Below are 57,057 nucleotides of genomic sequence, written 5' to 3' on the forward strand. Positions count from 1 at the left end.
CTGCTCAATGGCTGCGCCGCGGGCGCGGGCGGTGTGAGCGTTAGTCGTCACTGTCGTCCAGGTTTGGGATTAAAATGGGCGAGGGCACGCCATTCTGAAATTTGGCCCAGGGCAGCTCGCGGTAGATACGACCATCGTCGCTTAAGTAGAGGGTGCCGGTACTGCCATTAAGGCCGTTCAGCTCGCCAAGGTTGGAAAAGCGGATAGCCAGCTCGTAAGCATCAACGCCCATTGCCATCAGACGGAACATGGAAGCGTCTGATTCATCCCGCAGGCTTTGGTAGGTAGATGCAAAGGGAAGAGCCTCTTCGCCACCGACGGCGGCATCGGGGATCTGCCAGGGGATATCAACGAACATGACATCGTTTAGATCTTGGTCAAGGCGCGTTTGCAGGCGACCTTCATGCAAGTGTGAAGTGGCATAGATCGGCAGGTTGGGGGCGTAGTAGTAATCCATAGTCGGCGGTACCTGGCGCGCATACTCTGGCAGTGCGAGCAGGAATAGGGCGTCAATATTGCTTAGGCGCGCGCGATCACCGCTGACGTTGAGCGCAGTTTGTACGGCATTGGAGACCGAGCTATCCGGGTTATAGCGCACGGCATTGGTGATTTCGCCACCCTGGCTATGCCACTCATTCCAGAAGGCTTCGCCTACGCGTCGGCCCCAGCCGTTATCCGGAACCATCATGGATATTTGGCGCTGCCCGTCCTGCCAGGCACGACGGGCAGCTTGGCGCGCTTCATCTTCGGCTGAAAGCCCGTACTGGAAGAGTCGCTGGGCTTGATTGTTATCACCGCTGCCATAGTTGAGCGCCAGTGTAGGGAGCGGCACGCTATCGCGCTGTTCTAGCTGGGTAACTTGATCCTTATCCAGCGGGCCAATAATTAACTGCGCATTCATTTGCTGGGCGCGGTCATAGAGCTCATCCATCGAGTAGCGTGAGGCGTCCAGAAAGCTCAGCTCAACGCTGCTGCCCTTGACGTCATGGTGCTGCCGCATAGCCGAGGCAATAGTATTGGCGACGCTGCTAAGCGGGCCTGATTCGGGCAGAGCTACCACGATGCGGCGTATTTCCTGACCCTCAAGCTCTGGCAGCGCAACGCTCACCGCACCGCTGGGCTGATCAAGCGCCTCGCGGGCCCAGCGCTGGCGCTCTTCAAGCCGCTCCTGCTGGTTAGCCTGCATCGGCAGTCCGTCGTCGAGGACCTGGGTGGCGCGCAGCACGGCACGGGGTTCATCCAGCGCGCGGGCAAGCTCGGAAAATAGCAGTGCCCAGCGCACCCGGTCGGGTTCTGAGAGCAAGCTTTCATCAATCCCATCGGCGGTTTCGAAGGCTCTGTCGCGCTCACCTTGACGGGCCAGAATATTAGCCGCTTCCAGGCGTGTTTTCGCGGCTTGCTCTGGCGCTTGCTGTTCCGCTTGGCTGAGTAGCTGGCCAGGGTCTTCATCGGGCATTCTATCTACCACGCTAGGCGATTGCATCGCACAGCCAGCAACGAGAAATGCCACAAGGGCAGCGGCGAGTAAGCCACGTAATGACTGTTTCATGTATCCTTCCTTAGGTTTCCATTTGCGCTGTCGCTGCTTGTCAGCGATTGACCAAGCCACTGCACAAGCATAGCGCACCAGCAGGGCAAGCCATCAACGAATTGAGAGTCAACAATGACAGACGATAATCCGGGCACATTGTACGTGGTTGCCACGCCAATTGGGAATTTGGATGACTTAACCGCGCGTGCCGCTCGGGTGCTGGGCCAAGTGACACGAATTGCCGCTGAAGATACCCGCCATAGTGGCCGCCTGTTGGCGCACTTGGGGCTAAACAAGCCTATGCTTTCTTTGCATGAGCACAACGAAGCGCGCCGGGTAGATGCTTTGGATAGTTATCTCGCCGCAGGTGAAGATATTGCCCTGATCAGTGACGCCGGCACACCGTTGATTAGCGATCCTGGCTTTGTACTGGTACGTGAGTTGCGGGCGCGCAATCGCCATATTGTGCCTATCCCCGGCCCCTGTGCCCTGATTACTGCGCTGTCAGGGGCGGGACTGCCAACAGACCGCTTTGTGTTTGCCGGTTTTTTGCCTGCCAAGCCAGGCGCACGACGCCAAGCATTGGAGGGTTGGAAGACCCGCGAAGAGACGCTGGTGTTTTATGAATCCCCCCACCGTATTATGCATACCCTTGAAGCGTTACAGGCGCAAATGGCGGATCGCGATGTGGTCTTGGCGCGTGAGCTCACTAAAACCTTCGAGACGTTTTTATACGGTACGCCTGCATCGTTACTGGAGCAATTGACTGCCGACCCTAATCAAACCCGCGGCGAATTCGTGGTGATTGTTGCCGGGGCACCGCCGGTTGAGCAGAGTGAGCATCAGGATATATCAGCGGACGCGTTGCTGGAGGCACTGCTGGCAGAGGGGGTTGGCGTGAAGCAGGGCGCTGCAATTGCCGCGCGAATGCTCGGTGGTCGTAAGCAAGTCTGGTACGCGCGTTTGCAAGCAATTAAAGGTGAGCATTGAGGCAAGTCGAGGGCGCTGGTATGCTTGCCGCCGGAGTTGGCCAGACAGTCGCCGCTAATACCCCTTAAAAGGTGTTGGGGGAGGAAAGTCCGGGCTCCATAGGGCAGAGTGCCAGGTAACGCCTGGGCGGCGTGAGCCGACGGAAAGTGCAGCAGAGAGTAGACCGCCTAAGTCCCTGAAATAAACCTCTGGGGCCGGTAAGGGTGAAAGGGTGCGGTAAGAGCGCACCGCGCGCCTGGTAACAGTGCGTGGCATGGTAAACCCCACTCGGAGCAAGACCAAATAGGGATCCAATGGCGTGGCCCGCGCTGGATCCGGGTAGGTTGCTTGAGCGCTGTGGTAACGCAGCGCCTAGAGGAATGGCTGTCCACGACAGAACCCGGCTTATCGGCCGACTCCCCCACTTACGTACCAGAGCGTGCTTGCACGCTCTTAATGACGCTGTCTCTATTATCTTGTGTGAGTAAAACATGCCTTCTCCTGACGCTGAACAGGTTGCTACCCGCTTTCGCCATACCAGCGTACTACTGGAAGGTGCTGTCGATGCTCTGGTGCACGATGCGCGAGGTGTCTATTTAGATGGCACCTTCGGGAGAGGCGGTCACTCACGATTGATCCTTGATCGTCTGGATGCCCACGGCCAACTGCTTGCGATGGATCGCGATCCCCAAGCGATTGCCGCGGCCGCTGACATAGACGATCCACGCTTTCAGATTACCCAGCGAGAATTTGCTCAACTAGCCGAGTTTGCCCGTGAGCAGGGTGTATTTGGCAAGCTTTCCGGCGTGTTACTCGATGTTGGCGTGTCGTCGCCTCAACTAGATGACCCCGAGCGCGGCTTCAGCTTTATGCGCGATGGCCCGCTAGATATGCGTATGGATCCTACCCAAGGACAAAGTGTGGCTGATTTCCTGGCCCGGGCCAGTGAAGCAGACATTGCCTACGTGTTTAAAACTTACGGCGAAGAGCGCTATGCTAAACGTTTGGCCCGCGCCGTGGTCACTCGCCGGGTCGAGAAGCCGTTTACCCACACAGTGGATTTGGCCGAGGTATTAAAAGTAGCCCACCCCGCCTGGGAAAAGGGACGCCACCCTGCCACCAAAGCATTTCAAGGGCTGCGTATTTTCGTCAACGGCGAGCTGGAGCAATTAGACAGTGCTTTAGACGCCGCGCTAGAGGCGCTGGCGCCTGGTGGTCACTTAGTGGTTATCAGCTTTCACTCGTTGGAAGATCGTCGCGTGAAGCGCTTTATTCGCCACCATGTCCGCGGCGATACCGACTTGCCGCGAGGGGTGCCGATTCGCGACGATCAAATGAATCGGCGTCTTGAAGCGCTAGGCAAAGGTGTGCGGCCAAGCGAGGAGGAAGTGGATGCCAATCCTCGCGCACGTAGTGCCGTCATGCGGGCTGCACGCAAACGGATGTAAATGTCATCATGAGCATGGATCGGATTGAGCAGTGGGCAACCACGCTACGCACCGAATGGCCTTTCAGGCTGCGTTTGCGCGCCTGGCCGGTAGCTATTACGCTACTCTTTCTACTCTGCATGGCCTCTGGGCTGGGCGTGGTTGTCACTACCCATATGACGCGGGTTCAATTTGCTCAGCTGCAACAGCTGGAGCAAGAAGAGAACCAGTTGCAAACGGAGTGGGGGCAACTGCTACTTGAGGAGGGCGCATGGTCAACACCTGCCCGTATTGAACAAATTGCCACTGATCGCCTGGGTATGCGAATCCCCGATGTCCATGATGTTGAGGTGATTCGGCCATGAGAAGCGAACGTCGCGGCGGTACCTCGCGTCAGGCGCCGATTGCCCCTCCGCTCGGCGGCGGGCGGTTCATGTTTATTATGCTTGCGATTGGCTTGGCATCGGCTATTTTGATTGGTCGGATTACCCTGCTGCAGGTCATTGACCGACCCTTTCTGCAAAGCCAGGGTGACGCGCGTACTCTTCGTCACGAAACGATCCCTGCCCACCGCGGCATGATTACAGACCGCAATGGCGAACCGTTGGCGATTTCCACGCCAGTGGTCACCCTCTGGGCTAATCCGCAAGAGCTACCCGACGATGCTATACAGCGTGTAATGCTGGCCCAGGCGTTGGGTATGACGCTGGGTGACTTCGAGGCGCGGGTGGCTCGCTTCAGCGAGCATGAGTTCATGTATTTACGCCGTCAGATGACCCCTGCGGCGGCCCAGCAGATTCTAAACCTGCGCACGCCCGGCGTTTATCCGCAGCGTGAATATAAACGCTACTATCCCGCTGGCGAGGTCGCCGCCCAACTGCTGGGGGTAACCAACGTTGACGATGTCGGTCAGGAGGGCTTGGAGCTTTCTTATCAGCCTTACCTGGCGGGGCGACCAGGTCAGCGGCGGGTCATTAAAGATCGCCGCGGGCGCCTGGTTCGTGAGCTGGGCGTTATTGACGAAGCCCAGCCGGGGGGCGAATTGACCCTCTCTATTGATCAACGCATTCAATATATGGCTTACCGGGAGCTGCGCGCAGCGGTAGCTGAGAATGAGGCCGATGGCGGCGTGTTGGTGATGATGGATGCCCGCACGGGAGAGGTGTTGGCTATGGCTAACTTACCCTCCTACAACCCTAACAACCGAGCGGGGCTTGATCCGCGTGGGTTACGTAACCAAGCGTTGGTCGATGTATTTGAGCCCGGCTCGGTGATGAAGCCGCTGGCCATGGCTGCCGTGTTAGAGAGCGGCGTGGTGGATCGCAACGCTGTGGTTGATACCTCGCCTGGTTGGATGCGACTGGATCAGTTCACCATTCGCGATTTCCGTAATTATGGCGAGCTGGATTTGGCTGGCATTCTGGAACATTCTTCGAATGTTGGGATGTCTCGACTGGCGCTGCGGTTGAGCGATACGGCGATTTGGGAAAAGTATAACCAGTTAGGGCTGGGGCAGGCACCCGGAACCGGTTTTCCTGGCGAGTCCACTGGCAGCTTACCGGCACCGGTTCGCTGGTCGCGCAGCGAGCGGGCGACGCTCTCCTACGGTTACGGCCTATCCGTGTCAGCGGTGCAGTTGGCGAGTGCTTACACGGCGCTAGCCAATGATGGCGTGCGTTTGCCGCCCTCACTGCTACGCCTTTCTGAGCCGCCCCAAGGCATCCCCGCGATAGAGCCTTCGGTTGCCAATGACCTGTTGCGGATACTGGAAACTTCCGTTGCGGCCTATACCGGCGGGCGGCGAGCTCGTGTCGAGGGTTATCGTGTTGGCGGCAAAACGGGCACGGTGCGCAAAATAGGCCAGCAGGGCTATACCACCGATGCCTACCGCAGCGTCTTTGCTGGTATTGCGCCTATTTCTGACCCGCGTATTGTCACAGTGGTAATGATTGATCACCCCAAAGCAGGCGAGTTTTATGGCGGCGCTGTTGCCGCACCGGTTTTTTCCAGCGTGACGGGGAATGCTTTACGCTTGCTGGACGTACCGCCGGATCACGAGGCGGAGTAGTATTTTAAGGAGATGGCATGACGCTGAGTCCAGGCGAAATATTAACGGCACTCGCGAAAGTATGGCCTAAGTCACCACTGCCCGCTGACCTGCCCAAGCTGCCGGATCAGGTGCGCATTGAAATGAACTCGCGCAAGCTTGCCAAGGGCGACATTTTCGTGGCCGTGCCTGGCAGCCAGCGTGACGGACGCGATTTCATCGAGCAAGCCCTTGAAGCTGGGGCTTCGCTTGTTTTAGCGCAGGGGTCTCACGGCGATGTACAGCTTGAAGGGCGGGTGCTGAAGCTGCCGCATTTGTCGTCGCGCTTAGGTGAGCTAGGCAGGGCACTGTACCAGGTGCCTAGCGATCTGGAAGTCATTGCGGTGACCGGTACAAATGGTAAAAGCTCTGTTACTCACTATATTGCTGCCCTCAGCGAAGCATTGGGAACACCTGCGGGTCTTGTCGGCACCTTAGGCGTGGGGCGGCCTGGCGAGCTGAGCGATAGTGGCTTAACCACGCCTGGCCCCTTGGCGCTGCAGGCGACGCTGGGTGAGTTGGCCCAGCAGGGGGTGAAGCGCGTTGCCCTCGAAGCCTCTTCCCACGCTCTGGATCAGTACCGGTTGGAAGCGGTCAACGTCAGCGTAGGAGTGTTTACCAATCTGACCCGCGATCATTTAGATTATCACGGCAGTATGGCGGCCTATGCGGCCTCGAAAGCCAAGCTGTTTCGCCGTTCTGAGCTTAGCTTGGCGGTGGTGAATGGTGATGACCCCTTGGCGCGCTTAATGCTGGCTGGTGCTAGTAGCCGCGTACGTGTGCTGGCCACCGGGCAAGACGAGGCCGTTACGCTGCGGGTGCTGGACTGGCAGGCGTTCGAGCAGGGGCAGCAGGCGATGATTGCGACCCCCGACGGCGAGAAAATGCTGCGCTTAACGTTAATGGGGCGCTTTAATTTAGATAACGTCCTGCTAGCGATGGCTGTGCTGTATGGGTTAGGCGAATCCCTCGATGCGCTGTTTGACGCAGCGACAACGCTTTCTCCTGTGCCGGGGCGTATGGAGCGCTATGGCGATGTGGGGGCTCCCAGTGTGGTTGTGGATTATGCCCACACACCTGATGCCCTACAGAGTGCCCTTCAGGCGCTACGGGCTCACTTGGGGGACGCGGGTAAATTGTGGTGTGTGTTTGGCTGTGGCGGGGAGCGTGATACGGGTAAGCGAGCTGAGATGGCCCGGGCCGCCGAACAGTTGGCAGATCACATCGTTGTCACTGACGATAATCCGCGGAATGAATCCGCCGCGCAAATCCGTGAGCAGATTCTGAGCGGGTTCTCAACGGTGGTGCAACCGATTGAAATCGCTGAGCGCCGAGAGGCCGTAGCAGCGGCTATTCAACAAGCTGGCGCCCAGGATGTGGTGCTGATCGCCGGGAAAGGGCATGAGGCATATCAGGAGATACAAGGGGTACGCCATCCTTACGCCGATAGCGAAGAGATTCAGCGCGCCTTTGCCCAGCGGAAAGCGCAGTAATGCATTGGGCTCTTGGTCAAGTGGCCGCGGCGCTCGGCATTGAATCGCCGTCAGGCAGTGCTCAGTTAATCATTCACTCGGTTGTTACCGATAGTCGTAAAATTGAGCCTGGCTGCCTGTTTGTCGCGTTAAAAGGCGCCAATTTTGATGGCCACGATTTTGTCGAGCGTGCCCATGCGCTCGGCGCGGTAGCGGCGTTGGTCGACGCACCTGTTGCCAGCGACTTACCCCAATTGGTGTGCCCCGATACGCGCTTAGCCCTGGGATTGCTAGCCGGTGAACATCGGCGCGCATGGCACGGGCCCTTGGTAGCGGTCACCGGCAATAGCGGTAAAACCACGGTTAAGGAGATGTGCGCGGCACTGCTGAGGCCTTTGGGCGAGGTGTTAGCGACCGAGGGGAATCTGAACAACGATTTCGGTGCGCCGCTGACCTTATTGCGATTGCGGCAACAGCACAAAGTCGCCGTGATAGAGTTAGGCGCTAATCATCTGGGTGAAATCGCCTGGACGGCGCCGCTGTCACAGCCCGATATTGCGATTATCACCAATGTCACCGGCGCCCATGTGGGTGAGTTTGGCGGCATGGGGCAGATCGCCCAGGCGAAAAGTGAACTGCTCGTTGGGCTAAGCGAGCAGGGTACGGCCATATTGAACCGCGATGATCGCTACTACTCCTTTTGGGCTTCGCGTGCGGCCCCAAGGCGAGTGGTTAGCTTTGGCTTTCATCCCCAGGCACATGTCAGCGCCTCAGCGCTTTCCTGTGATCCTCAAGGGCGGTATGCTTTCACGCTACTGCAGCATGGTCAGGCGCTGGGCCAAGTGCGTTTACCGCTACTTGGCAAGCATAATGTCAGCAATGCCTTAGCTGCGGCTGCCGCGGCATTAGCGCTGGGCGTGCCGCCTGAGCAGATCATTACGCGCTTGGATGCATTGCAAGCGCTAGCGGGTAGGCTAACCGTGGTGCCCGGTTTGCGGGGGGGCAAACTACTGGATGATACTTACAATGCCAACCCCGGGGCGGTCAAAGCCGCTCTGGATACGCTGGCAAGTTTCCCGGCCCCACGCTGGTGTGCGTTGGGCGTAATGGGCGAGCTGGGAGACGAGTCGGCAGCGCTGCACGCGGACATTGGCCGTTACGCTGCAGAACTTGGTATTGATCAGCTGTTGACGCTGGGCGACGCGGCAAGCGCTGCCAGCGAGGCCTTTGGTCGTGGGCTGCATTTTAACGATCACGAGGCGCTAACGCGTCATGTCACTAATACTTTGCCGCCGGACACCACCTTGCTGGTGAAAGGGTCGCGCAGTGCGGGCATGGAACATGTCATCAATGCACTGCGTTCGGATAAATAAGGTAAACGCCGTTCATGTTACTTCACTTGGCGAATTTTCTGTCGCAGTACCAGTCTGATTTTCAGGTAGTCAATTATTTAACTCTGCGCGTGATTTTAGGCGCTCTCACCTCATTAATGCTCTGCTTATGGCTGGGGCCATGGATGATCCGCAGGCTGGTCGAGGGGCAAATCGGTCAATCCGTGCGTGACGATGGTCCTCAGTCCCATCTTTCCAAGGCGGGTACCCCGACCATGGGTGGGGCGATGATTCTGTTGGCCATCGCCATGAGTACCTTGCTATGGGGTGACCTAACCAATCTTTATATTTGGGTGGTATTAGGCGTCACGCTAGGTTTTGGTGCCATCGGCTGGGTCGATGATTACCGCAAAGTAGTGGAGAAAAATCCGCGTGGCTTACCCGCTCGCTGGAAGTATTTCTGGCAGTCGGTGGTGGGGCTTGGGGCGGCAGTGCTGCTCTATTTGACCGCTTCAACGCCGGTCGAAACCAGCTTGTTAGTGCCAATGTTCAAAGAAGTCGCGCTGCCGCTGGGCCTATTCTATATCGTGCTTACCTACTTTGTGATTGTGGGCAGTTCCAATGCGGTTAATTTGACCGATGGCCTCGATGGCTTGGCAATTATGCCTACGGTACTGGTGGCCATGGGCTTGTCAGTGTTTGCTTATGCCAGCGGCAATACCGTGTTTGCCGAATATTTACATATTCCGTTTATTGCCGGTACCGGTGAGCTGGCGGTTTTTTGTGCCACCATTGCCGGTGCCGGGCTTGGCTTTTTATGGTTCAACACTTACCCCGCCCAGGTCTTTATGGGCGACGTAGGCGCCTTGGCGTTAGGGGCTGCGTTGGGGGTGGTGGCAGTGATCGTGCGCCAGGAAATCGTGCTGTTTATTATGGGCGGTATTTTTGTCATGGAGACGGTGTCGGTCATCCTTCAGGTGGGATCCTATAAGCTTACCGGGCGGCGCATCTTTCGCATGGCGCCACTGCATCACCACTATGAATTGAAAGGCTGGCCTGAGCCGCGGGTAATCGTGCGTTTTTGGATCATTACCGTGGTGCTGGTGCTGCTCGGCCTCGCAACGCTCAAGGTTCGTTAATGAAAGTTCGTTGATGCAAATGGCCAAGAGTGGATCGACGGGTCGAGAGCATGAGGCGAGAGGAAACCGGTGATGGTTCGAGTTGCTAAAGGATTAACGCTAGTGGTGGGGCTGGGGCTATCGGGTCGAGCGATATGCCGCCATTTAAGCCGCTTAAAAGTGCCCTACATGGCAGCGGATACACGTGCTGAACCTCCGGGGTTGGATGACTTTAAAGCCACTCATCCGGGTGTTGCAGTTCACTGTGGCCCGTTAACGTCGCTGGATCTGCGTGATGTTGATGAGGTGGTGGTTAGCCCTGGTCTTGATCCGAGAATGCCGGGCTTGATAGAGCTGGCGGATCAACTAAATCCGCGCACAGGTGAGCCGATGGTGGTGGGCGAAATAGCCCTCTTTGTACGCGCCGCTAACGCCCCCATCGCCGCTATTACCGGATCCAATGCCAAGTCAACAGTCACTTCGCTGCTGGGGGAAATGGCCGCTGCTGCCGGTGTTAATGCGGCGGTGGGGGGGAATCTTGGCACCCCCGCGCTGGATCTGTTGGCCAACCATCCCGATGCCGCGCTCTATATCTTAGAACTTTCAAGCTTTCAGCTTGAAATGACGCCCCACCTGAATGCCAGCTGTGCTGCCTTTCTGAACTTATCCGAAGACCACCTGGATCGCCATGGCGATATGCATGGCTATCGCGCCGCCAAACAGCGTATTTTTATTGGTGCCGAGCATGCCGTGGTGAATGCTGATGATCCTAACACGTGGCCTGAATATCCCGTTGATCAAGTGTCTTACTTTACGCAAGCAGCCCCAAAGGGGGGCGAGTGGGGGCTGGCGTTTCGCCACGAGAAGCTGACGTTAATGCAGGGTTCCACCCCTTGGTTGGCTATTGATGAGCTAAAAATGGCCGGCCAGCACAACTACCTCAATGCTTTGGCGGCACTGGCCATGGGCCAGGCACTGGGCTTTGCAGCCGAGCCCATGTGCAGCGCGCTGCGGGAATTTAACGGCTTGGAGCACCGTAGTGAAGTCATTGCGCAGATTAACGGCGTCACCTGGGTCAACGACACCAAGGGTACCAACGTAGGCGCTACCTTAGCGGCCATTAATGGCATTGGCTCAACACTGAAAGGGCGTTTGATTCTACTGGCGGGCGGGGTAGGTAAGGGCGCTGATTTTTCCCCCTTGGCTGAACCGCTTTCGAGGTGCGCGCGGCACGTGCTGCTGTTTGGTTTAGATGCCCCGCGGTTAGCCGACGCCTTGACTGAATACGTCAGCATTCAGCAGGTGGAGGATTTAACCCAGGCGATGGAGACAGCCTTTGAGCTTGCCCAGCCGGGCGACTGCGTGTTGTTATCGCCCGCTTGCGCGAGCCTGGATCAGTTTGCTAACTATCAGCAGCGCGGCGATGTATTCCGCCGCTGGGTACAGCAGCGGGCACTGCCTGCCAGAGGGGAGGCGCCATGAGTCGAATTCAGCGTCTGCGCACGGTGCTTACCACCCGTGATCTACCCTGCGATGTGTGGCTCATTGTAGCGGCGGTTGCCTTGGCGGGGTTGGGTTGGGTCATGGTCAGCTCGGCTTCGATTGGCTTGCTGGAAGATACTTATCACTACTCACGTCAGCACGGCGTTTTCCTGGTGCTTGCCATCATTGCCTGCGTTTTTATGCTCTGCGTGCCGCTTGAAGTGTGGCGCCAAAACGCAGCGCTGATTCTGCTCGCCACTATTTTTCTATTGGTTTTGGTGCTGATTGTTGGTCAGGAGATCAATGGTAGTAAGCGCTGGATAGCGTTGCCGGGGCCATTGCCGAGTTTACAGGTCTCCGAATTTGCCAAAGTCGGGCTGATTTTCTATATGGCGGCATTTATGTCGCGTTTTACCTACGACTTGCGTCGCCGAGCGTTCAGCATGTGGCGCCCACTGGCCGTGCTCGCCGTACCGGTTGGGCTGCTATTTTTAGCGCCTGATTTCGGCGGGATGGTGGTCTTTACCGTCTGCGTGATTGGCATGCTGATGATGTGCGGTGCCTCGCTGGTGCTGCTGATTGGCAGCGGGCTGTTGCTCGGCTCCGGGGCGGTTGTAATGGTGCTGATAGAACCCTACCGGCTGGCCCGGTGGACCAGTTTTTTAGACCCCTGGGCCGATCAGTTTGCGACCGGTTACCAGTTAACTCAGGCGTTAATAGCCTTCGGGCGAGGTCATGTGACGGGCACTGGGTTGGGTAACAGTGTGCAAAAACTGCATTACCTGCCCGAGGCGCATACCGACTTTATCTTTGCCGTAATCGCTGAAGAGTTGGGCATGATAGGCGCGATTATCGTCGTGCTGTTGTTCACGCTGTTTATTGCCCGCGCTATGTGGATAGGGCGCAAAGCTGAACTGGCAGGGCATCTATTTGGCGCTTATGTAAGCTACGGCATCGGTTTTGTCGTAGCCGCCCAGGCGTTTATTAACATGGCGGTAAGTTCCGGGCTGTTGCCGACTAAAGGGCTAACGCTGCCGCTGATGAGCTATGGCGGCTCTAGCCTGCTAGTGACAGGTATAATGGTTGGGCTACTGCTGCGCACGGATGCTGAAACACGTCATCGCCCCCGACGCGCGTCCACCCCCTATAAATCGCGCCATGAACCGCGTTTATCGTAATGCGATGCCGCTTGGTGCTATCAGGAGTTTGATGTGACGACTAACGTTAGCCGACGAGTACTGATTATGGCGGGGGGCACCGGCGGCCACGTGTTCCCAGCCTTGTCACTCGCCAACGCTTTGCAAGCGCAGCAGGTCGACGTTGAGTGGTTGGGCAGCCCTAGAGGGATTGAAAACCGCCTGGTCCCCGAAGCGGGCATTAAATTACATACAATTGCGGTTAGCGGGCTGCGCGGCAATGGCTTGATGGGCTGGCTAAAAGCACCTCTTAACCTTAGCCGTGCGGTGTTGCAGGCGCGTGCGGTTATTCGCGACTTCAAGCCTCAGGTGGTGGTCGGTTTGGGGGGCTTTGCCAGTGGTCCCGGCGGGTTAGCTGCTTGGCTGACGCGCGTTCCTTTAGTGATCCATGAGCAGAATGCCGTGGCAGGCCTGACCAATCGCGTGCTGTCACGACTCGCCAAGCGTACCTATGCCGCTTTCCCTGAGGCCTTTGGGGCGCGTGCCGATGTCATTGGCAATCCAGTGCGTGACGATATCGCCGCCTTAGGGAATACCCCAAGAGATGCGGAGATCCTCTCTGCAAGGCCTCTGCGGTTGCTGGTAGTGGGAGGCTCGCTCGGTGCTGTCGCCCTTAACGAACGCTTGGCCCCCGCGCTGGCAGCTCTGCCCATTGAGCGTCGCCCCCTGGTGCGCCATCAGGCGGGTAAAAACCGTGAAAAGACCACTGCTGAAAATTATCAGCAGCACGGCGTGAGCGCCGAGGTTAGCCCCTTTATTGATGATATGGCTGCTGCCTACGAGTGGGCCGACTTAGTGGTGTGTCGCTCAGGTGCCCTGACTGTCGCGGAGTTGGCCGCTGCGGCCAAGCCAGCGCTGCTAGTGCCGTTTCCTTTTGCCGTTGATGACCATCAGCGGATCAATGCCCAGGTGCTAGTCAAGGCGGGAGCGGCAAAGTGCGTGGTTCAGTCTGAGCTCACTGTTGAGCGGTTAAGTGAATTTTTAAATCAATTGCTCGTCCCAAATACCCTGGCTGCGATGGCAGCGAATGCACGTCAGGCTGCCCATTTAGACGCCACGAAGCGCTTGGCTGAAGGGTGTTTGGCGATGGTGCCGTTAGGAGACTCTGCGTGATCGATTCAGACAAAGCCATGACACCCTCACGTTCTGCCGCTGGCCCCGGCATGCGCCGAATTCAGCGACTCCATTTTGTCGGCATTGGTGGCGCAGGGATGTGCGGTATTGCCGAGGTGTTAGCGAATCAAGGTTACACCGTGAGCGGTAGTGATGCGAAAACCTCTTCGGTCGTGGAGCGGCTGCGGCAATGCGGTGTTTGTGTTGCGATCGGACATGCCGAGGCCAATGTCGAGGGCGCTGATGTGGTGGTGGTGTCGAGTGCCATTGATGAAACCAATCCAGAAATACGCTGGGCCCATGAGCACCGCGTGCCGGTGGTGCGCCGGGCTGAAATGCTCGCTGAACTAATGCGTTTTCGTCACGGTATTGCCGTGGCGGGTACCCATGGTAAAACCACCACGACCAGCTTGACGGCAACATTGCTGGCTGAAGGGGGACTCGATCCCACCTTTGTGATTGGTGGCAAGCTGACCAGTGCCGGCGCTAATGCCCGCTTAGGTGAGGGCGACTATTTAGTTGCTGAAGCCGATGAATCCGACGCCTCTTTTTTACACCTACAGCCGATGGTGTCGGTTGTCACCAATATCGATGCTGACCATATGGCGACCTATGGCGGCGACTTTGAACGGCTCAAAAGTACCTTTATCGAATTCCTACACAACTTGCCGTTTTATGGCTTGGCTGTGCTGTGTATCGATGACCCGCATGTGCGCGTGCTGTGTGAACAGGTGAAGCGGCAGTTCGTGACCTATGGGTTTGATAGCGATGCCGATTACCGGATTGTCGATTTTGCCCAGCGTGGCGGTGAAGTGACGTTCACGGCGCTACGCCCTGGCGGCGCTGCGCCGTTAAATGTCCGTTTGGCTATGCCGGGGCGCCACAATGCTCTAAACGCCATGGCGGCAATTGTGGTAGCCACCGATGCCGGTGTGAGCGATAGCGCTATTCTGAGTGGTCTGGCAGGTTTTGCCGGTGTTGGTCGCCGTTTTCAGGTGCATGGCCATTTCTCTGCACCCCAAGGGGGCGGCGATATCATGTTGGTGGATGACTATGGTCACCATCCTCGTGAAGTTGATATGGTCATTCAGGCGATTCGTGCAGGCTGGCCAGACCGTCGCCTAGTCATGCTTTATCAGCCCCATCGCTATAGCCGTACCCGCGATTTATACGAAGATTTTGTCAGGGTGCTTTCTCAAGTCGATACGCTTGTGCTGCTTGATGTTTATAGCGCCGGTGAAGCGGTTATTCCTGGTGCCGAAGGAAAAACCTTGGCGGGCTCTATTCGACAGCGTGGTGACGTCGACCCGCTATTTGTTGAGCATAAACACGAACTGCCTGCGCTGTTAACCAACGTATTGCGCCCAGGCGATATTTTAATAACCCAGGGCGCCGGTGATGTGGGTGGGATCTCCCTGCGCTTGGCACAAGCACAGCTAGCGATGAACGAGGTGGATCTGTGAGTGTTGACGTAGCAACTCCCCAGTCTCTTGAAAAAGTCGTTGTCGTTTACGGTGGCACCTCTGCTGAACGCGAGGTGTCGCTGAAAAGTGGGTCAGCGGTGCTTGAGGCGCTGCAACGTAAAGGTGTCAATGCCTGTGGCTATGATCCCCGCGACAACGGCCTAGTGGGCTTGGAGCAATTGGCTCCCTCGCTTGTCTTTGTGGCTCTGCATGGCCGCGGTGGGGAAGACGGCACTCTACAGGGGGCACTAGAACTGCTCGACATTCCTTATACCGGCAGCGGGGTGCTCGCTTCAGCCCTGGGGATGGATAAGCAGCGCACCAAGCAGGTATGGAGCGCGGTTGGGCTACCCACCCCTGAAAGTATTATGTTAGAGGCAACGGCGGAGTGGTCCGCCGTGGTCGAGCAACTTAGCTTGCCGTTGATTGTGAAGCCTGTGCATGAAGGGTCGACGCTGGGTATTAGCATTGTAAAAAACCAGGCAGCGCTTGAAGCGGCCTATCACGAGGCGGCCCAGTTCGACGCCCGCGTGATGGCGGAGCGTTTTGTGGTGGGTGAAGAGTATACCGTTGCGCTGCTAGGTGATCAGGTATTACCGGCGATTCGTGTTGAAGTACCGGGTGGTTTCTACGACTACGAGGCCAAATATATCGCTAATACCACCCAGTATCACTTGCCCTGCGGTTTGTCGGCACAGCATGAGGCTGAGCTTGCATTGCTTTGCCAGCAGGCGTTTGCCGCTATCGGTGGAGTCGGCTGGGGTCGGGTTGATGTCATGCGTGATAGTGAAGGGCGTTTTTGGCTGTTGGAAGTCAATACGGTGCCAGGCATGACCGATCATAGTTTGGTACCTCAAGCGGCGGCTCACGCGGGCATCAGCTTTGATGATCTAGTGTTGCGAATACTCAACACCGCAGGCGAGCATTTCACCGCATGAGTAATGACTTGTTTAAAAGCGCCTTTTTAAAAAGTGCCTTATGAAAAAGCGTAACGCTTGGATGGGAATTCTCCTGCTGGCGCTACTTATGGGAGCTGGCGGGCGCGCGCTTTGGCTGTGGCTAGATCGTCCGATTGAACGTGTGTCTATTCGCGGTGAATGGGAGTACGTCAGCGCCGACTACCTGCGTACTCAGTTGGCACCCCTGGTGGTTGATGCCACCTGGTTATCAGCTGATTTGGGTGAATTACGCGACCGTGCGCTGCAAGTGGGTTGGTTAAACGAAGTGCGCATTTCCCGTGAGTGGCCAAATGCACTGGTGTTTGAGCTGGTTGAACAGCAGCCTGTCGCACGCTGGAATGATGACTTCTTGCTTAATCCTGAAGGGGAGCCTTTCGCTTTTGCGCCATTATCACCACCTACAGGTTTGCCCGATCTCGCTGGTCCTGCTGGGAGCAGTGAAGAAGTGCTGGACTATTACCACCGTTTAAAACTTCACTTTGAACAGTTATCGTTGAATCTTACTCAACTACGTTTAGAGCCGCGCGGTGCCTGGCGGCTCCAATTAAACGATGGCGCTTGGGTGATGTTAGGTCGGCGTCAGCATGAAGTGCGTTTAGCACGGCTGTCGGCTTCATGGCAGCGTGAGTTATCGTCTCTTGGGGATCAGATTCGTTATATTGATCTGCGCTACCCTAACGGTGTGGCTGTTGCTTGGCATGGAGAAAGTGAATTTACGGTGCAAGATGAGTAACTCTTCTATTACTTGATGCAAATAAGGTGTAAAAGTGAGTGGTTGCCATCGTTGAAAAAGCCAATAATCGGCTTTAAATTGCTACCCAAGCCTATTATTGTGGGTTTGTACTAGTCGTATTGCGACTATTGTTTCTATACTATGGGCCAGAAGCGGATTAAATAGTTTTTAATTTCGACTATTGGTACTTAGCGATTGTCTGAAAAGCAGCACTGATTATTTTGGGTAGCACGCTTTCAATGTTAAGCGTTGGATTAAGCGCCACCCTATTTATATTTATTTTTAACAATGACGCAAGGAGATTTCCCGACTCATGGCAGGCTCACCCAACGCATCCAATATGGTGGTCGGGCTGGACATTGGAACGTCCAAGGTCGTCGCGATAGTCGGTCAACCCACCGACGACGGCGGAATTGAAATTGCAGGTATTGGTTCGCATCCTTCGCGTGGCATGAAGCGTGGCGTAGTGATCAATATTGAATCGACAGTGCAGTCTATCCAGCGCGCCGTTGAAGAAGCAGAATTAATGGCCGGTTGTGATATTCACTCGGTATACGTTGGCGTGGCAGGCAGCCATATCAGTTCAATGAACTCTGATGGCGTTGTCGCCATTAAAGAGCGTGAGGTAACGCCCTCCGACATTGAGCGTGTGATTGACTCTGCGCGGGCGCGTGCCATCTCTGAAGGCCAGCGAGTGCTGCATGTGCTGCCCCAAGAGTTTTCGATTGATGCCCAGGGTGGCATTCGCGAGCCGCTTGGCATGTCCGGTGTGCGCTTGGAAGCGCAGGTGCACTTAGTGACAGCCGCATTAAACGCGGTGCAGAATATTGAGAAGTGTGTGCGCCGCTGCGGTCTTGAAGTTGATGCTATTATCTTAGAGCAGCTCGCCTCTAGTATGGCCGTGCTTACTGAAGATGAGCGTGAACTGGGCGTCTGTATGGTCGATATTGGTGGTGGAACTACCGACATGGCTATTTTCAGCGAAGGCGCCATACGCCACACGGCGGTGATTCCCATCGCCGGGGATCAAGTCACTAACGATATCGCCATGGCGTTGCGAACACCCACGCAGCACGCTGAAGAGATCAAAGTTAAATACGCTTGCGCGCTAACCCATTTAGCCGCCAGCGATGAAATGATTAAAGTACCTAGCGTAGGTGATCGTCCAGCGCGTGATCTATCGCGCCAAGCGCTCGCTGAAGTGGTAGAGCCACGCTACGAAGAGCTATTTACGCTAGTGAGAGACGAATTGCGCCGTAGTGGCTATGAAGACATGGTGGCTGCTGGGATAGTGCTTACCGGCGGTACCTCGCGCATGGAAGGGGTTAGCGAATTGGCAGAAGAGATTTTCCATATGCCCGTTCGTATCGCATGTCCGCAGAATGTAAGAGGTTTGGCGGATGTCGTTTGTAATCCCATTTATGCGACGGGCGTTGGTCTGCTGCATTATGCCTTGCAGGAAACGCGTCATGGGCAAGGTCTAAGAAGCCACGGGGGAGTGGTTGCAGCCCATAAGGGACGCAACGAGCTTGCCCGGCGTGATATCAAGGAAGACCATTCGGCGCTGGCAAGAATTAAAGGCTGGTTCAAAGGAAATTTCTGACAGGGCCGCAAGCGCGGTTCAGGAGACGGGGCTTATGTTCGAATTGGTAGATAACGCACCCTCGAGCAGTGCGGTCATCAAAGTGGTTGGCGTTGGCGGCGGTGGCGGCAATGCTGTTAACCACATGGTCGAAAGCAATATTGAAGGCGTTGAGTTCATCTGCGCCAACACGGATGCCCAGGCGCTCAAGCGCGTATCGGCAAAAACTGTACTGCAGCTGGGCAGTGAAATCACCAAAGGGTTAGGCGCAGGTGCCAATCCCGATGTGGGCCGCCAAGCGGCAATGGAAGACCGCGAGCGCATCGCTGAATTACTGGTCGGTGCCGATATGGTCTTCATCACTGCCGGTATGGGCGGTGGTACGGGCACAGGAGGTGCGCCGGTGGTTGCCCAGGTCGCCAAGGAACTGGGGATTCTCACCGTTGCGGTAGTGACGCGCCCCTTCCCCTTTGAAGGGCCGAAGCGTATGCGCGCTGCTGAAGAGGGCATGAAAGAGCTCTCTGAGCACGTTGATTCGTTGATCACTATTCCTAATGAAAAACTGCTTTCCGTGCTGGGCAAGAACGCCACGCTACTGACGGCCTTTAGTGCGGCGAACGATGTGCTGCTGGGGGCTGTTCAAGGTATCGCAGAACTGATCACCAGCCCGGGCATCATCAACGTCGATTTTGCTGATGTGCGCACCGTTATGTCTGAAATGGGCATGGCGATGATGGGTACCGGTGGTGCCACGGGTGAAAATCGTGCTCGCGAAGCCGCCGAGAAAGCGATTCGCAGCCCGCTGCTGGAAGATATCGACCTTCACGGCGCACGTGGTATCTTGGTCAACATTACTGCAGGTCCCGATTTGTCGATCGGCGAGTTCAACGATGTGGGCGCTACCGTCCAAGAGTTTGCGTCTCCAGATGCCACCATTGTTGTCGGCACCTCCATTGATATGGAAATGTCCGACGAGCTGCGTGTCACCGTTGTTGCCGCCGGCTTGGACGGGCAAAAACCTAAGGCGGCCGCGCGCGAGCCGGCCCGTCGGTCAGCTGCAGAATCCTCGGATTACCGCAAGTTGCAACAGCCAACGGTAATGCGCCAGCAGGCAACAGCACGCGCTGAAGCGCCCGAAGCGACCGCAAAATCGCGTCCTGAAAAGCGTCGCGCTTCCGAAGCCGATGACTATCTGGACATCCCCGCGTTTCTACGCCGCCAGGCGGATTGATTCTCGATATCAGGCTCATTGCAACAGCGAGCGAGCGTTTTATTGGCTAAAACGCTCGTTTGCTGTTAAAGTGAACACTGTTTGATAACTTTTTCCCCTGCGGTTATTACCGTCATCAGAGCTCGGCTACTATCCATGATCAGACAACGCACCCTACAAAACGTCATTCGCGCCACCGGAGTGGGCCTGCATTCTGGCAAAAAAGTCCATCTTGCTCTGCGTCCGGCGCCGGCCAATACTGGGATTGTGTTTGTTAGAACCGATTTGGATCCCGTTGCGCACGTTCCCGCACGGGCAGAATTGGTTGAAGATACCAAGCTATGTACTGCTCTTGTATTTAATGGGGTCAAGGTAGCTACCGTTGAGCACCTGATGTCAGCCTTCGCTGGGCTGGGTATTGATAACGCCTATGTGGATGTTAGCGAACCTGAAGTGCCTATTATGGACGGCAGTGCGAGTCCATTTGTGTTTTTAATCCAATCAGCGGGAATTTTAGAGCAGGATGCTGCTAAAAAATTCATTCGTATCAAACACCGTGTAGCGGTGACCGATGGCGATAAAGAGGCGGAGTTCTTACCCCATCAAGGGTTCAAAGTCTCCTTTGCAATCGACTTTGATCATCCTGTTTTTGAGCAGCAGAAACAGACCGCGTTGATCGATTTCTCGACCACGTCCTTCGTTAAAGAAGTTTCCCGTGCACGTACTTTTGGATTTATGCGTGACCTAGAGTTCTTACGCTCTAACAATCTGGCGCTCGGCGGAAGTTTAGACAACGCCATTGTGGTGGATGATTACCGCGTCGTTAATGAAGGCGGCCTACGTTACGAAGATGAGTTTGTTAAGCACAAAGTATTGGATGCTATCGGTGACTTGTACCAGCTGGGTTATAGCTTAATCGGCGAGTTCCGAGGTGTGAAATCTGGCCACGCACTCAACAATCAGCTCTGCCGCGAGTTGATGGCGCAGCCCGATGCCTATGAAATTGTCACCTTTGAAGAAGACAAAGCTGTGGCGCCGATCTCTTATGCCGCACCCGCAATGGCGTAATATAGTAGGCTTAGCTTTTATATTAGCGCTTTTTTACTTTTGATTCATAAAGCATCGCTTAGGCGGTGCTTTATGCTTTTAATAGTGTGGCGATAGGGCGCTAAGCTTGATTGGTAGAGAAAACGGTGTGAGCGTTACTTGGCTGGTCGAGCATGAGATGCAAGCCGTTCCAAGGCACGTTTTAGCGCTGGGTTGGTGGTATCTTCAGCGCACTCGGAAAGGGTTTTGCCCGCGTCGGCCGACAGACTACGAGTGTTACGCTTTGGTGCCACAATAGGGCGTACAGGACGTACCTTAAAGGTAAAGCCGCTGACCCCTTCAAAGCCAGGCAGTTGATGGAGCAGTTCCAATAAGCGCCGCTGTTCGAAGCGTAGCCACGTCAGCCAGCTCGCCTGACCACTAATCAGGGTTAAACGACCTTCACTAAAGCCACCCACAAAAATATGTTCGCGCATCTCTTCGGGCAAGTGGGCGCGCAGGTGTCGCTGGGCCTGATCGATGAGACGAGATAGGCGCATTAACTGATTAATATCACCCGACTTGGAGAGCAGACGGGCGATGGGCTGTGCGCGAGAACGCTTAACCTTTATACTCATACGCTTAATTCCTAGGGTGCTGCTGTATTAGGCACCACTACTAATGACGTCGGCCACCTTCGCCGATGGCTGATTAGTAAACTCTACCACGCTCAGGAGCCGGTCTACAGCATGTCACCTACGCTTGATGTTCAATCAGCTTTGCCGCGGCGCCATCGCCGTTACGGTTTAGCGCGTTGGTGGCTGGCCGGTCTGTTGGTGAGCTGCCTTTTACCCGCCAGTTTAGGCCCTGCAGATGCATTCCGCGGCGGTGAGCGTAGCGTCACGGTCTGTTTCTGGGTGCCTGCGATTTTACGCGCCCAGTCCCACTGGGTAGCCAAGCGTCGGCGCGCGCTGCAACGTTTTGCTCAAAGCCCCCAGCGCTTTGCGCCTGTTCGGCGTCTATGTCACTGGCTAGCCCCGATGGCTATGCTGGTCGCCGCGCGGGATGTCTTGACCCAGCGCGGCCCGCCTTCCCGCCAAGTCTGTCGCTAATACATCTACTTTTTGCATGCTCTAGAGATAATCAGCATGCATTGAAAGGGCAACGTCCGCTGGGACGCTCGTGAATACTTGGATATTTCATGCTTAATAATTTATTACGAAAAGTCGTGGGCTCTAAAAACGACCGCGATGTCAAACGCATGCACAAGAATGTGCCGCAGATTAACGCCTTAGAAGCAGAGCTTGGGGCGATTAGCGATGCTGAACTGCAAGGTAAAACCGCCGAGCTGCGCCAGCGCTTAGAAGCCGGTGAGCCTCTTGATTCGCTGTTGGCGCCCGCCTTTGCGATCGTGCGAGAAGCCAGTAAGCGCGTTATGGGCATGCGCCACTTCGATGTGCAGATGGTAGGCGGCATGACCCTGCACCGTGGCCGCATCGCTGAAATGAAAACTGGTGAAGGTAAAACGCTGGTGGCGACGCTGGCGGTGTACCTGAACGCGTTGCCGGGTAAAGGGGTGCACGTGGTCACGGTGAACGACTACCTGGCTCGCCGTGATGCTGAGTGGATGCGTCCACTATATGAATTTCTGGGCCTTACCATTGGCGTCATTTTCTCTGGTCAGACGGGCGAAGAAAAGCGTCATGCGTATCAGTGCGATATTACCTATGGCACCAACAACGAGTTCGGCTTTGATTATCTACGCGATAACATGGCGTTCTCGTTAGAAGATAAAGTTCAGCGTGGCCTGCACTATGCGATTGTCGATGAGGTTGACTCGATTCTTATCGATGAAGCCCGTACGCCGCTGATTATTTCCGGCGCGGTCGATGAGAATACCGACCTCTATAAAGTCGTCAATCAACTTGCCCAGCAGCTTGAAAAAGGCGAAGAGATTGAAGATGAGGAGGCCACGGTTGTTGGTGACTTCTTGGTCGATGAGAAGCAGAAGCAGGTAGAGTTAACTGAGCAGGGGCATAATAAAGTTGAAGAGCTGATGCGCGCTGAAGGCTTATTAGGCGATGAAGAGTCGCTGTATGCCGCGCAAAACCTTAACTTGCTTCAGCATATGCACTCGGCGCTGCGCGCCCGTCATCTCTATAACCGTGATGTCGACTACATCATCTCTGAAGGTCAGGTGGTGATCGTCGACGAGCACACCGGCCGCTCTATGCCCGGGCGCCGCTGGTCGGAGGGATTGCACCAAGCCGTTGAGGCCAAAGAGGGCGTCACGGTGCAGCGCGAAAGCCAAACGCTAGCCTCAACGACGTTCCAGAACTACTTCCGTCTGTATGAAAAACTCGCCGGGATGACCGGTACAGCGGATACTGAAGCCTTTGAGTTTCGGCAAATTTATGGCCTCGACGTGGTGGTGATTCCCACCAATCGGCCATTGGCCCGTAAAGACCTTAACGATCTGGTTTATTTGAGCGCTGAAGAGAAGTATGAAGCGATCATCAAAGATGTTAAAACCGAGACCGAAGCTGGGCGTCCAGTACTGGTAGGTACGGCTTCTATTGAGACATCCGAGTACCTTGCCAAGCTGATGCGCGAGGCGGGCCTTACGTTCAATGTGCTTAACGCCAAGCAGCACCAGAGTGAAGCGGAGATCATTGCTCAGGCAGGCCGCCCAGGGGCGATTACGATCGCCACCAACATGGCCGGTCGTGGCACCGATATCGTTCTAGGGGGTAACTGGGAGGCCGAAGTCGCCAAGCTGCAAAACCCTAGCCAAGAACAGGTTGAAGCGTTAAAAGTCGAGTGGCAAGCGCGCCACGATGGTGTACTCGCCGCTGGCGGCCTGCATGTGGTGGGTTCTGAGCGCCACGAGTCCCGGCGTATCGACAACCAACTGCGTGGCCGAGCCGGACGCCAGGGTGACCCTGGCTCAACGCGCTTCTTCCTGTCGCTTGAAGATAGCCTGATGCGCCTGTTCGGTTCTGACCGCGTCAAACGCTTGATGCAGGCATTGGGGCTTGAGCATGGCGAAGCCATTGAGCATAAGATGGTCTCTAACGCCGTTGAGCGTGCCCAGAAGAAAGTCGAAGGGCGTAACTTCGATATTCGTAAGCAGCTGCTTGAGTACGATGACGTCGCCAACGATCAGCGCCGAGTGATCTACGACCAGCGCAATGAGATTCTGGCCGCAGACGATGTGGCTGATGCCGTTATTGGTATCCGCGAAGAGGTGATGGAGACGGCCATCAGCGACTACGTGCCGCCCCAAAGCCTGCCCGAACAGTGGGATCTGCCCGGTTTGGAAGCCCACCTGAAGACGGAGTTCAACCTTGACGCACCGGTGGTTAAATGGGCCGCCGAGGATGATCGCTTTAGTGAAGAGCAGCTGCGTGAACGGCTGCAGACAATGCACCGCGAGGCCTATGCAGCCAAAATCGAGGCGGCTGGCGAGAAGCTGATTCGCCGCTTTGAGAAGCAGGTCATGCTGCAAGTGCTGGACACGCGTTGGAAAGAGCATCTTCAGTCGATGGATCATTTGCGTCGCGGTATCCACCTACGTGGCTATGCTCAGAAAAACCCCAAGCAAGAGTACAAGCGTGAATCTTTTGAACTCTTCCAGCACCTGCTAGAGCACATTAAAGCTGATGTGACGCGCATTCTGAGCCACGTGCAGGTTCGTCAGCCCGAGGAAGTGGATGCCCTTGAGCAACAGCGCCGCGAAGCGCTGGCGCGGGAAACCGCCACGGCGGCAAGCCGTCATGACACCCCGGCCCAGGAGCAGCCCGAAACCGAGCAGGAAGCGCCTGGTGTCGATGGCCGCCCTGTGCGTCGTGAAGGCCCGAAAGTTGGCCGCAACGACCCCTGTTTTTGTGGCTCGGGTAAAAAGTACAAGCAGTGCTGTGGAAAACTAAGCTAACGGCGCCCGTTTTTGAGACCGTTTTTTGAGACGGTTTGTGAAACGGTCTTTGTCTAAAGGAGAAAATCATGGCGGTTGGAAACACTCCCTTTCCAGAGTTGCCCCCCCTAGAAGGGGTGCGCCTGGGGGTTGCAATGGCGGGTATCAAAAAGCCGGATCGTCGTGATGTAGTGGTGATTGAGCTGCCCGAGACCGTGGCGGTTTCAGGGGTCTTTACCCGTAATGCGTTCTGCGCAGCGCCCGTTTTGGTGGCCAAGCAACACCTCGAGCAGTGCCGGGCAGAAAACCGTTCGCCACGTTTTTGGCTGATTAACACTGGCAATGCTAACGCAGGTACGGGTGAAGCAGGGTTGCGGGATGCCAGGGCTAGCTGTGTAGAACTGGCTAAACAAGCCGGTGTATCTGAGCAGGACGTGCTGCCGTTTTCAACCGGCGTAATTGGCGAGCCGCTGCCGATGGAGCGTCTGCTTGCGGGATTGGCAGCGGCGCTTGAAAGCATGGCCAGCGACAGCGTTGCCTGGGAGCACGCAGGCCAAGGTATTTTAACCACCGATACTCGTGCCAAAGGCACCAGTGTCACGGTTGAAATAGGCAATCAGCAGGTAACGATTAACGGCATCACTAAAGGGTCTGGCATGATCAAGCCCAATATGGCTACCATGCTGGGCTTTGTGGTGACCGATGCAACTATCGAAGCACCGCTGCTGGATCGGCTACTGCGTGAAACCGTCGATCGCTCGTTTAACTGCATCACGGTGGATAGCGATACCTCTACCAATGACGCTTGTATGTTAGCAGCGACCGGCACAGGCCCCCGCATTGCCGATGAGGAACAGATTGCCGTTTTCAGCAACGCCTTGCAGCGTGTAATGACCGAGCTGGCGCAGGCGATTATTCGCGACGGCGAGGGCGCAACCAAATTCATTACCCTTCAGGTCGACGAAGCTAAAAGTCGTCAAGAGGCGCTCGATGTGGCCTTTACTGTTGCGCACTCACCGCTCGTCAAAACAGCGCTTTACGCTTCAGATGCTAATTGGGGGCGTATTTTGGCCGCGGTAGGACGAGCGCCTGTAAGCGACTTTGATGTCAACCGTGTGGTGATTGATTTAGGCGATGTACGTCTAGTTGAAAATGGCGGGCGTGCTGCAGGCTATACCGAAGCGGCAGGAAGCGCTGTCATGGCCCAGTCAGAAATTACCATTCGCATTAATTTGGGGCGCGGCGAGGAAAGTGCCACGGTATGGACTTCCGACCTCTCCCATGACTATGTGTCTATTAACGCGGATTACCGCAGCTAGTCAGTCTTCCCTGTGCGGGGCGTTGGTTGGCAGGGGTAGTGGGCATACGCAGCGAGATAGCACCGATGCCTTTAGCATTGGTGCGCGCAGTGGATAAAGACGTAACGAGTATATGAGTCTATGAGCATAAAGGTAAAACGACGGGTTCACGTCGCGGCGGCAGCGATTATCAGCGCCGATCAACAGCAAGTACTGATCGCTCGTCGGCCATCAAACGTAGATCATGGCGGGCTTTGGGAGTTTCCGGGCGGCAAACTGGCCCCTTATGAAACCGGCCTTGAAGGGTTAAAGCGTGAGCTGCACGAAGAGCTAGGCGTTGAGATCGTTTGTGCCCAGCCGTTGATTCGTGTCCACCATGAGTACCCCGACAAGCATATCCTGCTCGATGTATGGCAGGTGCATGAGTTTGCTGGCGAGCCCTTTGGTCGTGAAGGACAAGCGGTGCGCTGGGTGCCCATGAGCGAGCTCTCCAACTACCCCTTCCCGGCGGCTAATTTGCCGATTCTGCGAGCGGTAAGGTTGCCTACCGAGTATTTAATTACCGGGGAAGAATTGGATGAGGCGCATTTCGATGCGTTTTTGGAACGCGCGCTACGTGAAGACAAGATTCGCTTGGTGCAGTTGCGCGCCAAGCAGTTGGATGAAGCCGCTTATCTGGCCCGTGCCCAGCGTGCCTTGAGCCTGTGTCGTGAGCACGGCGCGCGACTGCTGCTCAATGGTGAGCCGACGCTGCTTGATCACATTGACGCTGATGGCATTCATTTGACCAGCGAGCGTTTGATGCAGCTTGAGCGTCGTCCGATTGCCGAAAACAAGTGGCTGTCCGCATCGACGCACAACCAAACGCAGCTTACCCAGGCGGCGGTGTTAGGCTGCGACTTTGTTAGCCTGTCGCCGCTGCGCACCACGCCGTCACATCCGGAAGTATCCCCGCTCGGCTGGCATGATTTCCAGCAGTTGGTAGAGCGCGCAGGTATGCCGGTGTTTGCGTTGGGTGGCATGACGCGTTTTGATGCCAATCATGCTCGTGCCGTGGGCGCTCAAGGGATTGCCTCGATCCGCGATTTCTGGAAATAACACACTAAACCAGAACGTATAAAGAGCGTTATGCAATGAAAAACCGCCTGCTTCGGCACTTAGCCAAGGCAGGCGTTTTTACGTTTTTATCTATAAGGCTAAGGCCAAGCCTAACTAATCGCGGTAGCGGCGAGTCAGATCCCCATAAGCGTCCACACGACGATCGCGCAGATAGGGCCAGATGCGGCGGGTATTTTCACTGCGCGCCATATCCAACTGAACGACTAACTGCTCAGTATCTTCCCCCGCATGGGCCAATAGTTCGCCTTGTGGTCCGCAGACGAAGCTGCCGCCCCAGAACTGAATGCCGTCTCCCACCCCAGAATGATCCGCCTCAAAGCCAACCCGATTGGCGACTAGAACCGGCAAGCCGTTGGCGACACCGTGGGCGCGCTGAATCAATGTCCAGGCATCTTTTTGGCGGCTCTTTTCTTCACCGACGTCATTGGGATCCCAGCCGATTGCCGTGGGGTAGAGCAGTAAATCGGCACCGGCTAGCGCCATAAGACGGGCGGCTTCGGGGTACCACTGATCCCAGCAGACCAAGACGCCGAGACGGCCCACGGATGTTTCGATCGGAGTAAAGCCTTCTCCGCGGGTGCTGTCATGATCACCCGGCGTGAAGTAAAACTTCTCATAAAACCCAGGATCATCGGGAATGTGCATCTTACGATACTGACCTATCAGGCCCTTGGCGCAGTCATAGACCACCGCAGTATTGTGGTAGAGCCCTGGAGCGCGGCGTTCAAATAGCGATCCAACCAGCACAATATTCAACTCTTTAGCGAGCGCCGCCAGGCGCTGGCCGGTAGGGCCATCCAGCGGTTCCGCTAGATCAAATAGGGCAGGGTCTTCAAATTGGCAGAAGTAGTGGGTGGCGTGCAGTTCTTGTAGCAGTACCAACTGCGCGCCTTGTTTAGCGGCGCTGCGGATACCTTCTTCGCTTGCTGACAGGCTTTGGGCTTTGTCCGGCCACGCGGGTTGCTGCACAACAGCGACGGTTAGGGTTGTCGACATGGTGACTCCTTTAGCAAATAGCGGTCGTGGCAAGCGTGCCTTGTGGAAGCTGCATGGTTAAGCAGTGCAGGCTGCCATGTTGGCGAATAACGCTTACACACTCAATCGGAATTAGCGTGTGCTCGGGAAAAGCAACTGCTAGCGCGTTCAGTGCAGTGACATCTGCTGGGTCGCTGTAGGTAGGCACCAGTACGGCCTGATTGATGATCAGAAAATTCGCATAGGTGGCGGGCAGGCGGTGGCCATCTTCCGGGTCAAAGCAGGCTTGGGGCCAGGGCAGTGGAATAAGCCGGTAGGGTTCACCATTGCGTTGCCGGAAAGCCTGCAGTTCTTGCTCCATCGCCGCCAAGGCCGCGTAGTGCGGGTCGTGGGGATCGTCACAACGCACATAGGCGATGGTGGTTGGGTTGCAGAAGCGTGCCAAGGTATCAATATGGCTGTCGGTATCGTCGCCTTCTAAATGGCCGTTAGCCAGCCACAGTACACGGTCAACGCCGAAGTCTTTACCAAGCTGCGCTTCTACCTCTGCTCGGGATAGTGTGGGATTGCGGTTGGGGTTTAGCAGGCATGCTTCGGTGGTGAGCAGCGTGCCTTCACCGTCGGTTTCTATACCGCCGCCTTCCAGTACCAGATTCCTCGAGGTCACCGGGCAGGCCCAGGCGCCCGCATCGGCAAGCCACTGGGTGAGCAAGTTATCGCGCTCGGCGGGAAATTTGCCGCCCCAGCCGGTAAACGTGTAATCGAGCAAGACACATTGGCCCTCCTCATCAACTACGCTGATCGGGCCATGATCCCGCGCCCAGGTATCGTCGGTGGGTGCGACAATAAGCTGCAGGCGTTCAGCGGGCACGCCGTAGGCGTTAAAAGTATCGGCCAAGCGCTGTTTGGTTAGCTCGTCTGGCACGCAAATCAACACGCGCTGATAGCGCGCAGTGGCAATCACAATACGTTCGAGAGTGGCTTCGATGCGTGCAAGCAGAGGCGCCCAATCGCCGTCTGGGCGTGGCCAGGTCAGTTGTATCCCATCTTGGGGATACCATTCGGGTAGCAAACGATACGTCATAAAAGCGCAGCCCCACGGTCAGCAGTAAATCGGCGCAATGTAGGGCGTGGCGGAGTAAGTTGCAAGCGTAACGTTTTTATTCTGAACGCTCACGGCGAAGGCCGCTCTAATGGCCGTTTGAACATGCAGAGAGACTAAAAAAACCGTACCATGAGCGCTTATTGATAAGGAATGACGCCATGCTTGATCGTTTGCCTTTTCTGGTGGGGCTGCGCTACGTGCGCGCTAAACGCCGGAACCACTTTATTTCGTTTATTTCGCTCACCTCGATGTTGGGGCTAATGCTGGGGGTCGCCGTACTTATTTTGGTGCTGTCGGTGATGAACGGCTTCGACCATGAGCTGCGCACACGTATTTTAGGCATGGTGCCCCACGCTAAAATTGAGTCCCGGGTAGGCATGGTGGAGTGGGAGACGTTAGCCGAAGAGTTGATGCAGCGCGAGCGGGTCATTGGCGCGGCGCCTTACGTTGAGCAGCAGGGTATGTTCTCCGTGGGCGGGCGTAATCAGGGGGCCATGGTCAATGGCATCAACCCGGAGTGGGAAGACCGAGTGTCGATTATTGGTGAGCACATGCGCCAAGGCGAATTGGCCGACCTGGTTCCCGGAGAGTGGCACGTGGTGCTGGGTTCAATGCTGGCGCGCAACTTGGGCGTTGGCGTGGGGGATCGAGTAACGCTGCTGGTGCCCGAAGCATCAATTACTCCCGCCGGTGTCTTTCCACGCTTAAAACGCTTTACCGTTAGCGGTATTTTTAGCGTCGGTGCTGAGCTGGACGCTAATTTGGCCTATGCCAATATTGAAGATATGCAGACCCTTGCGCGCCTGGGTGATGCGGTGGGCGGGCTTCGTCTACAGTTGGATGATCTGTTTGCCGCCAGTAGCGAGACCCAGGCGATTCTCAATGAGCTTGGCCCGGAGTATCGGGGCAGCGATTGGACGTTCTCTCAGGGTAATCTTTTCCAGGCGATACAGATGGAAAAGCGCATGATCGCACTGCTGTTAACTGTGATTATCGCCGTGGCGGCGTTTAATATCGTCTCGACGCTGGTCATGGTCGTCACCGATAAACGTGCGGATATCGCCATTCTGCGCACGATCGGTGCTAAACCGAGCTCGATTATGGGGATTTTTATTGTTCAGGGCATGGCTATCGGGCTGATCGGTATCGCTGTTGGTGTGGCCGTGGGTGTGCTGCTGGCGCTGACCATTGCGGATCTGATTGGTTGGGTGGAAGGAACACTGGGTATTCAGTTCTTGGATGCTGGGGTTTACTTTATTAGCGACCTGCCTTCTCGCCTGCAGTGGAATGATGTCAGTCGTATCGTTTTGGCCGCCTTTGGGCTGACGTTCCTGTCGACACTTTATCCCGCTTGGCGGGCAGCAAAAGTTCAGCCGGCGGATGTGCTGCGTTATGAATAACGGCTTCAGGAACAAGGATGACACGATGTCTATGAATTCGACGGCTATAAAATCTACGCGCATCAATACTGGGCAAGAGGCGGTGGTAATGCTCGATTGCCAGTCGTTGACACGAACCTACAGCGAAGGCCCCCAGGATCTGACGGTACTGGACAAGCTTAATTTGCAGGTGCGTGCCGGGGAACGGGTGGCCATCGTGGGCAGCTCGGGGTCAGGTAAGACAACGCTGTTAAACCTGCTGGGCGGTCTTGACCGCCCTAGTGAAGGCAGCGTCGTTATCGCCGGTGAGCCGCTATCAGGGTTGAATGAAGCGGCGCTTGGCAGCTTTCGTAACCGCTACATCGGGTTTGTGTATCAATTCCACCATCTGTTGGCGGAATTCACTGCACTCGAAAATGCGGCGTTACCGCTAATTATTCGCGGTCAGTCGAAAAAGGCGGCCGAGAAGCGGGCCATGCAGATACTCGAGCGGGTAGGCATGCAGCCGCGGGCGGATCATAAGCCGGGGGAGCTTTCCGGCGGGGAGCGCCAGCGCGTGGCGATTGCCCGTGCGCTGGTCACCGATCCTAGCCTGGTGCTAATGGATGAGCCCACGGGCAATCTGGATCAAACCACGGCGGCGACTATTTTGGCACTAATGGACGAACTGGCCAAAGAGAGCGCCTGTGCATTCGTGATTGTGACCCACGACGTTAGCCTGGCGGCCCATCAAGACCGCGTGCTTAAACTGGATGCGGGTAAGTTGGTCGAGCAGGCACCGGCGCTTTAACCGTCGGGTTCAATCATCAAACCTTATCGTCAAATTCTGCTTCTATCTGCGCACGCCGCTGCCGACGTATCTGGCGGCGGCGTTTCCAGTTATGGGAAACGTGCCAGCGCCAGATCAAGCGAATGCCAATATTGACCACGATGGCTAATATGACCGCTGTTACCAACGAGCCGACGATCAGTGGCGGCATAATGTCGTGCATCTGTTCGGCAATCCAGCGTGTTGAAATACGCGAGGGAGCCTCCCGCACGGGGGCGCCGAGGATAAAGGTGCCAATCCGGTAGTTGCCGTAAAAAATCAGCGGCATCGTTAATGGATTAGTAATCCACACCAAGCCCACAGAGAGGGCTAAATTGCAGCGTGTTAGGCGCGCGCCTAGCGCGGCAATGACCATCTGAAAGGGGATGGGCAGCATCGCGCAAAACACGCCCACGCTAAACGCATTGGCAACGCTTCGGCGAGTTAGAAGCCACAACCCCGGGTCTGCAATCAGCGGTGCCATAAAGCGTAGCGAGCGCTGTTTCCTGATAGTGTCGGGTTTGGGCATGTAGCGCTGCAGGAATCTGCGCGGCATGACGGATACTCTTGCCTATCGATGTGGGTCATTATCCATATAGAGCCACTCTTCGGCTATGCTAGGCCATTAATGAACATTCGCTGGAGGGCTCTATGCGGTTAGGTGTTGCCATGCCAGCGGCGCTTGCAGCACTCGCAGGAGGTGTTTTTGCTTGGTATTTCCACACCGCAGGAGTGACTCCAAACGCGTTTGGCTGGGTGTTGGTAGCCGCGTTGCTGGTAGTGGGGCGGTGCCCGCGATTTGCTATATGGCTGCTGATCGGCGCCTGGGTCTTCACTGGCGTACAAGAAGAGTGGGGGAGTCGCTTGCCGGCGGGGCTAAGCGGAGAAGATCTTGCCGTTGAGGCAACCGTGTTGACCGCCCAGCCGGCGGGTAAAGCCACGCGCCTGCTGTTAAGCGTTGATCAGTGTCAAAGCGCTTCGACTAGCCTGACACAACGGCCCAGCTGTTCCGCGCTCACCAAGGTACGCATTACCGCTTATAGCGATGTGCACTTTAGGCCCGGCGAGCAGTGGCAAATGACGCTTCGTTTGCGTCCTCCAAGTGGCTTTGCCAACCCTGATACCTTCAATTATGAGCAGTGGCTGTGGCGTGAGGGAATCCACGCCACGGGCTATTTGCGCCAGGAGCCAGCGCCGGTTCGGCTCTCTTCTGCGCGCCCTGCGTTGCGCCAGCTAGCGCTGGATTTTTTAGCCCGCCAGTCACTCGGCGATCAAACCAAGCGCTGGCTGGCAGCATTGACGTTAGGTGATAGCGAACAGCTAACCCAAGATGACTGGTCTCTGCTGAATGCCACCGGAACCACGCATCTGGTGGTGATTTCAGGCTTGCATGTCGGGCTGGTGGCCTCATTTGTACTGCTGCTAGCCAAGTCAGTCGCTCGGTTTACAACGCCCACCAACTGGCGTATGCGCACCTGGCCGTGGTGGTTAGCAGCGCTAGCTTGTGTCAGTTACGCCACTCTTGCCGGGATGGCGCCACCGGCTATGCGGGCGATGGTGATGACATTGATCGGGCTGTGGGTGCTGAGTGGTCGGCATGCGCCGGGGGCTTGGCAGGGCTGGTGGCTGGCACTCGCGCTGGTACTTATTGTCGATCCGCTAGCGCTATGGCGACCTGGCATGTGGCTATCGTTTGTGGCAGTGGCGTGGCTGATTATTATTTGGCAGGGGCGGCGACGCCCTCAAGGGATAAAGGGCTGGTGCTGGGCGCTGGTGAGATCGCAACTGCTGCTAGCCCCGCTAATGGCCGCCGCCGTATTGGTGGCCTTTGGGCGAGTCGCTCCCGCTGCCCCATTGATCAATTTAGTCGCCGTACCTTGGGTGAGCTCGGTGATGGTGCCCATCGCACTGCTGGGGTGGCTGCTGTCACCTCTGCCCATGGTGGGAGAGGCGGTATGGCAGCTGTTTGAGCAGGCGCTAAGCGTTTTCCACCTGTTGCTGACGCTGGTGGTGCAGCACTGGCCACTATGGGAACCTGATCGGTCGTTATCGTACCCGCTCGCCCTCGCACTGTTACTACTGTCGTTATGCTGGGGCCTGCCTGCCGTGCTGCCTAGTTTACGACTGGCAGCCTCCGCGCTGATCGTTGCGCTGCCCTGGTGGTCGCTTCCGTCATCGATTCCCCCCAACGCGCTCAGAGTCAGCGTCCATGATGTGGGGCAGGGGCAGTTGATAGAACTGCGTAGCGCGCATTATCGACTGCTCTACGACACCGGCCCCCGATTTCGTAGTGGTTTTATGCCTCTGGAAGCGCTTTGGTCACCGGGGCAGTTATTTGATCAAGTGTTAGTCAGCCACGCTGATAATGACCATGCGGGCGGTATCGGCGCATTGCTAGCCGATCATCGGGTCAAGCAGTGGATGGCTCCTGCGGGTGAGGCGCTGCCAGTTTCCGGTATTGATTGTCAGCGTGGTCAAACATGGCAGAGAGATGGGGTGCGTTACCGTATTCTCTGGCCGCCCGCGGGTGATAACGATTTATCTGCCAATGATCGCTCCTGCGTACTTGAGGTGAGCGCTGGTGAGCAGAGACTGCTGATTACGGGGGATGTGAGCACTGAGGTAGAGCGTCGCTTTCTGCGAGAGGTGGAACTGCCTGTTAGCGTTTTGGTGGCAGGGCACCATGGCAGCGGCACCAGTTCAGGTATCCAGTTCGTGCGTCACACCGTACCTGAACATGTGATATTTAGCGCCGGGCAGAATAATGCTTTTCAACATCCCGTAGATCCCGTCGTGCGCCGTTTCCGCCAGCAGGGCACCTGTCCATGGAGCACGGCGCATGACGGTGCACTGCGTTTTTGGCTAAAAGCGGCCCAACCCATCCAGGTCGAAACAACGCGACCATTGCCAGGACGACGCAACCAGTGTTGAAGCGCGTCGCCATCAGGTAGAATTCTCCGATTGCACACTATGGCCAGGAGCGCGTGTGACTGATTCAGGTTGGGGTATTTATAAGCGGTTGTTGGGCTATGTGAAGCCGCATTGGCGGGCTTTTGCGCTAGCGATAGTGGGCTTTGTGGTTTACGCCGCGTCGAGTACCGCGCTGGCGGAAATGATGAAGCGATTAATTGATGGCATTCAAAACCCAGATGCGGCGTTTCGGTTATTTCTACCGCTGTTTGTAATTATTATGTTTTCCGCCCGGGGATTAGGTACTTTTTTAAGCACCTACTTCATGGCTTATGTGGGCCGCTACGTGATTCATACCCTGCGTTGCGACGTGTTTGCCCATCTACTCCATCTGCCGGGCTGGTTTTTTGACCATCACTCTAGCGGTCAACTGGTATCGCGGGTGACCTACCACGTTGAGCAAGTCGCGGGGGCGGCCACCAAAGCGGTGACCATTATTCTCCGTGAAGGCCTGTTCGTCGTCGGTTTAGTGCTCTATCTACTCTGGACTAACTGGATGCTAACGCTGCTGTTTCTGGGCGTTACGCCGATCATTGCCGTGGTGGTGAGCTACGTCAGCAAGCGCTTTAGACGCATTTCAAAACGCATTCAGCACTCCATGGGCGATGTCACCCATATTGCCTCGGAAGCGCTGTCGGGCTATCGGGTAGTGCGCACCCACGGCGCAGAGCCGTATGAAAAGCAGCGCTTTGAGCGGGTAAGCGAAGAGAATCGCCGCCAAAGTATGAAAGAAGCCATGACCCGTGCGGTCAGTTCCCCTGTGATTCTGATGTTGGTGGCCATCTCCATGGCGCTATTGGTCTGGCTGGCCATGGCACCCTCGCTGATGGAGAACATGACGCCTGGTGAGTTTGTGGCCTTTATTACCGCGGCTGCCCTGATGATCAAGCCGGTACGTCAACTAACCGAGATTAACGGTGAAATTCAGAAAGGTCTGGCGGCCGCGTCAGAGCTTTTCGGGTTGCTGGATATGACCCCTGAAGAGGATAGTGGTAAACATATCGCCAGCCGTTTAAGCGGCGATGTCGTGATCGATCATGTTAGCTTCCGCTACGCCGACGATCAGCCCGAAGTCCTGCACGATATTAATCTGCGCATAGCGCCGGGCGAACTGGTGGCGATAGTCGGGCGTTCGGGAAGCGGCAAGTCCACTCTGGTCAGCCTGTTGCCGCGTTTCTATCGGCCCAGCCAGGGCAGTATTACTATTGATGGCATTAATGTTGATGAATACGCGCTTGGCCCACTGCGCCAGCAGATTGCCCTGGTGTCGCAGCAGGTGACGCTATTTAACGCCTCGATTGCCGATAATATTGCTTACGGGGTGGCCAATCCTGACCCCCAGGCTGTACAGGCTGCGGCTGAAGCTGCCTATGCCCATGAGTTTATCGATAAGCTCCCCAATGGTTATGCCACCACCGTGGGTGAAAATGGCGTGATGCTCTCGGGCGGCCAACGCCAGCGGCTGGCGATTGCCCGGGCGATCTTCAAGGATGCGCCGCTACTGGTGCTGGATGAGGCCACTTCCGCGTTGGATACAGAATCCGAGCGCTATATTCAAAAAGCCCTTGAGCGAGTCTGTGAAGGGCGCACCACGCTGGTCATCGCTCACCGCCTCTCCACCATTGAGCGGGCTGACCGGATTGTGGTGATGGATCAGGGACGTATTATCGAAGAGGGGTCGCATCAGGCGCTGCTGGATGCCGATGGCTCCTACGCGGCGCTGCATCAATTGCAGTTTCAAGAAGCGCCATGAGGCTATCGATATGAGCCTTTTGATATGAGTCTATCGTTATGAGCTTTGCCAAGAGAACGTTGGCGGAGCGCTGGCTGCAAGGCGCTTACCAGGGCAGCCGCTGGCTATCGCCGCTGAAGCCTTTAGGGGCGCTTTACCAGTGGGCCATGGCGCGGCGGGAGCGGGAGTACTCTAGCGGCAAAAAAGCCACATGGAAGGCACCGGTGCCGGTGATTGTGGTAGGCAATATTACTTTGGGGGGGACGGGTAAATCTCCGCTGGTGGCGTGGCTAGCTGGCTGGCTGGTGGCCCAAGGCTGGTCGCCAGGTATCGTTAGCCGCGGCTATGGCGGAAAAGCGCCGAGTTACCCGCTGCTGGTCACCGCCGATACGCACGTTGTCGAAAGCGGCGATGAGCCGCTGATGCTGGCACAGCAGACGGGATTGCCAGTGGCCGCAGATCCCAATCGCGTGCGCGGTGTTCAGGCACTGATCGAGAAGGGCTGCGATATTATCTTGAGCGACGACGGTTTGCAGCACTTGGCGCTGGATCGAGATATTGAGTTGGTGGTTGTGGATGGTGCCCGTGGATTGGGCAATGGGCGCTGCCTGCCCGCCGGGCCGCTGCGCGAGTCCCCCAGCCGGTTACAGCGTGTTGACGCGGTGATCATTAACGGAGACTCACCGCCTTCTCTGTCGATTACTCCGTCTATTATGCAGTCCGCCACCACTATGCAGCTAGCGCCGCTGTGCTGGCGCCGCCTTGATGACGGCGCACGTTTTCCGCTTGCGCCACTGCCGTTTACGCTGCCGGTGCACGCGGTGGCAGGTATCGGACATCCCGAGCGCTTTTTTCGTACACTCTCCGCGTTGGGTGTTGAGGGCGAGTGGCACCCGTTGGCCGATCACCAGCACTTTAGTGCGGACGCGCTAAGCTTTGCAGATACCCGCCCAGTGATTATGACCGCTAAAGACGCCGTGAAGTGTTACGCCCTGTCCCCGCCTAACAGTTGGGTATTAGATGTGGAGGCAACCCTTCCACCCGAATTTGAGTACTGGCTGGCAGCGCGGCTGTCGGCACTTTCCTAAAGGAGATAAGCGCATGGATAAGGAACTGCTGGCAATGCTGGTCTGCCCGTTGTGTAACGGTAAGCTGAAGTATGATCGCGAAGCTCAAGAGCTGCGCTGCCACTACGATGGCCTGGCCTATCCGATCAAAGAGGGGATTCCGGTGATGTTGCCGGAAGAGGCTCGCGTGATGGATGCCGATGAAAAGCTGCCTACTTCTCCAGGGCGTTCACCAGGTCGTTCTCAAGAGCGTTTAGGAGACGCTTAATGGCCGTCTTTGATGATATGGCTGATTTCAAGGTGCCTGATTTTACCGTCGTCGTACCTGCTCGCTACGGCTCTACCCGGCTGCCCGGCAAGCCCCTGCTTGATATTGCCGGGGAACCGATGGTCGCTCACGTATGGCGCCGTGCTTGCCAAAGCCACGCCAGCCGAGTGGTCGTGGCAACAGACGATAGCCGTATTCGTGATGCCATGCTGCCCTACGCCGCCGAAGTGATCATGACCCGAGACGATCACCCATCGGGCACCGACCGCTTAGCCGAGGTGGCTGATATATTGGCATTGACGGATGATGCGCTGCTGGTGAATGTGCAGGGGGACGAGCCGCTGATTCCTCCCGCGCTGATCGACCAGGTGGCTCTGCGCCTAGCCGACGATCCCGGAGCGTCGATAGCCACGCTGGCGGAGCCTATCAGTGACGTGGACACGCTGTTTAATCCCAACGTGGTCAAGGTGGTGCGAACGCTACAAGGCCGCGCGCTGTATTTCTCACGGGCCCCTATCCCCTGGGATCGTGAGCAGTTCAAAGCGCCGCCGACCATGCTGGCAACCGATGCCTGGCTGCGGCATATCGGCCTCTATGCGTATCGTGCCGGTTTTCTAGCTGCCTACCGGGACTGGCCAGCCTCTAGCCTAGAACAGCTTGAACAGCTCGAGCAGTTGCGTGCACTGCAGAATGGTCACGCTATTCAAGTGGCATTGGCCTGCGAAGTAAACCCTGCCGGTGTTGATACGGCCGAGGATCTAGCGCGGATTCGGGCGCTGCTGGCCTAGCACGGGTTCGGGCTCTGTTGGCTTAGTGCAGGGGCGGGCGCTGCTTGAGCAGCTCAGTTTGTAAGGAGCTATCGTGAAAGTATTATTTGTATGTTTAGGCAATATTTGCCGTTCACCGACTGCCGAAGGTATTTTTCGTCGTACTCTTGAGCGAGCGGGGTTGGCCGATGAGGTCGAGATAGACTCCTGCGGCGTCGGCAGTTGGCATGTGGGCAAAGCGCCAGACGCCCGCGCGCAGCAGGCAGCACTACTGCGCGGCATCGATTTAAGCGATCTGCGCGCCCGCCAGTTAAGCGAGCACGATTTTACCCAATTCGACTACGTGCTAGGCATGGATCAGGACAATTTACGCGCCATGCGCGAGCTGAAACCTGCCAATAGCCAGGCGCATGTTGGGCTGTTTTTAGATTTTGCTGGTACCCCCGGTGCTGAAGTCCCAGACCCCTATTTTGGCGGTGATGAGGGATTTGAGAAGGCTCTGGATATGATTGAAGCTGCATCAGAAGGGCTGATTCGACACCTTAAGCGAGAGCTGTAATGGGGCTGATGATGTGGCTGCACAGATGAATATTCTCAACAATGTCGATTTGTCCGCCGCTAATACGCTTAGGCTCCCCTGCCAGGCAGAGCGCTTCGCGTCACCAACGACATTAACAGCACTACGCCAAACGTTAGCCGAGGCACGCCATGAAGGCTGGCCCGTCACGCTGCTCGGTGGCGGCAGCAATGTTTTGCTTCCCGAGGCACTACCAGGTTTGGTGGTGCGGCCTGATTTGCAACAATACTGGCTCAGTCAGCGTCAAGGGCATGTGCTTGCCCACGTAGGGGCGGGGGTTAATTGGCATACGCTGGTGATGGCGACTGCTGCACGCGGCCTGTGGGGCATTGAAAATCTGGCGCTGATCCCTGGCAGTTGTGGTGCTGCGCCGGTGCAAAACATTGGCGCCTACGGCGTTGAACTTGCCGACACGCTGCAAGCGGTGCAGATAATGGAGCTTGCCACCGGGCGGGTGGATTGGCTAAGCGCGCAAGAGTGCGCTTTTGGTTACCGTGAGAGTATTTTTAAAGGCGAGTTGGCGAGTAGCGTGGTGATCACTCAGTTGGTATTGCAATTGTCACGCACGCCAGCACCTCGGCTTGGGTATGGCGATCTCGCCGTACGCTTAGCAAGCTCTCCCACGCCGCTGGCGGTAGCCGAAGCGGTATGTAGTATTCGACGCGAGAAACTGCCCGACCCACAGGTGCTGGCTAACGCGGGGAGCTTCTTCAAAAATCCGCTGGTAGCTGATGTGCTGGCAGCGCAGTTGTTGCAACAGCATCCTGCTATGCCCAATTTCCCCCAGCAGGGAGGGCAAACAAAGCTGGCGGCGGGGTGGTTAATCGATCAGTGTGGCTTGAAAGGGATGCGTGATGGTGCCTTCGCAGTGCATCAGCATCAAGCGTTGGTGCTGGTGCACTTTGGCGGCGGTGATCGTCAAGGCCTAATGAAAACAGCTAGCTATATCGCTGACCAGGTCGAGGCACGCTTTGGGGTGCGTTTAGAGCCCGAGCCGCGGTTAATTAATCCCTGTTAGTTAATCTCTATTAGTTAATTTCTATGCCCTGCCTCTAAGGTGCACATAACGCAAAAATCCCCGCCGAAGCGGGGATTTTTGTTACTACAATACGCGTGAACCGATCTATTCGGAGCGTGTGTCTTGCTGCGCCTGTTTGCGCTTCTCACGCGGGTCATTGTGGGCCCGTGTGCGACGGCGGCGCGGTTTAGGTGCTTCTTCCGTTGCTGCGGCTTCTGCGGGTGCTTCACTGGTGACCGGTTGAGCGGGCTGAGTGTCTGCTTCAACTGCAGTGGCTTCAGTCACAGGTGTTTCAGTCGCTGCTAGTTCGTCGCTGCTCTTTTCAGAGCTATTTGCAGAGCTATTTTCAGAACCATTTTCAGAACTATTCGGTTCAGCGCCATTCTCTTCAATGCTTCTGTCTTCAACGCTTCTGTCTTCACCGTTTGTGTCTTTAACACTCTTAGGCTCATCACCTTTTTCTGCACTGTCCTGCTGCGGCTCGCTGCTGGCAGGCTTTTCAGTTGAAGGGGCTGCGGCGACTCTCTCAGAAGTGTTCTCAGAAACATCTGGGTTTGCCGTTTCCTGGCGGGCTTGGATGCTAGCTGGCGCTTCGGGCTGATGCTCGTCGCTGCTTTGATCCGTACCCGCACTATTGAAAGGTGCAGGAGAGGCCGCCTCTTCAATGGTTGCGGCTGAATCAACGGCGCTGGCCGCAGGCGGTTCGACGGCTTCAGGCGCTGCCTGTTCGCTAGCACTGGGCTGCTGGCTATCGTCGGTTTTCCCACTTTCAGCTGGCTCTGCGTTCGCCTTGGCTGTTGCTGAGGTCACCTCAGATGGCGCTGACAGGTCTTCGCTGGCTGTGGCCTCCGGTTCGCTTGGCTTGGCAACGGCCTCATCCTGCTCAACGGTGCTGGCAGTTGACGTTTGCTCTGCCGGTGAAGCCGCTTTAGGCTGGCGGCGCTGGTGCGTCGACTTGCGCGCTTTAGCGTTTTCTGCCACGGGCCGGTCGGCGGTCGTTGCGTCGTCCGCTTGCTCGGCGTTGGATTCAGGCGCATCGGCTGCTGCCGCTTCTGGCTCAGCGCTATTCCCCGCGTCCGATCCTAATGCAATCGGTGCGTCATTTGTTGCTGCTTTAGCTACCTGTTCCTCTGTTGCAGGGGCTTCGTTCGGCTCTGGTGTCACTGCGCGCGCTTCATTCTTAGCCTCGGCCTGCAGTTTTAACTGCTCAGCTTCTGCCTGGGGATTGATCGCCTGGGTGCGCGTGCGGTTACGCGGATTGTTACGCGTACGCTTCGGCTTGCCGTCATCCTGTTTGGTCTCTAAGTTCTTTGACTCTGGGCTCTTGGCCGTGTCATCTCGCTGACTGTCGCGGTTTTTGTCACCACCATCGCGACGCGACTCTTTCTGCGCTGCGCTTTTGCCGTTGCTGCTCTCTTTGGAAGAGCTATCAGCCTGGTTCTCTTTGCGAGGCGCTTTGGCTGATTCTTGACCGTTAGCATCGTCCTGCTGGGGGTGACGACGACGGTTGCGTGTACGGCTGGGGCCGCTACGCTTATCACTACTGTCGTCACTGGCAGGACGCGGTGTGCTGCTGCGCTGCTCGGCTTTCTGTTCAGTTTTTTGTTCAGCTTTGGGCTCGGGGCGGGCGCTGTTATCGCTGCGCGACTCGTTACGGCTTGCGTTGTCGCCACGCGACGATTTTTGCCGCGGCTCGCTACTGCGTTGATTGGTTTTGCGCTCGCTTGGCTTGCGCGGAGAGGGTGTTTCAATCTTGGGCTCTGGTGTGGCTTCTGCACTGCTTTCGTCGCTACCGAGCAGTTTGGCGAAGCCACGGATAAAGCGCCCAATAACGCTGGGTTGCTCGCTGGCCACTGGTGCTGCTTTGGCCGCTGGAGCTGTAGCGGGCGCCTTCTCTTCCGTTTGCAGCGATGCCGGGGCGGGAGCGTTGTGGGTAACACTCTTGACGGCGGCTTCGGCGCGTTGAGCGGGCGGCACGAAGCTCGGTGCCGGCTCTTTGCCTACTTCGGTATCGGTGGAGAGCTCAAAGCTCGATAGGCTTTGAGTGTCATCCTCGTCCAGGTGGTCATCACGCAGCCGCTGCACGTCGTAGTGGGGCGTATCCATATCAGGATTGGGCAGCAGTACCACACGAACATTCTGGCGAGACTCTAGATCTGCCAGCACGCTGCGTTTTTCATTGAGCAGGTAAGTCGCCACGGGTACCGGTAGAATGGCGCGAATCTGCGCGCTATTCTCTTTCATCGCCTCTTCTTCAATCAGGCGCATGATAGAGAGGGAGAGCGAGCGAACATCGCGAATGGTGCCCTGGCCATTACAGCGCGGGCAGACCACGCCGCTGGTTTCCCCCAGCGAGGGACGCAGGCGCTGGCGGGACATTTCCATCAGGCCAAAGCGTGAAATACGCCCGATCTGTACCCGTGCGCGATCCAGCTTTAGGGCATCGCGCATGCGGTTTTCAACTTCACGCTGGTTGCGTGCAGGCCCCATGTCGATAAAGTCGATAACCACCAAACCGCCGATATCGCGCAGGCGCAGCTGGCGGGCGATTTCATCGGCGGCTTCAGAGTTGGTCTGCAGAGCGGTCTCTTCGATATCGCTGCCGCGGGTGGCGCGGGCGGAGTTGATATCGATGGAGACCAGCGCTTCGGTGTGATCAATCACAATCGAGCCGCCAGAAGGCAGCTTCACTTCGCGCTGATAGGCGGTTTCGATTTGTGATTCGATCTGGAAGCGCGAGAATAGCGGTACTTCGTCCGCGTAGAGCTTGATCTTCTGTTGATACGAGGGCATTACCTGACGAATAAAGCCCAGCGCTTCGGCGTGAATCTCAGGGCTGTCGATCAGTACTTCGCCAATGTCCTGGCGTAGGTAGTCGCGCATGGCGCGAATGATGACGTTGGATTCACGGTAGATCAGGAACGGCGCAGGGCGCTTGGCGGCTTCAGTGGTTATCGATTCCCACACCTGAACCAAGTAGTCCAAATCCCACTGGAGCTCTTCCGGATTGCGACCAATACCTGCAGTGCGCACGATCAGGCCCATTTTATCCGGCACGGTCAACTGACCCATGGCGTCTTTGAGCTGACTGCGCTCGTCGCCTTCGATACGGCGAGAAATGCCACCTGCACGCGGGTTATTGGGCATCAACACCAAAAAGCGACCAGCCAGGCTGACAAAGGTGGTTAGCGCGGCACCTTTATTGCCACGTTCCTCTTTATCGACCTGGACGATGACCTCTTGGCCCTCTTTAAGCACTTCTTTAATGCTTGGACGTCCGGAAACGTCTTTGACAAAGTACTCGCGAGAGATCTCCTTGAGGGGCAAAAAGCCGTGACGGTCGGCGCCGTAGTCAACGAAGGCAGCTTCCAGGGAGGGTTCTACGCGGGTGATTTTACCGCGATAGATATTGGCTTTTTTCTGTTCTCTTGCGCCGGATTCGATATCTAAATCGTATAGGCGTTGTCCATCAACTAAAGCGACACGCAGCTCTTCGGGCTGGGTCGCATTGATAAGCATCCGTTTCATAGTGTCTCGCATAGCGTTGCGTGCCGGCGAACTGCCTATTGGGGTGACGTAGGCGAATCGCTGGGTGCTGCGTGCTTGTGCTCGGCGCATTGCAATGCTGACGCGTCAAGCCGGGAAGGCGTCATCGCCAACCCGGCCGATAGGGCGTTGAGTACGTGGCGGAGGCAGGACGTGTTCCGGTGGCTGTCACGTCCATCCGGCCCTGCTGACACCGCCAACACCTGGCATTCATCGATTCACCAACGCCGGCCACCGGCACAGCGTTGAACTTTTCGCCCGGAGTCAGTCATCGCCCTGTGACGAATAAGGCGGAGCTGCTCAGGACGTGGCGTTGTTTAGTTGCTGCCTGCCGTTGAGGGCAAGGCTTATTCTCCTCTGCCGGCATAAAAAACGGGCGGCAGAGTTACTGCATTTTTAAGATCATCTTTTAATACTGGAAAACGGGCAATGCGTACACTGGTGCCGTTTTCGCGTTCAGGCCTGCGTGTTAGTCGGGCAGGCGCATTAACCAAGCTCAGCGGTGATGCTCTCTGCTAACAAATTTAATCAATTAGCTATCGAACAGCTAGTCACTAGCGCTAGACAAGACAGCTTTCTGCGCTTAGCTGGTGAACGATTTCGAATATAACAGTAAAGACTACGACCAGCAATTGACGCAATGCCCTTGGGTCTACGCTAGAATGCCGTTTTTAAGCAGGAGTAAGTAGTAATGTCCGAAGGGCGTGAAGTGCAGTGGGTGGATATCGCCCCGGAGCAAGCAGGGCAGCGAATTGATAATTTTCTGATGACGCGGCTTAAAGGGGCGCCACGCGCGCTCATTTATCGCATCGTGCGTAAAGGCGAAGTGCGCGTTAATAAAAAACGCGTGAAGGTGGATTACCGTTTGCAAGCGGGGGATTTAGTACGCGTTCCGCCGCTGCGTTTGGCGCCTCGCGAAGCGGTGAAGGAAGTCAGTGATAATTTGCGCGACCTACTGGTAGGCAGCGTTATTATGGAAGGCCCCGATTGGATGGTGCTTAATAAACCCTCTGGTTTGGCAGTGCATGGCGGCAGCGGGGTTAAAATTGGTTTAATAGAAGCGCTGCGTCAAGTGCGCGATGATCTGAGCTTTCTGGAACTGGTTCACCGTTTGGATCGCGATACGTCTGGCTGTTTGCTGCTGGCCAAGTCGCGCGATGCGCTGGTGACGCTGAACGAGTCGCTGAAAAAGCACGGTATGGATAAGCGTTATCTGGCCCTGGTCAGTGGGCGCTGGCCAGCGCGGAAAACCTATGAGAGTGCTCGGTTAGACCGCTTTGATGCCGGTAACGGCGAGCGGAGGGTAAGGGTAGATCCCAACGGAAAAGTGTCACGCACCCACTTTTCGGTAGTCGAAACCTTCGAAAAAGTAACCCTTATAGAGGCTGAGCCGGTCACGGGCCGTACCCACCAGATTCGCGTACATGCCGCCCACGCAGGCCATGCGTTATTAGGTGACGATAAGTACGCTACCCGTGAAAGCGGTCTGCTCACCAAGCAGTTGGGGCTGGGGCGTTTGTTCCTCCATGCGCGAGCACTGACCTTTCCTGAGCCCACTAACGGCCGCCCGGTTACCGTCAAAGCGCCGCTGCCAGAAGCCTTGGAAGAAGCGCTCAAGCGCGCCCGTCAATAACTTCTTTTTCACCGCGTTGCCTTTTACAGGGAGCTGCCATGCAGTACGAGCTAATTATATTTGATTGGGACGGCACCTTGATGGACTCAGTGCCGCGGATTGTGTCGTGTATGCAGGCGGCTGCTTTGGAGGCCGAGTGGGGGGCGCTTTCAGCGGCGGAGGTGGAAGATATTATTGGCCTGGGGCTGCCCGAAGCAATTGCCAAGCTCTGCCCAGGTATATTGCCTGCTCAGGCCGAGCGGCTTCGCGAGCGTTACGCGCACCATTTTGTGCAGGCTGATACCACGCCAATGGCGTTTTTTAGTGGTGTTGAAGCGCATATCGCCCGTTTGCGCGGGCATGAGCAACAGCGTTTAGCAGTGGCAACGGGTAAAAGCCGTCGCGGGCTTGACCGTATTTTTACTGAGACCGGCAGCGGCGCGTGGTTTCATGCCAGCCGTACCGCGGATGAAACCCGCTCCAAACCGCACCCGCAGATGCTTTCAGAGTTGCTGTCTGAGCTTGCGGTGCCGGTCGAGCGGGCGGTGATGGTCGGCGATACTGAGTATGACTTGGAAATGGCTAGGGCGATGGGGATGGATCGGGTGGGGGTAAGCTATGGGGTACATACGCGTGAGCGCCTGGCAATGAGCGAACCCAAGTGGATTGCCCATAGCGTAGACGAGCTTTTTGATCGGTTATAAGGACATTTTATGAGTGACGATCCAACCCGCAAAGAGGGTACGCAAGAGGGTCATGATGGCCCGGTTAATAGCGACCAGCCAAACGAGTTCAAGGAAGATCCTTGGACTGAAGGGCCCGAGGTTCCACCTGGTAAGGGGGCTAAGCAGCCCCCAGGAGTGCCAGGTGATGATGCCGAAACCCTGCGCGAACGCCAGCGATTAGCGCAGCTGGAAATGATGGATCACTGGATAGGTGGCGTCTTGACCGAACAGCGGCGTACCCGCCGCTGGAAGCTGTTTTTCCGTCTGATGTTTCTCGCTGTTGTGTTGGCGGCGCTGTCTGCCGCGCTTTATAGCCTGTACTGGGACTCGCCAAGTGTCGCAACCCCCACCCAGCGCCACTTGGGTATTGTTAAGATTGATGGGGTGATTGCTAGCGATTCGCCAGCCAATGCGGAACGCATCATCAAAGGGTTAAACCGAGCCTGGGATGCCAAAAGCGCTGCAGCCGTAGTGCTGCACATTAATAGCCCCGGTGGTAGTCCTGTGCAGTCCCAGCGTATCTATGCGGAAATCATGCGCCTACGTGAGCAGGGGGATAAACCGATTATCGCGGTGATTGAAGATGTCGGTGCCAGCGGCGCTTATTACATTGCTGCAGCGGCAGATGAGATTGTTGCCTCGCCGGTGAGTTTAGTGGGCTCGATTGGTGTGATTTACGCTGGTTTTGGCTTTGAGGAGGCGATAGAGCGCATTGGCGTTGAGCGCCGCGTACTCACCGCAGGAGAGAATAAGGCCTTTTTAGACCCATTCCAGCCGCTGGATAATGATGCAGAGGCGTTTTGGCAAGGCGTGCTGAGCCAAACTCATCGCCAGTTTATTGATGACGTCCGCGCGGGTCGCGGTGAACGGCTCAGTGATAGCTCGGACATTTTCTCAGGCCTGATCTGGAGTGGCGAACAGAGCATCGAGCTAGGGTTGGTCGATCAGTTGGGTAGCCTCGAACAGCTGTCTCGCGATCAAGTAGGTAACATCGACTGGGTGGACTATACGCCGAGTCTTGATCCATTTGAGCGCTTTACTAGGCGCTTTACCGAGGTTGCCGCCGAAGTGCTAGGCATTAGGGCGCCTAACACCCCGCTTCGTTTCTGATCGCCAATCCACATCCTGGGCGCTGTTGAAGGACGTGCCAAGCGGATCAAGGCCCGCTTGGCGCAACATGTCGCAGAGTGCGATCAGCGGTAGACCAATCAGCGCGTTGGGGTCACGGCCTTCCAGTCTTTCAAACAGCGCAATGCCAAGGCCTTCCATACGAAAGCTGCCAGCGCTATCTAGGGGCTGCTCTTTGGTCACATAGTTTTCGATCTCCTGCGTGCTAAGAGTGCGAAACACGACCTCGAAGGGCTCGACATGGACTTGATGGCGCTGGTGGCGAGTGTCCAGTAACGCTAAACCGGTCAGAAAAGTGACACGCTGACCAGAGAAGCGAGCAAGATTGGCGCAAGCCTTCTCCGGTGTGTGCGGCTTGCCAAGAATGTCGCCTTCAAATACTGCTACCTGATCAGAACCTACAATACAGTGGTGAGGGAAGAGAGCTGCGACAGCATTGGCTTTGCTGAGCGCTAGACGATGCACCAAAGCGTGGGGCGTTTCGCCACTGTGAGGCGTTTCATCAATATCTGGAGAGTGGCACTGGTAGGGGAGCTGCAGGCGATCCAGTAACTCGCGCCGCCAGCGTGAACTGGAGGCAAGCACCAATTCTGCAGTTGAGGACTGAGCAGTTGATGGCTGAGTGCTCGATGGCTCTGTCATGGAGTGTGAGGTCACAGAAAACTCCTGGCTAGTGTGGTTGCGCTCTTGGGGCGGCAGAGCAATAGAGTGTAGCGAAAGCTGTGAATTGTGCCCATATCGGCTGTTTATTGAGGCCTATGTTGGTTATTTATTGAGGAAGCGATGAAGAAATATACCGACAGCTTTGACACCAGCAGGGGGAGTGCCTATCATTGCGCGCCTATGTTGACCTCACAACTCCCCAGTCGGGTGGAGCCTTATAAGCTCGCAGCCCGCCACGAACGAATCGAAGGCCTGGTAGCGCTGGATAAGCTGCCACGTCTTGCCGAAGAAGCGGGTGACCAAACCGGCGACTGCCATGTCGTGCTTGAGTTTGGTGTCGATGCTCAAGGCCGTCGTGAAATTCGTGGCCACTTGCAAGCGACGTTGGCGCTTGCCTGCCGACGCTGCCTAGTGCCGCTGCCTCAAGAGGTGAACAGTGACTTTCTGCTTGGGATGGTCACTGATGAAGCCTTGGCGGCCGAGTTGCCTGCTAGTCATGAACCGGTGCTGGTGGAAAAGGAACAGCTGGATCTTCTGACGGTGGTTGAGGATGAATTGATTCTCAGCCTGCCCCAGGTGGTCTATCACGATGAAGCCGAATGTCATGTCTCGGCGGAGCAGCTGGTCAGCAAAACAGAAGGCGCGGCGTCAGATACAGCGCCAGCGACGAACCCTTTCGCGGTGCTGAATGTCTTGAAAGGCAAAAAATAAGCACCCTTTACCTTAAATACCTTGGAGTAAACCCCCATGGCAGTTCAACAAAACCGTAAAACTCGTTCCAAGCGCGGCATGCGTCGCAGCCACGATGCGCTGACCGCTCCGACGCTGTCTCAGGACAAAGAAACCGGTACGACTCACCTGCGTCACCACGTTTCTCCAGACGGTTTCTACCGTGGTCGTAAAGTGGTTGAGGTATAAGCCTCAAGTGCATTACTAAGCGGCTAAACGGACTCAGTGCGGTATGCGCTTAGCGATTGATGTGATGGGGGGTGACCAAGGCCCTCATGCGATTATCGCAGGCTCCGCAAGGGCGGTGTTGGAACACCCCGGTCTTGAGCTGATTCTGTTTGGCCCGCGTCAGCAGATTATTGCTGAGCTTTCGCGCTTGCCGCAGCCTCTGGCTGCGGCAACGTCACGTTTGGTGGCGCATGATTCGCCCGATAGCGTGATGCCGGGGTCAACCGCGGCCTGGGCGTTGCGCAGAGGCGAGGCAACGAGCATGGCGCACATGCTGCAATGTGTCGCCCAGGGTGAAGCGGTGGCTGGTGTAAGCGCAGGCAATACGGCAGCGCTTGTTGCCTTGGCAAGGCGCTATCTGGGGATGGTCGAGGGGATTTCTCGTCCGGCAATCAGTACCGCGATTCCAGCCCGCCAAGGGCGCCGCTGTTATTTGCTGGACTTAGGTGCCAACGTGGATTCCCCTGCCCATCGACTGGTTGATTTTGCACTGATGGGTGCGGTGATGGCGCAGTGTATCGATGGCACTGCGGTGCCGCGCGTGGCGCTACTCAACGTTGGCGCTGAAGCCACCAAGGGGAGTGTGAACGTACGTGAGGCTGATCGTCTGCTGCGCGAGTATGCCATTGGTAGTGCTTTTGACTATCAAGGCTATGCTGAGGGTGGCGACCTGTTTAAAGGCCAGCTTGATGTGGTGGTGTGTGATGGCTTTGTGGGCAACGCTGTCCTCAAGGCGAGCGAAGGCTTGACGAGTATGTTGGTTGAGCGCGTGCAGATGGCGTTTGAGTCGCGCCTAAGTGGTCGTTTGGCAAGCCTACTGGCCAAGCCTGTGTTAAAGCGCTTAAAGCAAGAGCTTGATCCTGTGCGCTACAACGGGGCCAGTTTATTGGGGTTGCGCGGTATCGTAGTGAAAAGTCACGGCAGTACTCATGCCGATGGATTTTACTACGCTATTCATCGCGCCCTGCAGGAAGTAGAACATAACTTACCTGCGCGGATCGCAGGCCGCTGGCAAGCGCCATCAAGTGAAAACGATGGCACAGGCCAGCCATGACCAGATAATAAAGATTTAACTTTTTTGCGGGTTTATAGGTGGCATCAGGATGTGCCAATAATCTCGCCTATCGCTCATATGAGCAAATGCCTACAAGAGCAAAGGTGAACGACATGTCTCAACCCCTTGCCCTCATTTTTCCCGGGCAAGGCTCTCAGCAGCTTGGAATGCTGCGAGAGCTTGCCGAGCGCTATAGTGTGGTGGGAACGACATTTGAGGAAGCGTCGGATGCTTTGGGCTACGATTTGTGGAAAGTCGTCCAAGAAGGACCCGAAGAGTCGCTTAATGCAACTTCTTGCACCCAGCCTGCGCTGCTTTCTGCCAGTGTCGCTATTTGGCGTGTGTGGCAAGAGCTAGAAGGGCCGCGGCCGTCGGTGATGGCGGGCCATAGCCTGGGCGAATACAGCGCAATGGTGTGCGCAGGTGTCATGAGCTTTGCCGAAGGCGTCAACTTAGTGCGTCTGCGCGGAGAAGCCATGCAGGCGGCGGTGCCTGCTGGCGAAGGCGGCATGGCAGCGATCCTGGGCTTGGCAGACGATGCGGTTGAGGCCGCCTGTGAAAAAGCTGCCCAGGGCGACGTGGTATCAGCAGTCAACTACAATTCCCCAGGGCAAGTGGTGATAGCGGGCTCTAAGGTGGCCGTTGAGCGAGCTATTGTTGCCTGTCAAGAGGCCGGGGCCAGACGCGCCATGGCATTACCGGTTTCCGTGCCTTCGCACTGCGCATTAATGCGCCCTGCTGCCGAACGCCTGGCAGAGGCGATACAAACTATTGAGCTACGGGCGCCGCGCTACAAGGTCATCCAAAACGTCGATGCTCAGTCTCATGCCGATACCGCTACATTGAGCACGCGACTAGTCGAGCAGCTCTATCAGCCGGTGCGTTGGAGTGCCTGTGTTGAAGCCATGGCGGATCAGGGCGTGGAGGTATTTATTGAGTGCGGGCCAGGAAAGGTGTTGACTGGCCTCAATAAGCGTATCGTGAAGGGTAGCAAGGGATTGGCGGTGAATGATCCTGATAGTCTGGAAGCTGCGCTTGAGCTGGCGCGTGAAACCTTGGCTGATAAGGCGTGACCAAGAGATATTGCAATCCACTATCCTTGCTTGATTACACGGTTAGAGGCAGAACGTTATGACACAAGAGAGTAGAGTTGCCCTGGTAACAGGGGCGAGTCGTGGTATTGGTCAGGCCATTGCTCGCGAGCTAGGTCGCCAAGGCCGTATCGTCATTGGCACCGCGACCAGTGAGCCAGGCGCTGAAAAAATTGATGCCGATTTGAAAGAGCACGGCATTCAAGGGGCAGGTCTATGTCTTAACGTGACCGACCAAGCCAGTATCGATAACGTGTTGAAAACGATTACTGAGCGCTTTGGTGCGCCGACTATTTTGGTCAACAACGCGGGTATCACGCGTGATAATCTGCTGATGCGCATGAAAGAAGATGAGTGGGATTCCGTCATGGATACCAATCTGAAATCTGTCTATCGCGTTAGCAAGGCATGTTTACGGGGTATGACCAAGGCGCGGTTTGGGCGTATTGTGTCGATTAGTTCTGTAGTGGCAACCATGGGCAACCTGGGCCAAACTAACTATGCTGCAGCTAAGGCCGGTATGGAAGGTTTTAGCCGCGCGTTAGCGCGTGAGGTCTCCTCTCGTGCAATTACGGTTAACGCAGTGGCACCGGGCTTTATTGCGACTGATATGACCGAAGCGCTACCTGAAGAACAGCACGAAATGCTGCTTAAGCAAATTCCGCTGGCCCGTTTAGGGGCACCGGAAGAGATCGCCGCAGCAGTGGGTTTTCTGACCAGTGATGCAGCCGGTTATATCACTGGCGAGACGCTTCACGTGAATGGCGGCATGAATATGCGTTGATGGCCTTGGGCTTGGCGGTTGCGTCTACCCAAGGGCGTCTATAAACTACCCCGCAGCTTTTGGCTTGCGGTTTCCAAATAGCTGGTTATCAAAAACGGCTAATGTGAACGACTGGAGTACGTTAATGAGTACTATTGAAGAGCGCGTTAAGAAAGTTGTAGCAGAGCGCCTGAACGTTAAAGAAGAAGACATCCAAAACAGCTCTTCTTTTACAGAAGACTTGGGTGCCGATTCGCTCGACACCGTTGAGCTGGTCATGGCTTTGGAAGAGGAATTCGATACTGAAATTCCCGATGAAGAAGCTGAGAAGATCACCACGGTTCAAGAAGCCATCGATTACGTGAACGCCCACCAGTAAGGGCTGCGTCGATGCATCGAACCAGGGTGGGGTGCTAGCCACCCGCCTTAAAAGCCGTCCTTTTCCAGGGCGGCTTTTTTGCTTTGCTGCCACAATGCTTATAACGTTCAATCTCCGTTATACTGTTGACCAAATTTAAGCAGCAAATGACCCAAGTGGGTCGCGTCACCATGGATGCCTGGAGGAAAGCTGATGGCACGGAAAAGGGTAGTGGTAACTGGGTTAGGCCTGGTGACCCCAGTGGGTAATAGCGTTGATGAGTCGTGGGCCAACATTGTGGCCGGTAAAAGCGGTATTACGCCTATTGAGCATTTCGATACCAGCGGTTTTAATACCCGTTTTGGTGGGTCGATCAAAAACTTTGATATTAGCCCGTATCTGAATCCTAAAGATGCCCGCAAGATGGATCTGTTTATTCAGTACGGCATGGCGGCGGGCGCCCAAGCGGTAGAAGATTCCGGGATTGAGTGCACCGAAGAGAATGCCGATCGTATCGGTGTGGCTATCGGCTCAGGCATTGGTGGTCTACCCATGATTGAGCATAACCACAACGCGCTCAACAAAGGTGGTGCTCGCAAGGTATCTCCATTCTTCGTGCCTGGCTCTATCATCAATATGATTTCGGGCAATATGGCGATTCAGCACGGCTTCAGAGGCCCGAACATTGCCATTACGACTGCCTGCACCACCGGTACTCATAATATTGGTTACAGCGCACGCACCATCGCCTATGGCGATGCGGACGTGATGATCTGCGGTGGGGCTGAAATGGCCACCACGCCGCTGGGTCTGGGTGGTTTTTCGGCGGCTCGCGCGCTCTCTACGCGTAATGATGATCCAGAAGCGGCAAGCCGCCCCTGGGATACCGACCGTGATGGTTTCGTGTTATCCGATGGTGCCGGTGTGCTGGTACTTGAAGAGTATGAGCACGCCAAGGCGCGAGGCGCCAATATCTACGCAGAGCTGGTGGGCTTTGGTATGAGCGATGACGCTTATCACATGACTTCACCGCCGGAAGATGGACGTGGCGCAGCGCTCTCCATGCGCAATGCGATTAAAGATGCCCAGGTTGACGTTTCTTCGGTCCACTACATCAACGCCCACGGCACCTCCACTGCGGCAGGCGATCTGGCCGAAAGTCGTGCCATTGAGAACGTCTTGGGTAGCGCTGCAAGCAGCGTGGCAGTGAGCTCCACCAAATCGATGATTGGCCACCTGTTGGGTGCTGCCGGTGCGGTAGAGGCGGTGTTTAGTATTCTGGCTATTCGTGATCAGGTCGCGCCGCCCACGATTAATCTGGATAACCCGCAGGAAGGCTGCAATCTGGACTATGTGCCGCACACCGCGAGGGATATGCGTATTGATATGACGCTTTCAAACTCCTTCGGTTTTGGTGGTACCAACGGCTCGCTGCTATTCAAGAAGGTGTAGTGAGCGATGCTGCCGCCTACGTTATGTGATGATCAATCTGTGCCGTTTGATGATCGTGGGCTGGCGTATGGTGATGGTCTGTTTGAAACGGTGCTGTTGCGTACGGGAAAGCCGGTGCTGTGGCGCTATCACAGGGAGCGTCTGGCACAAGGCTGTCATCGCCTGGGGCTACCGTTACCTTGCCAGGAGGCCCTTGACGCCACTTGGCAAGGCGATTCCGCTGCTGAGTTCGAAGTGCTTAAGCTGATATTGACCCGAGGCAGCGGCGGGCGTGGCTATGCCCAGCCCGAGCAGGCAACACCGCGGCTGCTCAGTCGTCGAACGCCGTTTCAACCGTCGGTTAAGCGCTGGCAGGAAGGGGTGACAGTGCGGCTTTGCGATTTGCGGCTGGCTCGTCAGCCTCGGTTGGCAGGTATCAAGCACCTAAATCGACTGGAAAACGTACTGGCCCGCCAGGAGTGGAGCGATCCCGCTATTGCCGAAGGATTACTCGCCGACGGTGAAGGCCTTGTGGTAGAAGCCACTAGCATGAATGTTTTTTGGCAGCAGGCGGGGAAAGTGTTAACGCCTCTGCTTGACCAGTGCGGCGTGGCTGGCACGCTGCGTGCTGCATTGCTGGAACAAGGTGCCGTCGCTCAGGCGTCGCTGACGCTTCATCAACTTGCTGATGTCGAGCGACTATGGGTGGCCAACTCTGTTCAGGGTGTATGGCCTGTTACCACGTTGCTTGCCGCGGATGGTTCACTGCTGCAGCGCTGGCCTCTGAGTCAGCCTGACCCGTTCCAGCGCTTGGCACATCAGCTATTAGGCGTTGTTTAAACGCCAGTGTTTAGATATCGCTCTGCAATTTTCTAGAGGTGTCATGGTGAAACGGTTATTAACCGCTTTATTGGTGTTAGTAGTGGTAGGAGCTGCAAGTGCAGCAGGCGGTTATTTCTATTGGCAGAGCCGATTAGAGGCACCGCTAGCACTCGATGAGCCAATGCTTTACCAAGTGCCCTCTGGCGCGGGCTTTAATCAGGTAGTGGCGCAATTGGAAGAGCAGGGCGTGCTGGAGGATGCTTGGGCGTTTCGCTTGCTAGCGCGGGTCGAGCCGGAGCGCGTGCCGCGGCTGCGTACCGGCGAGTATCAGCTGTTGCCGAATATGAGCGGTCTGGAAATGATGGCACTGCTGGGTAGCAATAAGGTGGTTACCTACTCGCTGACCATTCCTGAGGGGTGGTCTTTTCGACAGATGCGCGAATTACTCAATGCGGCGCCGAAACTCGACCACCGCACTGCGGAGTTGAGCAATGCAGAGGTGATGGCGCTACTCGATCGAGAAGGTACCTTTCCCGAGGGCTGGTTCTTTCCCGATACCTATCGCTATCATTTGGGTATGAGCGATGTTGATATCCTGCGCCAATCATTGGAGCGGATGGAGAACATTCTGGAAGAGGTGTGGGAGGAGCGCGCGGACGACCTAACCATCGACTCTCCCTACGAAGCGCTGATTATGGCCTCCTTGATCGAGCGAGAAACCGGTGCGCCCGAGGAGCGGCGCGAAATTGCCGGTGTGTTCAAACGCCGCATGGAGCAGGGCATGCGCCTGCAAACCGACCCGACGATTATTTACGGTATGGGTGAGCGTTATGAAGGGCGAATTACTCGTGCCGATATCCTTGAGGCCACGCCCTATAACACTTATGTCATTGACGGCATACCGCCCACGCCGATTGCCATGCCTGGGCGTGCCTCCTTAGAGGCAGCGGTTGATCCATTGCCTGGCGAAACGCTCTATTTCGTTTCCCGTGGTGATGGCACGCACCACTTCTCGCGTACGCTGCGGGAGCATAACAATGCCGTTAATCGCTATATCCGCAATCGCTAATCGCCATGACACATCACCAATGATTGATGACCACTGTAAGGGAGCATGATGAGTAAGCGTGGACGCTTCATTACGCTGGAAGGCGGCGAAGGCGTGGGTAAATCCACCAATGTGGGCTTTGTTGCCGAGTGTTTGGAGGCCCAGGGGCTGGAAGTGGTGCGTACCCGCGAGCCGGGCGGCACTGCTCGTGGTGAAGCTATTCGCGCACTGTTACTGGATCCTGCCCCCCAAGAGCCGCTGCATGTCGACGCTGAGCTGCTGCTAATGTTCGCCGCGCGAGCGCAGCACTTGGCGGAAAAAATACTCCCCGCCTTGGCGAGAGGGGCATGGGTAGTGTGCGATCGCTTTACCGATGCCACCTTTGCCTATCAGGGCGGGGGGCGAGGCATTGCCAAAGAGCGTATCGCCGTACTGGAAAATTTTGTTCAGCAGGGGCTCTCTCCCGATTTAACCCTACTGCTCGATATGCCTAAAGAGGCTGCGAGGCAGCGCCTAGAGTCGCGCCTGCGTGATCGCCATGAGCAGCGTGATCGTTTTGAACAGGAGCAGGCTGACTTTTTCCAGGCCGTGCGGGATGGCTACTTGGCAAGAGCGGAAGAAGCGCCCGAGCGCTTTGCGGTGATCGACGCACAACACACCCTGGATAAGGTACAAAGCCAAATCCAACAAGTTCTATTAACGAAGGTCGCGGCATGGCGTTAACCGGGGTAATGCCGTGGCACCAAGCCACCTGGCAGCATTTAACCCGCTTGGCTGATGGTAGGCGTATGCCCCACGCGCTGTTAATTCACGGCGCCCACGGTGTGGGTAAGCAGCAGTTGGCTGAGGCGCTCATTGCGCGAACGCTATGCGCCTCGCCCGCTGATCAAGCGTGTGGCCGTTGCCACAGCTGCGCGATGCTGGCATCCGGTTACCATCCGGATCTGCTGCGGGTTTCGCCGGAAGAGGGAAAGCGCCAAATCCGCATTGACCCTATTCGCGAGGTTAATCGCTTTGTTTCGCAAACGGCGCAGCAGGGCGGTTACCGTGTGATTGTGGTGTCTCCTGCCGAGGCAATGAACGTTGCCGCCGCCAATGCGTTGCTCAAAAGCCTTGAAGAGCCCGGTGATAAAACCCTGTTTATTCTGCTCTCAGACGTACCTTCGAGGATGCTGGCGACGATTCGCTCTCGCTGTCAGCAGTGGTCACTACCCAGCGTGGCCTTTGAGGCGTGTCATGGCTGGTTGATTGAGCAGTTGGGCAGCGCCGATGAAGCCTACTTCTGGTGGCAGGTGGCGGGTGGCCTGCCGTTGCTGGCCGTGGAGTTGGCCGCACCGGAAGAGCGCGCCCTGCGCCACCAGATACACGATAGTTTTGAGCAGCTAGTGCGTGGTGCCGAGCCCGTTTCAGAAGCGGCCCGTCTGGATCGTCAGGCGATTGATGCCATCTTATGGTACGGTATCGCCTGGCTGGAAGACCTGATTCGTCTAGGTTTGTCTGGGGAGGCGGCGGTGTTGCATAACCCTGATTTAGAGCCGCTCTACCGCCAGGCGGTTAAAAATGGTCGTGTTCAGGACTGGTTTCGCCTACTCGATTATGCCCGCGAACAGCGACGGTTGTTGGCGGTGGGGGCTAACCCCAATCCTCAGCTAGTGCTTGAAGCATGGCTGGTGCGCTGGGCGGCGCTGCTGCGTTCATAGTGGTGTTTGTTCAATCCCCCACGGCTGTTCAAAACAGTACAGCGAGGTCGTCATGGCAGCTAAGAAAGCGCTCTCTCTTGCCGTTCCGGATGTTCCGACACTGCTTTCCGCTTATATGCCCTTTCTGGATCGCGGGGGGATTTTTGTACCTACTCAAACCCCCTACGCACTTGGACAGCAAGTGTTTTTGCTGCTTACGCTGCCGGGTGAAAACGAGCGTCTTTCGATTACCGGCCAGGTGGTGTGGGTATCTCCAGAGGGGGTGAGTGGCCGTCGTATGCCAGGCATTGGTCTTCACTTCAGCCAGCAGGATTATCACGTGCGTGACCGCATTGAGGCGCTGCTTGCCGGTCAATTAGACAAAGCAGCTCCATCGTTCACGCTCTGAATGCCATTTTTCTGATCCAGTCGTTATGGCCTATCTGTTTTACCTATTTGTTGAGAACCGTATGTTTGTTGATTCAC

53 protein-coding genes and 1 other RNA gene (2 of these 54 cut by a window edge) are annotated in these 57,057 nt (G+C 56.3%); 46 read left to right on the plus strand and 8 right to left on the minus strand.

Annotation, left to right across the window (positions count from 1 at the left end):
- A protein-coding gene (locus tag HZU72_RS04605; RefSeq protein ID WP_180090739.1) for a YraN family protein crosses the window boundary here: on the minus strand, positions 1-51 show its 5' portion. The gene continues 321 nt to the left of window position 1, outside the view; 51 of the gene's 372 nt are visible here — the first part of the coding sequence; its start codon is at positions 49-51; the stop codon falls past the left edge of the window.
- Positions 41-1,549 (minus strand): penicillin-binding protein activator, encoded by a 1,509-nt coding sequence (locus HZU72_RS04610; protein ID WP_180090740.1) that lies wholly within the window; start codon positions 1,547-1,549, stop codon positions 41-43. Before HZU72_RS04610 ends, HZU72_RS04605 begins: the two co-directional genes overlap by 11 nt.
- Positions 1,550-1,663: 114 nt before the next feature.
- Between HZU72_RS04610 and rsmI the strand changes: the two genes are divergently transcribed.
- The 17 genes from rsmI to lpxC all read left to right on the plus strand — a co-directional run bounded on the left by rsmI (position 1,664) and on the right by lpxC (position 20,740).
- Entirely contained in the window at positions 1,664-2,521 is an 858-nt protein-coding gene (rsmI, locus tag HZU72_RS04615; RefSeq protein ID WP_180090741.1) for a 16S rRNA (cytidine(1402)-2'-O)-methyltransferase, read from the plus strand.
- 32 nt (positions 2,522-2,553) lie between these two features.
- Positions 2,554-2,924: RNase P RNA component class A (gene rnpB / locus HZU72_RS04620), an RNA gene on the plus strand.
- 67 nt (positions 2,925-2,991) lie between these two features.
- Entirely contained in the window at positions 2,992-3,948 is a 957-nt protein-coding gene (gene rsmH / locus HZU72_RS04625) for a 16S rRNA (cytosine(1402)-N(4))-methyltransferase RsmH (protein WP_180090742.1), read from the plus strand.
- 8 nt (positions 3,949-3,956) lie between these two features.
- Positions 3,957-4,292, plus strand: coding sequence for a cell division protein FtsL (gene ftsL, locus HZU72_RS04630; protein WP_022523909.1), 336 nt, complete (start codon positions 3,957-3,959; stop codon positions 4,290-4,292).
- The gene (locus tag HZU72_RS04635) at positions 4,289-5,995 is read left to right on the plus strand and encodes a peptidoglycan D,D-transpeptidase FtsI family protein (protein ID WP_180090743.1); all 1,707 of its coding nucleotides are present in this window, start codon (positions 4,289-4,291) and stop codon (positions 5,993-5,995) included. Before ftsL ends, HZU72_RS04635 begins: the two co-directional genes overlap by 4 nt.
- A 17-nt stretch (positions 5,996-6,012) precedes the next feature.
- Positions 6,013-7,506 (plus strand): UDP-N-acetylmuramoyl-L-alanyl-D-glutamate--2,6-diaminopimelate ligase, encoded by a 1,494-nt coding sequence (locus HZU72_RS04640; protein ID WP_180090744.1) that lies wholly within the window; start codon positions 6,013-6,015, stop codon positions 7,504-7,506.
- A complete protein-coding gene (locus HZU72_RS04645) occupies positions 7,506-8,858 on the plus strand; it encodes a UDP-N-acetylmuramoyl-tripeptide--D-alanyl-D-alanine ligase (RefSeq protein ID WP_180090745.1) in 1,353 nt (450 codons plus the stop codon). The genes HZU72_RS04640 and HZU72_RS04645 overlap by 1 nt, the downstream gene beginning before the upstream one ends.
- Positions 8,859-8,872: 14 nt before the next feature.
- Positions 8,873-9,955 carry a phospho-N-acetylmuramoyl-pentapeptide-transferase gene (gene mraY / locus HZU72_RS04650; RefSeq protein ID WP_180090746.1) on the plus strand — a complete coding sequence of 361 codons (1,083 nt, stop codon included), beginning with the start codon at positions 8,873-8,875 and terminating at the stop codon, positions 9,953-9,955.
- A 72-nt stretch (positions 9,956-10,027) separates the two neighbouring features.
- On the plus strand, positions 10,028-11,416 hold the full coding sequence (gene murD, locus HZU72_RS04655; RefSeq protein ID WP_180090747.1) for a UDP-N-acetylmuramoyl-L-alanine--D-glutamate ligase: 1,389 nt from the start codon (positions 10,028-10,030) through the stop codon (positions 11,414-11,416).
- Positions 11,413-12,594 (plus strand): putative lipid II flippase FtsW, encoded by a 1,182-nt coding sequence (ftsW, locus tag HZU72_RS04660; RefSeq protein WP_180090748.1) that lies wholly within the window; start codon positions 11,413-11,415, stop codon positions 12,592-12,594. Before murD ends, ftsW begins: the two co-directional genes overlap by 4 nt.
- A 33-nt stretch (positions 12,595-12,627) precedes the next feature.
- The gene (gene murG, locus HZU72_RS04665) at positions 12,628-13,725 is read left to right on the plus strand and encodes an undecaprenyldiphospho-muramoylpentapeptide beta-N-acetylglucosaminyltransferase (RefSeq protein ID WP_180090749.1); all 1,098 of its coding nucleotides are present in this window, start codon (positions 12,628-12,630) and stop codon (positions 13,723-13,725) included.
- Positions 13,726-13,742: 17 nt separating this feature from the next.
- Positions 13,743-15,188: a UDP-N-acetylmuramate--L-alanine ligase gene (gene murC / locus HZU72_RS04670; protein WP_180090801.1), complete on the plus strand. Its 1,446-nt coding sequence runs from the start codon at positions 13,743-13,745 to the stop codon at positions 15,186-15,188.
- Positions 15,185-16,126: a D-alanine--D-alanine ligase gene (locus tag HZU72_RS04675; RefSeq protein ID WP_180090750.1), complete on the plus strand. Its 942-nt coding sequence runs from the start codon at positions 15,185-15,187 to the stop codon at positions 16,124-16,126. The genes murC and HZU72_RS04675 overlap by 4 nt, the downstream gene beginning before the upstream one ends.
- 40 nt (positions 16,127-16,166) lie before the next feature.
- The gene (locus tag HZU72_RS04680; RefSeq protein ID WP_180090751.1) at positions 16,167-16,880 is read left to right on the plus strand and encodes a cell division protein FtsQ/DivIB; all 714 of its coding nucleotides are present in this window, start codon (positions 16,167-16,169) and stop codon (positions 16,878-16,880) included.
- Positions 16,881-17,193: 313 nt separating this feature from the next.
- Entirely contained in the window at positions 17,194-18,483 is a 1,290-nt protein-coding gene (ftsA, locus tag HZU72_RS04685; protein WP_022523899.1) for a cell division protein FtsA, read from the plus strand.
- A gap of 34 nt (positions 18,484-18,517) precedes the next feature.
- On the plus strand, positions 18,518-19,693 hold the full coding sequence (gene ftsZ / locus HZU72_RS04690) for a cell division protein FtsZ (RefSeq protein WP_180090752.1): 1,176 nt from the start codon (positions 18,518-18,520) through the stop codon (positions 19,691-19,693).
- A 135-nt stretch (positions 19,694-19,828) separates the two neighbouring features.
- Positions 19,829-20,740 carry a UDP-3-O-acyl-N-acetylglucosamine deacetylase gene (lpxC, locus tag HZU72_RS04695; protein ID WP_180090753.1) on the plus strand — a complete coding sequence of 304 codons (912 nt, stop codon included), beginning with the start codon at positions 19,829-19,831 and terminating at the stop codon, positions 20,738-20,740.
- A gap of 134 nt (positions 20,741-20,874) precedes the next feature.
- On the opposite strand, the gene HZU72_RS04700 is transcribed toward lpxC, so the two are convergent.
- Complete coding sequence (locus HZU72_RS04700) at positions 20,875-21,336, minus strand: DUF721 domain-containing protein (RefSeq protein WP_009286397.1); 462 nt, start codon at positions 21,334-21,336, stop codon at positions 20,875-20,877.
- 111 nt (positions 21,337-21,447) lie between these two features.
- Between HZU72_RS04700 and HZU72_RS04705 the strand changes: the two genes are divergently transcribed.
- The 4 genes from HZU72_RS04705 to HZU72_RS04720 all read left to right on the plus strand — a co-directional run bounded on the left by HZU72_RS04705 (position 21,448) and on the right by HZU72_RS04720 (position 27,007).
- Entirely contained in the window at positions 21,448-21,810 is a 363-nt protein-coding gene (locus HZU72_RS04705) for a hypothetical protein (RefSeq protein WP_180090754.1), read from the plus strand.
- 89 nt (positions 21,811-21,899) lie between these two features.
- Positions 21,900-24,632, plus strand: a complete 2,733-nt coding sequence (gene secA / locus HZU72_RS04710) for a preprotein translocase subunit SecA (RefSeq protein WP_180090755.1) — start codon at positions 21,900-21,902, stop codon at positions 24,630-24,632.
- A 68-nt stretch (positions 24,633-24,700) separates the two neighbouring features.
- Positions 24,701-25,930, plus strand: a complete 1,230-nt coding sequence (argJ, locus tag HZU72_RS04715) for a bifunctional glutamate N-acetyltransferase/amino-acid acetyltransferase ArgJ (protein ID WP_180090756.1) — start codon at positions 24,701-24,703, stop codon at positions 25,928-25,930.
- Between the two features lie 120 nt (positions 25,931-26,050).
- Positions 26,051-27,007 (plus strand): Nudix family hydrolase, encoded by a 957-nt coding sequence (locus HZU72_RS04720; protein WP_180090757.1) that lies wholly within the window; start codon positions 26,051-26,053, stop codon positions 27,005-27,007.
- A gap of 114 nt (positions 27,008-27,121) precedes the next feature.
- Here the strand turns inward: HZU72_RS04720 and HZU72_RS04725 are convergent, their stop codons facing one another.
- Positions 27,122-28,024 carry a carbon-nitrogen hydrolase gene (locus tag HZU72_RS04725; RefSeq protein WP_180090758.1) on the minus strand — a complete coding sequence of 301 codons (903 nt, stop codon included), beginning with the start codon at positions 28,022-28,024 and terminating at the stop codon, positions 27,122-27,124.
- A gap of 10 nt (positions 28,025-28,034) precedes the next feature.
- Positions 28,035-29,087 (minus strand): agmatine deiminase family protein, encoded by a 1,053-nt coding sequence (locus HZU72_RS04730; protein WP_180090759.1) that lies wholly within the window; start codon positions 29,085-29,087, stop codon positions 28,035-28,037.
- Between the two features lie 179 nt (positions 29,088-29,266).
- Here HZU72_RS04730 and HZU72_RS04735 point away from each other — a divergent pair, with 179 nt between their 5' ends.
- Entirely contained in the window at positions 29,267-30,508 is a 1,242-nt protein-coding gene (locus HZU72_RS04735) for a lipoprotein-releasing ABC transporter permease subunit (RefSeq protein WP_180090760.1), read from the plus strand.
- Positions 30,509-30,539: 31 nt separating this feature from the next.
- Positions 30,540-31,277, plus strand: coding sequence for an ABC transporter ATP-binding protein (locus HZU72_RS04740; RefSeq protein ID WP_180090802.1), 738 nt, complete (start codon positions 30,540-30,542; stop codon positions 31,275-31,277).
- 16 nt (positions 31,278-31,293) lie between these two features.
- Here the strand turns inward: HZU72_RS04740 and HZU72_RS04745 are convergent, their stop codons facing one another.
- Positions 31,294-31,851 carry a DUF2062 domain-containing protein gene (locus HZU72_RS04745; RefSeq protein ID WP_180090761.1) on the minus strand — a complete coding sequence of 186 codons (558 nt, stop codon included), beginning with the start codon at positions 31,849-31,851 and terminating at the stop codon, positions 31,294-31,296.
- Between the two features lie 95 nt (positions 31,852-31,946).
- On the opposite strand from HZU72_RS04745, the gene HZU72_RS04750 reads away from it, so the two are divergent.
- From HZU72_RS04750 to murB, 7 genes are all read left to right on the plus strand, one after another.
- Positions 31,947-34,226 (plus strand): DNA internalization-related competence protein ComEC/Rec2, encoded by a 2,280-nt coding sequence (locus HZU72_RS04750; RefSeq protein ID WP_180090762.1) that lies wholly within the window; start codon positions 31,947-31,949, stop codon positions 34,224-34,226.
- Between the two features lie 55 nt (positions 34,227-34,281).
- Positions 34,282-36,018, plus strand: coding sequence for a lipid A export permease/ATP-binding protein MsbA (gene msbA, locus HZU72_RS04755; RefSeq protein WP_180090763.1), 1,737 nt, complete (start codon positions 34,282-34,284; stop codon positions 36,016-36,018).
- A 38-nt stretch (positions 36,019-36,056) separates the two neighbouring features.
- Positions 36,057-37,085 carry a tetraacyldisaccharide 4'-kinase gene (gene lpxK / locus HZU72_RS04760; RefSeq protein ID WP_180090764.1) on the plus strand — a complete coding sequence of 343 codons (1,029 nt, stop codon included), beginning with the start codon at positions 36,057-36,059 and terminating at the stop codon, positions 37,083-37,085.
- A gap of 13 nt (positions 37,086-37,098) precedes the next feature.
- Positions 37,099-37,332, plus strand: a complete 234-nt coding sequence (locus tag HZU72_RS04765) for a Trm112 family protein (protein ID WP_180090765.1) — start codon at positions 37,099-37,101, stop codon at positions 37,330-37,332.
- A complete protein-coding gene (gene kdsB / locus HZU72_RS04770; protein ID WP_180090766.1) occupies positions 37,332-38,120 on the plus strand; it encodes a 3-deoxy-manno-octulosonate cytidylyltransferase in 789 nt (262 codons plus the stop codon). The genes HZU72_RS04765 and kdsB overlap by 1 nt, the downstream gene beginning before the upstream one ends.
- 73 nt (positions 38,121-38,193) lie before the next feature.
- The gene (locus HZU72_RS04775) at positions 38,194-38,658 is read left to right on the plus strand and encodes a low molecular weight protein-tyrosine-phosphatase (protein ID WP_180090767.1); all 465 of its coding nucleotides are present in this window, start codon (positions 38,194-38,196) and stop codon (positions 38,656-38,658) included.
- A gap of 13 nt (positions 38,659-38,671) precedes the next feature.
- A complete protein-coding gene (gene murB, locus HZU72_RS04780) occupies positions 38,672-39,694 on the plus strand; it encodes a UDP-N-acetylmuramate dehydrogenase (protein ID WP_286901703.1) in 1,023 nt (340 codons plus the stop codon).
- A gap of 105 nt (positions 39,695-39,799) precedes the next feature.
- Here the strand turns inward: murB and rne are convergent, their stop codons facing one another.
- On the minus strand, positions 39,800-43,222 hold the full coding sequence (rne, locus tag HZU72_RS04785; RefSeq protein WP_180090768.1) for a ribonuclease E: 3,423 nt from the start codon (positions 43,220-43,222) through the stop codon (positions 39,800-39,802).
- 709 nt (positions 43,223-43,931) lie between these two features.
- Here rne and HZU72_RS04790 point away from each other — a divergent pair.
- The 3 genes from HZU72_RS04790 to sppA are packed head-to-tail and all read left to right on the plus strand — an operon-like array spanning position 43,932 to position 46,687.
- The gene (locus tag HZU72_RS04790) at positions 43,932-44,873 is read left to right on the plus strand and encodes an RluA family pseudouridine synthase (protein WP_009286408.1); all 942 of its coding nucleotides are present in this window, start codon (positions 43,932-43,934) and stop codon (positions 44,871-44,873) included.
- A gap of 38 nt (positions 44,874-44,911) precedes the next feature.
- A complete protein-coding gene (locus tag HZU72_RS04795) occupies positions 44,912-45,556 on the plus strand; it encodes an HAD family hydrolase (RefSeq protein WP_180090769.1) in 645 nt (214 codons plus the stop codon).
- Between the two features lie 9 nt (positions 45,557-45,565).
- Positions 45,566-46,687, plus strand: coding sequence for a signal peptide peptidase SppA (sppA, locus tag HZU72_RS04800; RefSeq protein ID WP_180090770.1), 1,122 nt, complete (start codon positions 45,566-45,568; stop codon positions 46,685-46,687).
- Here the strand turns inward: sppA and HZU72_RS04805 are convergent.
- Positions 46,649-47,347 (minus strand): Maf family protein, encoded by a 699-nt coding sequence (locus tag HZU72_RS04805; protein WP_286901938.1) that lies wholly within the window; start codon positions 47,345-47,347, stop codon positions 46,649-46,651. The genes sppA and HZU72_RS04805 overlap by 39 nt on opposite strands.
- A gap of 201 nt (positions 47,348-47,548) precedes the next feature.
- Here HZU72_RS04805 and HZU72_RS04810 point away from each other — a divergent pair, with 201 nt between their 5' ends.
- The 13 genes from HZU72_RS04810 to HZU72_RS04870 form a co-directional block, all read left to right on the plus strand.
- Positions 47,549-48,079, plus strand: a complete 531-nt coding sequence (locus HZU72_RS04810; RefSeq protein ID WP_180090771.1) for a YceD family protein — start codon at positions 47,549-47,551, stop codon at positions 48,077-48,079.
- A 36-nt stretch (positions 48,080-48,115) separates the two neighbouring features.
- On the plus strand, positions 48,116-48,286 hold the full coding sequence (gene rpmF / locus HZU72_RS04815; protein ID WP_007114757.1) for a 50S ribosomal protein L32: 171 nt from the start codon (positions 48,116-48,118) through the stop codon (positions 48,284-48,286).
- A gap of 43 nt (positions 48,287-48,329) precedes the next feature.
- Positions 48,330-49,379 (plus strand): phosphate acyltransferase PlsX, encoded by a 1,050-nt coding sequence (gene plsX / locus HZU72_RS04820; protein WP_180090772.1) that lies wholly within the window; start codon positions 48,330-48,332, stop codon positions 49,377-49,379.
- 113 nt (positions 49,380-49,492) lie between these two features.
- Positions 49,493-50,452 (plus strand): ACP S-malonyltransferase, encoded by a 960-nt coding sequence (gene fabD, locus HZU72_RS04825; RefSeq protein WP_180090773.1) that lies wholly within the window; start codon positions 49,493-49,495, stop codon positions 50,450-50,452.
- 58 nt (positions 50,453-50,510) lie between these two features.
- Positions 50,511-51,254, plus strand: coding sequence for a 3-oxoacyl-ACP reductase FabG (gene fabG / locus HZU72_RS04830; protein ID WP_180090774.1), 744 nt, complete (start codon positions 50,511-50,513; stop codon positions 51,252-51,254).
- A 124-nt stretch (positions 51,255-51,378) separates the two neighbouring features.
- The gene (gene acpP, locus HZU72_RS04835; protein WP_008956801.1) at positions 51,379-51,612 is read left to right on the plus strand and encodes an acyl carrier protein; all 234 of its coding nucleotides are present in this window, start codon (positions 51,379-51,381) and stop codon (positions 51,610-51,612) included.
- 192 nt (positions 51,613-51,804) lie between these two features.
- A complete protein-coding gene (fabF, locus tag HZU72_RS04840; RefSeq protein WP_180090775.1) occupies positions 51,805-53,043 on the plus strand; it encodes a beta-ketoacyl-ACP synthase II in 1,239 nt (412 codons plus the stop codon).
- 6 nt (positions 53,044-53,049) lie between these two features.
- Complete coding sequence (gene pabC / locus HZU72_RS04845; protein WP_180090776.1) at positions 53,050-53,862, plus strand: aminodeoxychorismate lyase; 813 nt, start codon at positions 53,050-53,052, stop codon at positions 53,860-53,862.
- 43 nt (positions 53,863-53,905) lie between these two features.
- On the plus strand, positions 53,906-54,913 hold the full coding sequence (gene mltG / locus HZU72_RS04850; RefSeq protein WP_180090777.1) for an endolytic transglycosylase MltG: 1,008 nt from the start codon (positions 53,906-53,908) through the stop codon (positions 54,911-54,913).
- Positions 54,914-54,961: 48 nt separating this feature from the next.
- Entirely contained in the window at positions 54,962-55,615 is a 654-nt protein-coding gene (gene tmk, locus HZU72_RS04855) for a dTMP kinase (protein ID WP_180090778.1), read from the plus strand.
- Positions 55,606-56,592 carry a DNA polymerase III subunit delta' gene (locus HZU72_RS04860; RefSeq protein ID WP_180090779.1) on the plus strand — a complete coding sequence of 329 codons (987 nt, stop codon included), beginning with the start codon at positions 55,606-55,608 and terminating at the stop codon, positions 56,590-56,592. Before tmk ends, HZU72_RS04860 begins: the two co-directional genes overlap by 10 nt.
- A gap of 52 nt (positions 56,593-56,644) precedes the next feature.
- Positions 56,645-56,980 carry a PilZ domain-containing protein gene (locus HZU72_RS04865; protein ID WP_180090780.1) on the plus strand — a complete coding sequence of 112 codons (336 nt, stop codon included), beginning with the start codon at positions 56,645-56,647 and terminating at the stop codon, positions 56,978-56,980.
- 61 nt (positions 56,981-57,041) lie between these two features.
- Positions 57,042-57,057, plus strand: partial view of a TatD family hydrolase gene (locus tag HZU72_RS04870; RefSeq protein ID WP_180090781.1) — the 5' end (the start) only. The gene runs 815 nt beyond the window's last position; the window shows 16 of its 831 coding nt (coding positions 1-16); it begins with the start codon at positions 57,042-57,044; its stop codon lies beyond the right edge, outside the window.

This window comes from Vreelandella sedimenti (assembly GCF_013416325.1).
Lineage (GTDB): Bacteria > Pseudomonadota > Gammaproteobacteria > Pseudomonadales > Halomonadaceae > Vreelandella > Vreelandella sedimenti.

Coding starts and splice junctions, on each gene's coding strand:
- HZU72_RS04610 (WP_180090740.1), bottom strand. CDS start 1,549: ATGAAACAGTCATTACGTGGCTTACTCGCCGCTGCCCTTGTGGCATTT.
- rsmI (WP_180090741.1), top strand. CDS start 1,664: ATGACAGACGATAATCCGGGCACATTGTACGTGGTTGCCACGCCAATT.
- rsmH (WP_180090742.1), top strand. CDS start 2,992: ATGCCTTCTCCTGACGCTGAACAGGTTGCTACCCGCTTTCGCCATACC.
- ftsL (WP_022523909.1), top strand. CDS start 3,957: ATGAGCATGGATCGGATTGAGCAGTGGGCAACCACGCTACGCACCGAA.
- HZU72_RS04635 (WP_180090743.1), top strand. CDS start 4,289: ATGAGAAGCGAACGTCGCGGCGGTACCTCGCGTCAGGCGCCGATTGCC.
- HZU72_RS04640 (WP_180090744.1), top strand. CDS start 6,013: ATGACGCTGAGTCCAGGCGAAATATTAACGGCACTCGCGAAAGTATGG.
- HZU72_RS04645 (WP_180090745.1), top strand. CDS start 7,506: ATGCATTGGGCTCTTGGTCAAGTGGCCGCGGCGCTCGGCATTGAATCG.
- mraY (WP_180090746.1), top strand. CDS start 8,873: ATGTTACTTCACTTGGCGAATTTTCTGTCGCAGTACCAGTCTGATTTT.
- murD (WP_180090747.1), top strand. CDS start 10,028: ATGGTTCGAGTTGCTAAAGGATTAACGCTAGTGGTGGGGCTGGGGCTA.
- ftsW (WP_180090748.1), top strand. CDS start 11,413: ATGAGTCGAATTCAGCGTCTGCGCACGGTGCTTACCACCCGTGATCTA.
- murC (WP_180090801.1), top strand. CDS start 13,743: ATGACACCCTCACGTTCTGCCGCTGGCCCCGGCATGCGCCGAATTCAG.
- HZU72_RS04680 (WP_180090751.1), top strand. CDS start 16,167: ATGAAAAAGCGTAACGCTTGGATGGGAATTCTCCTGCTGGCGCTACTT.
- ftsA (WP_022523899.1), top strand. CDS start 17,194: ATGGCAGGCTCACCCAACGCATCCAATATGGTGGTCGGGCTGGACATT.
- ftsZ (WP_180090752.1), top strand. CDS start 18,518: ATGTTCGAATTGGTAGATAACGCACCCTCGAGCAGTGCGGTCATCAAA.
- lpxC (WP_180090753.1), top strand. CDS start 19,829: ATGATCAGACAACGCACCCTACAAAACGTCATTCGCGCCACCGGAGTG.
- HZU72_RS04700 (WP_009286397.1), bottom strand. CDS start 21,336: ATGAGTATAAAGGTTAAGCGTTCTCGCGCACAGCCCATCGCCCGTCTG.
- HZU72_RS04705 (WP_180090754.1), top strand. CDS start 21,448: ATGTCACCTACGCTTGATGTTCAATCAGCTTTGCCGCGGCGCCATCGC.
- secA (WP_180090755.1), top strand. CDS start 21,900: ATGCTTAATAATTTATTACGAAAAGTCGTGGGCTCTAAAAACGACCGC.
- argJ (WP_180090756.1), top strand. CDS start 24,701: ATGGCGGTTGGAAACACTCCCTTTCCAGAGTTGCCCCCCCTAGAAGGG.
- HZU72_RS04720 (WP_180090757.1), top strand. CDS start 26,051: ATGAGCATAAAGGTAAAACGACGGGTTCACGTCGCGGCGGCAGCGATT.
- HZU72_RS04725 (WP_180090758.1), bottom strand. CDS start 28,024: ATGTCGACAACCCTAACCGTCGCTGTTGTGCAGCAACCCGCGTGGCCG.
- HZU72_RS04730 (WP_180090759.1), bottom strand. CDS start 29,087: ATGACGTATCGTTTGCTACCCGAATGGTATCCCCAAGATGGGATACAA.
- HZU72_RS04735 (WP_180090760.1), top strand. CDS start 29,267: ATGCTTGATCGTTTGCCTTTTCTGGTGGGGCTGCGCTACGTGCGCGCT.
- HZU72_RS04740 (WP_180090802.1), top strand. CDS start 30,540: ATGAATTCGACGGCTATAAAATCTACGCGCATCAATACTGGGCAAGAG.
- HZU72_RS04745 (WP_180090761.1), bottom strand. CDS start 31,851: ATGCCGCGCAGATTCCTGCAGCGCTACATGCCCAAACCCGACACTATC.
- HZU72_RS04750 (WP_180090762.1), top strand. CDS start 31,947: ATGCGGTTAGGTGTTGCCATGCCAGCGGCGCTTGCAGCACTCGCAGGA.
- lpxK (WP_180090764.1), top strand. CDS start 36,057: ATGAGCTTTGCCAAGAGAACGTTGGCGGAGCGCTGGCTGCAAGGCGCT.
- HZU72_RS04765 (WP_180090765.1), top strand. CDS start 37,099: ATGGATAAGGAACTGCTGGCAATGCTGGTCTGCCCGTTGTGTAACGGT.
- kdsB (WP_180090766.1), top strand. CDS start 37,332: ATGGCCGTCTTTGATGATATGGCTGATTTCAAGGTGCCTGATTTTACC.
- rne (WP_180090768.1), bottom strand. CDS start 43,222: ATGAAACGGATGCTTATCAATGCGACCCAGCCCGAAGAGCTGCGTGTC.
- HZU72_RS04790 (WP_009286408.1), top strand. CDS start 43,932: ATGTCCGAAGGGCGTGAAGTGCAGTGGGTGGATATCGCCCCGGAGCAA.
- HZU72_RS04795 (WP_180090769.1), top strand. CDS start 44,912: ATGCAGTACGAGCTAATTATATTTGATTGGGACGGCACCTTGATGGAC.
- sppA (WP_180090770.1), top strand. CDS start 45,566: ATGAGTGACGATCCAACCCGCAAAGAGGGTACGCAAGAGGGTCATGAT.
- HZU72_RS04805 (WP_286901938.1), bottom strand. CDS start 47,347: ATGACAGAGCCATCGAGCACTCAGCCATCAACTGCTCAGTCCTCAACT.
- HZU72_RS04810 (WP_180090771.1), top strand. CDS start 47,549: ATGTTGACCTCACAACTCCCCAGTCGGGTGGAGCCTTATAAGCTCGCA.
- rpmF (WP_007114757.1), top strand. CDS start 48,116: ATGGCAGTTCAACAAAACCGTAAAACTCGTTCCAAGCGCGGCATGCGT.
- plsX (WP_180090772.1), top strand. CDS start 48,330: ATGCGCTTAGCGATTGATGTGATGGGGGGTGACCAAGGCCCTCATGCG.
- fabD (WP_180090773.1), top strand. CDS start 49,493: ATGTCTCAACCCCTTGCCCTCATTTTTCCCGGGCAAGGCTCTCAGCAG.
- fabG (WP_180090774.1), top strand. CDS start 50,511: ATGACACAAGAGAGTAGAGTTGCCCTGGTAACAGGGGCGAGTCGTGGT.
- acpP (WP_008956801.1), top strand. CDS start 51,379: ATGAGTACTATTGAAGAGCGCGTTAAGAAAGTTGTAGCAGAGCGCCTG.
- fabF (WP_180090775.1), top strand. CDS start 51,805: ATGGCACGGAAAAGGGTAGTGGTAACTGGGTTAGGCCTGGTGACCCCA.
- pabC (WP_180090776.1), top strand. CDS start 53,050: ATGCTGCCGCCTACGTTATGTGATGATCAATCTGTGCCGTTTGATGAT.
- mltG (WP_180090777.1), top strand. CDS start 53,906: ATGGTGAAACGGTTATTAACCGCTTTATTGGTGTTAGTAGTGGTAGGA.
- tmk (WP_180090778.1), top strand. CDS start 54,962: ATGAGTAAGCGTGGACGCTTCATTACGCTGGAAGGCGGCGAAGGCGTG.
- HZU72_RS04860 (WP_180090779.1), top strand. CDS start 55,606: ATGGCGTTAACCGGGGTAATGCCGTGGCACCAAGCCACCTGGCAGCAT.
- HZU72_RS04865 (WP_180090780.1), top strand. CDS start 56,645: ATGGCAGCTAAGAAAGCGCTCTCTCTTGCCGTTCCGGATGTTCCGACA.